Here is a 57,671-nt window from a genome sequence, read left to right on the forward strand (position 1 = left end):
ATGGCGATAGCAAACCGAGTAGAAGCAAGTGTTGGCTCGAAGGAAGATGCCGGCAGCAAAATCATGCGCCATGCCGGGCTTCTGTCCGGGCAATTGCAGCAGCTCAGAACTCGTATGTATCCGCCAAAATCGGAAAAGACCCTGCGTCCCTTTCTGACCAACGAAGTGTCGAAGCTGACGTCTATACCAGATTCCACCCTGAAGCTCATGTCCACCGAAGGACGTGGGCCGATTCCCAGTAGGCTGGAAAATAACCATCGCGTCTACACGCTGGACCAGATCAATGAACTGCGTGAATTGTTCGCGATTCAGAAACCTGCAGACGCCTTGCGATTCCTTCCTCGTCGACGTGCCGGCGAGCACCTCCAGGTTCTTGCAATAGCCAACTTCAAGGGCGGCAGCGCGAAGACGACAACCTGTGTCCACCTTGCCCACTATCTCGCCCTTCATGGGTATCGCGTCCTCGCACTCGACCTGGACCCGCAAGCATCCTTGTCCGCTTTGTTCGGTGCTCAGCCAGAAGTTGATGTTGGGTCGAATGAAACGATCTATGCCGCTTTGCGTTACGATGACGCCGAGCGTCGTCCCATCCGCGATATAATTCGCAGGACATATTTCGATGGCATCGACCTCATTCCGGGCAATCTTGAAGTCATGGAGTATGAGCACGAAACGCCACGGATCTTGGCGAACAAGGCCAACTCCGGCGCAATCTTTTTTGAGCGGCTGAAACTCGCCCTTTCGGAAGTCGCGGCGGACTACGACATCGTGATTCTTGACACTCCGCCGTCGCTCGGCTTTCTGACGTTGAGCGCGATATACGCCGCGACTAGCATGATCATTACTGTCCACCCGGCTATGCTGGACGTTGCGTCAATGAGCCAGTTCCTTCTCATGATGGGCGATCTGATTAGTGTTCTGAACGAGAGCGGCGCTCAGTTAGACCAGGACTTCATTCGGTATCTGGTCACACGACACGACCCCAATGACGCGCCACAGTCGCAAGTCGTTGCGATGCTTCGGCACTTGTTCGGCTCCGATGTATTATTGCCCACCGCCATTGAAAGCACCGCCGTTGAGGCAGCCGGCTTGGCGAAACGCTCGGTATACGAGCTCGAATTGGGGCAGATCGGGCGCGATACTCACAAGCGTGCTCGCGAGGCGGTAGATGCTGTGAACGAGGCGATTGTTCGCCTCATCAATGAGAGCTGGGGGCGGACATGAGCAAATCCTCTCGAAAGTCGATTGTCGCCAGTTTCGGGTTGCTTTCTGCCGAGCTGGAGAGTGATCAGGCTGCGGATCAACAGCAGCCGTCGCGGGCCCCTGCCCCGGTTCCCGGAAATCGTGTCGGAGCAGGTGTGATCGGTGCTGCTCACCGAGCAATCGACGACATTCGAACAGAGCGAGATCGCTTGAAGGCTATCGTGGAGTCGGGCGGTGGTGCTGTTCGCGAGTTGGATCCGTCGCTCATTGACCCTTCCCCTTATCCGGACCGGCTGCCGGACGATGACGCAACGAGCTTCGAGGCGTTCAAACGGTCGATCGAGACTGAGGGGCAAAAGGTTCCCGTTCAGGTTCGCAAACACCCTTCGTCCCCAGGTCGCTATCAGATCGTTTACGGTCATCGACGCTGGCTCGCTGCCATGCAGCTTGACAGGCCTGTTCGCGCTCTCGAAGTCGAGATTTCCGACCTCGACCTAGTTCTTGCACAAGGCATCGAAAACGCCGGTCGCCAAGACCTCACCTGGATCGAGCGCGCGCTGTTTGCCTCCCGAATGGATGATGCGGGGATCAAGCCTCGGCACATCTACGCTGCCCTTTCGATCGAGGACGCAGAACTGGCTCGGATGCGGAATGTCTACAGGATCGTTCCCGCGGATATCATCGAGGCCATTGGGCGGGCGCCGAGGATCGGGCGGCCACGTTGGCTCGACCTTGCCAAGGCGGTTGCGGGCGACACGGGAGCGCTCGATGCCCTAAGGGCGGCACTGGTTAGGAGGGGCGATGCGGTTGAGACGTCCGATCAAAGGTTTCAGCGTGCATTGAACGCCATCAAGCCAGTATCGGCTGGTCGGAGAGAGCCAAGCCCGATTACAGACCAAAGCGGAACGAAGCTTGGCGCCCTGTTGATATCCTCGAAAGAGGTTCGAATTTCGGCTGAGGGTTCACTCGGGGTCGACTTTTTGAAGTTTGTTGAAGCGGAGCTCCCAGCGCTAACGGAGCGCTTTGTCCGCCTGCGAGAAGACGAGAAACCCTGACAGCTGTCAGGGTTTGGAGATAAAAAAAGGACGAACTGCAAAAGAAAAAGGCCCCCCAAACGTTGCCGTCGTGGAAGCCTCTCTCAATGTGTGACAACTAGAGAATCGCATTTCCCCGAATCCCAGTCAAGAGTCTTTGGCACCGTAATTTGGTGAGCAGGTTTCTTTTGCCTTTTTGAAGGTGAAGAAAATGCAGATTGGAAGTGTGACGACGCCCTTTGGGCGGCGGCCGGCGACGCTTGCCCTGGTGAAGCGGCAAATCGAGACGAGTAAGATTAAGCCGGGCAAGACAGCGGACAAATGGAAAGTCTTTCGGGACGCATCCGAAGCAAGGGAGCTGCTTGGCCTGCAGGATCGCAGCCTGGCCGTCCTTGACGCGCTCCTGAGCTTTCATCCAGACACCGAATTGCGCCAGGATGCGCAACTCATCGTTTTTCCGTCCAACACACAATTGACACTTCGGGCGCACGGTATCGCCGGCGCTACCCTTCGCAGACATCTGGCCCTTCTCGTTGAGGCAGGACTGATCGTGCGGAAGGACAGCGCGAATGGAAAGCGCTACGCCCGGAAGGACAAGGCGGGTGCGATCGATAGCGCATTCGGCTTTGATCTGTCACCGTTGCTCATGCGAACAGATGAGCTTGCCATGATGGCGCAACAGGTCGTTGCAGATCGTTTCGCCCTCCGTCGGGCGAAGGAGAATTTGACAATATGCCGGCGTGACGTTCGAAAGCTCATTTCTGCCGCGATCGAGGAAGGTGCGTCAGGCAACTGGGAAAACATCGAAGCGATGTACGTCGGTCTCGTAGGCAGGATTCCGCGCGCTCCGACGCTCAGTGATGTGAATTCAATCCTGGACGAGATGGAGCTCCTGCTGCAGGAGGCGGTCAACATCCTGGAAGTGCAGCAAAAAGACGAAAATAATAGCACCAATGGTGACCAATGTGAGCGTCACATACAGAATTCAAATACCGACTCCATCTATGAACTTGAACCTAGCGCAGAAAACGAGCAGGGCGCAAAGGCGGTGGACGATGATCGGCCGAAGCGGGAGCCAGTCCGGAATTTTCCACTTGGCATGGTGATGCGGGCTTGCCCTGAGATCGCGATATATGGCCCGGGCGGTACGATCGGGAGTTGGCGCGAGATGATGGGTGCAGCGGTGGTCGTCCGGTCGATGCTGGGCGTCAGCCCGTCAGCCTATCAGGAGGCCTGCGAGGTGATGGGGCCGGAAAGTGCGGCCACGGCGATCGCCTGCATCCTTGAGCGGGCAGGGCACATCAACTCGCCTGGCGGATATCTGCGAGACTTGACACGCAAGGCGGCACGTGGCGAGTTTTCACTTGGCCCGGCGCTTATGGCGCTGCTTCGGCTGAATGGCGATAGCGATCGCAGGACGGGATAGTTGATTACCTAGGCCGTTGGTCGGCTGGTCAAAACCCTGACAGCTGTCAGGGTTTTGCGATCGGCGGATGCTGGAGCGGGGAAGGGTAGATCAACTCGGCTGGCGGATGCTGACATCATCCGACAAGGCAAGTTTTCGCTCGGTCCGATGGGCAAATTAAATGAAGTTGCTTGCCTGGTCCGAGCCGTTGCTCTGCTGGCCTTCGAGACCGTTTTAAAAATGAGGAAGAGCAATGCCGTCTGAAACTCGATCTCCGCGCCTCGCTGTTCTGATTGATGCGGACAATACATCCGCTAAAATCGCCGACGGGCTGTTCGAAGAGGTAGCCAAAATCGGGGAGGCGAGCGTGCGTCGCATCTACGGTGATTTTTCCGGCACCCGCTCCAAGGGTTGGGCGGACGTGCTCGCAAAGCACGCGATTATCCCGCAGCAGCAATTTGCGTATACAACGGGAAAGAATGCTTCCGATATCACTTTGGTCATCGATGCAATGGATTTGCTGCACAGCGGGAGGTTCGACGGCTTCTGCCTAGTGTCCTCGGACAGCGATTTCACGCGGCTTGCCGCCCGGATCCGCGAGCAGGGTGTCGATGTATTCGGCTTCGGCGAGCAGAAGACACCGGAAAGTTTTCGCCAGGCCTGCCGGCGGTTCGTCTATACCGAAAATCTGCTTCCTGGCGCGATCAAGGACGAGCAGAATACTGCTTCCACCGACAAGCCGCTGCAGCCGGCAACATCGGCCGTGCCGCTGATCAAGAAGGTACTGTCCCAGGAGGATAGCGATGACGGCTGGGTCAACCTGGGCACCGTCGGCAAGCAGTTGTTGAACCTGGCGCCGGATTTCGACCCGCGTACATTCGGCTTCCGAAAACTCAGCGATCTTATCCGCAAGACGAACCAGTTCGAGATTCGCCAGGCCGAGGGCAGTCCGATCAGCATCCGGGTGAAACAACGAGGTAACAAGTAGCACCATCGTCGCGGCGATAGAGCGAGGAGTACCGGGACACCTCGACGGTGAGTATGGCTTTCCCCGCGGCAAGAAGCGTCTATCAGTGCTGCCCGCAAAAAAAGTGTCAGCCGAGCACGCTTCGGAAATGCGATTGATCAAAGGAAGACGTCATGGCGACCGGTACGGTAAAGTGGTTCAACGCAACGAAGGGCTTCGGGTTCATCGAGCCGGACGACGGCAGCGCCGATGTGTTCGTCCATATTTCCACAGTGGAGCGGGCCGGCATGCGCGGCCTCAACGACGGCCAGAAAATTACCTATGAGCTGGTAAAGGATCGCAAGTCCGGCAAGATGTCTGCGGACAACCTGCAGGCCTGAGTCTAACTGCAGGTGAATGGTCGGATAGGCCGGGTTCGCCCGGACTATCCTTTTTTGCAGGCCGAGATATGTGCGCGGTGCAAGCGCGGGACTTAAATGTTCTGCATGGCAGTATTACCCTCAGAGTGTTCAAGGGGTTCACCTCCTCCCGAACCCCTTGGGTCCGACGGACAGCAGGCTGTCAGTCACTATCGGACCCCTGCGCCCCTCATCCCGTGCTGGGCTTTCTGTTGCGCAAGCAGGACGACCGCCACATCCCTCATTACGATTTTTGCCATCCTTATCGATCAAGGCCTCACGAGATCGCCCCAATTGTCTTGACGGATCTGTTCTTAGAGCCGGCCGGCCGGCCCAAGGACGCCATCGACGCATTTAATTTCGATGCGGCTGAGAGGATGCAGACCAGAAGCTTAGAGACATCAGCAGCATCCCCGTTTCGCGAGTACTAGGTTCCCTCGTGATGCTCCATCTGCGCCCGCTGAGGGACGATTAACGTGACCGACACCAAGCGGTGTGAAGGTACAGGGGCTGCACGTATTTGCTTCTAATCTACGGTCCCCCGCCCGCCAGCTTATGACAGGAAGGAAGCATTCGGCGCCCCTGGAGTGAAGGGCTGACGCGCGGATATATCAAACTTGGCAATTGCTCTGATGCTGTCGAAAATTCCCATCTTTGCGAGGAGTGCTGAAGGGTGAAGGTCACGCTGCTACGTAGACGTACTTCAACTTAATCTCGGTTCATCGCTCGCCCCATCTCGGGGAAAGCGTTAGTAAAATTACCTGGCTGTAACCCACTTCTGACCACTGGAGCCGGAAGCAGCCTTCAGAGCATACGCGTAGCGCGTCCGCTGCGACGGGTGGCATTGTTGTAATAACTCGAGGCTTGCTGAACCGAGCGATGTCTCGACTGTTCCATCGCCTCGGGGAGCGGAATCCCGCGGATGGCAGCCTCAGTCAGATATCCCGAACGCAATCCGTGCGCGGAAAACTCCCCACGCTCTAATCCAGCCAGTTCCACCCGCTGCTTGATGATCGCATTGACCGACTGCGGATCGATCGCCCGCCGCGAAACAGTCCCCCATCGCCCGATCGCCCGAAACACGCTGCCGCTGTCGATCTTGGCGGCCACCATCCAGGCATTCAGCGCATCCACCGGCCGACCGGTCAGGTAGACAACGTCGTCCTCGTCGCCGCTGGTCGTCTTGGTGCGGCCGAGATGGATGGCAAGAGAGGGGAGGGGGCTCCCGCCTTCGACCGGAATGGGCGGCTCGACGGTCAACTGTTCGCGGCGCAGCCCGGCGATCTCGCTGCGCCGGCGACCGCCGGAGGCAAACGCGACCATCAGGATCGCCCGGTCCCGGAGATCGCGCAGACTGTCGGTCGCGCAGGTCGCCAGCAGTCTTGCCAGGACGTCGCCGGTGACCGCCTTGGCGCTCTTGCGAAGACGTTGTCTTGGCGCGGCTCGGATCGCCAGCCGAATGGCTGATTTGAGGGCAGGGGAGGCGAACGCGCCGTCGAGGCCCCGCCACTTGGTCAGCGTCGACCAGTTCGCCAGCCGCCGCCGCACCGTGGCTGGCGCGTGTGGACCGACGGATTTCAGAAACCCTTGGCTCCTGAGGCTTTCGTCGACGTCGGCCGGCATACCGTGATCGGGTGCGTAAGCCCGCTTTTCCGGATCCCAGAGGTGATGAGCGACGAATTTTAAGAGCAGCGCTTCGGGCGCCGGCCAGGGCAGCGACTTTTTGGTGGCGGCCAATCCCCAGGCTTCCAGATAGGCGAGATCCGAGGTCAGCGCCCGCAGCGTGTTGTCGCCCATGCCCTGGTTGACGAGATGGCGCAGCGTTTCGACGTCGTGGTCGGTGAGCAGTTCGGCGAGTTCGTCGCGGCGCTCCATCGGCAGCACGGCGGCGATGGTGTCGAGCTCTTCGGCACGGCGCTCGACGGCGGTCAGTGATGTCTTGGCTTTGGCCACGGGCGTCCCAAAAAGTCGCGGGTTTTGGCGGCCTTGAGGGCCGTGATTTGCCCCGATTCTTTCTGATTTGCGGCTCCAAATCAACAACCATCGATAAACGGTGGTTATCGATGGTCAGCAAACGCGTGGAGATCCACAGCCGTGACAGAAGCAATTAGCGATATCGCTTCTGGTTAATGGCGTGTTTACTATGATTTCAATGCCTTACGATTGTCGAGGTTGCCCGTAAGTGCCCTGCTGCGACGTAAGCGGGGCTGATTTGGTGGCCATGCCGACACAATCAGCATGTCTGACCCAGAGCAGGGTGCTAGTTGCGCAAAGGATCGAGAGCGTTCAGGCGCGTGCTGCAACCATCGAGGCGAGGGGTGCCACAAGATGATCTTCGTCACCGATCCCCAGCCGATCGCCGAGATAGTGCCAGAACGACAGGCCGAGCTTTTGGCAGGTCTTCATCAGGCCGAGCATGCTGTCACGCGCCTGCCGACCGTTGCGACTGACCGTGCCGCCGGAAATCTTTCGCTTGATGACAAGTCCGCGCAGATCTCTTTCCGACGCATTGGTATGGAGCGGGGTTTCAGGCCGCTCCAGAACCCGCAGCAGTTCGGCCTTGCGGCGACCCAGTCGAAACAGCAGTTTGTCGAGGTCGCCATAACCGGTGCGCAGCGAAAAGATCCGATCGAACCGGGCCTGAAGGCCCCGGGCTGCACGGGGATCAGGTCTTCGCCGATAGGCTTTCAGAGCCTTGTAAAAGTGCCAGACAAGCTCGCGCAGGGTTTCGACGTGTTTCACTTGGCCGGGCGTCGCCGGCATCAGCTTGTGCAGCAAACGCTCGGCGTGGATCCAGCACAGTGCATGGGTGCCGACGCGGAACTGTCCGGCATCGTCGGACACGATCACCGCATTGCCGACCAGACCATGATGGCGGATAGCGCCCCAAACGCCGGCCTCGGCAAACGGGCGGATTATTTCCTTGTCGAAGATGTTGATACCATTGGCGGCCAGATACTCGAGAAACGGAACCTGATTGGCAAACCGCCGCGGTTCACATGTCTTCAAATGCGCCAGAAGGGCGGGATCCACCTGACGGTTTTCCAGAAAGGTGAAGGCGGCATCGTTGAGAACATAGTCCTGATAGTTGCCGCGCAGCAGGGCCAGAAAGTTCAGCCGCGACTTCGACGGCGTCGTGCGGAAGGCGGTGAAATGTTCGCCACCGATCTGTGTCGTATGGAAATTGCGGTTGGCATGACGGGCGCCAGTGTCGTCGACGGTGACAAAGGGAGCCGAGACCAGGCCGGCATGCAGCACGGCGGCATCCTCGGCATGAAAGCCGTCCAGCCGCTCTGTCAAAAACCGGATGACCTGGCGTTTGGAAATCTCGACACCGACATCGTTCAGCAAGGTCGTCAATCGCTGCGTCGTGACCTGCCCATGGCTATGAAGCATCAGGCAGAAGCGACGCAGACTGGCGCCGTAGCCACCCTTTATCCCTGCTGGCAGCGGCGCAATGATCGTGCGTCCTTCCGGTGTCACCCAGCATTCGCGGCGATATCGCACCACTTCGGCCCGCACGACCAGATCACGGACCATGCAATCCTTGTAGCCTTTAAACCGCGATCCAGGTGGGGCTCTGGCAGGCAGCACCTCTTCGCGCGTGGCGCTCCCCGTGTCGCCCTTCGGCCCGCGACGCCGCGCAGGCTTTCGGCTGCCGGCAACCGCCTTGTCGCTCGTTGCCTGGTCCATACCCGAGGGTCTGAACGGTGGGCGTGGCGGCAGGTTTTTAAGTCGCGCAATCTCGTCGCGCAGAAGCTGGTTGTCGACCTTCAGCCGCGTGTTCTCGATCCTCAGCTGATCGTTTTCTTCTCGAAGCTTTCGGTTGTCAGCCTCAAGCGCCTCAATCCGGATTTCTGCCCGATCGGCCCGCGCCACAAGTCCCGTCACCAATTCCCGCAGCGCCTTCAGCGACAGCGTATCGGCATGCTCGGCCATGGGGAGGCGGCGCTTCGTCATAAAGGAAGTGAATCATGATTCACAAAAAATCGGAATCCCCCGTGCCACCAGATCTGCTCCAGTTACGCTGCGACCGATTTCGGACGCAGGCATTGCGCTGGCCCGTCTCGACGAGCGGATCGCCCGCTCGCCGGTCGGTCAGGGCTGGATCGAACGCATGCACTTCACCGACGCCTGCGCCTCGCTGTGGATCGATGGCGAGCTGGTGCATCTCGAAGACCTCGTCCTCCACGACGCCGGCGCCGACATCCGCGCGCCCACCCACGAGCTGACCATTGCCCGCGACGTCCTGCGCACCCGCCGGCGGATTGCGTCGCAAACGCCCGGCTGGGCGCTCAGCGCCGAAGGTCTCAGCAGCCTGCGTGGGCAGGCGTGGCCTGCGGCATCATATGGTGCCGACGGCGCAGTTGCGGACGAAGCCGGCGAGCTGGATGGCAGTGCGAACGGAAGAGGGGAGGTGGAGGATCGCGATGACGGCGCTGACCCGCTCGATGCAGAGTTCGCCGCCATCGATGCGGTGCTGGCGCGCTCCGATGCTGCCATCGAAAAGGCAAAGCGGCCTGGTGGCGCCGGCGGACCGGAAAAGGATCCACTGGTCTATGATCTCGACTGGGACGAGGACGAGCGGCTGGACGAATGGCGCAGCGTGCTGCGGCAGGCCCAGGACCTGCCGGCAGTGCTGCAGGCGATTATTGCCCTGGACGCGTGGAATGAAATCGCCGTGCTGCAGCATGCCCCCTGGCTTGGCCGGCTGTTGTCCGCTTCGATCTTGCGACAGGCCGGCGTCACGTCAGCAGCGCATCTGGCCGCCTTCAATCTCGGCCTGAAATCCATACCCGTCGATCACCGCCGGCATCGCGATCGCGAAACCCGCCTGCTGGCCATTCTCGCCGGCATCAGCGCCGCGGCCGAGCTCGGCCTCAAGGAGCACGGCCGTTTGACCCGTGCTCGGCAGGCGATGGAGCGGAGGTTGGGCGGCCGGCGCGCATCGTCAAAACTTAAGGATCAACGATATCGATCGCATCGCGCAATCATTTGTTGGAGATGGGACCAATCTTCCGGTCTTGTTTACAACAGCATAAGCTCTGCTTGCTACCTTGCACTAAAAGAGACAGATAATTCGACCGGCACCTAAAGGTGCCGCTTGGTGTTAGAACGGGGGATGAGAGTGGGAGAGGCGAAACGGAAGAAAGAGGCAGCGGCCGTTAAGGCTGCTCGAGCAAAACGGGTGCTCACCGCCATTGAGGAAGTCGGTATACCGATTCCCACCGGCATGGAGTACAGCGATCCACGCCTCGTTGATGCGGCTCGCACTGCTGGAAAATTGCTGGATCTTGCATTCGATGTCATGGAAAAAAGCAACGCCAGAGCCAATTCAGTCCCGGTTATGACAGGGTTGGCCATGCAACTCCATGGAAACCTAGATTATCTCCTCGATCACATTGTGAATAATGGCGGTTCGCCCGTGAGTGTCGGATGCCACGAAGGATGTGCATGGTGCTGTCACCAGAACGTCGAAGTTTCCATCCTGGAGGCGATACTTATCGCTGTTGAAACCGCCCACGATGAGCGGGGAACCAAGTTTGACGAAAGGTCACAATCGTTGCTGAGTTTAAGCGACCGTGAACGGGCCGTTCAAGGGGAACCCTGCCCATTCCTCGATGATAGAAACAAATGTTCGATCTACAAGGTGCGGCCTGTAGCGTGTAGAAGTTATCTGGCTCCGGATCCTCGCCAATGCGAATCCTCGTTTCGCCTAGCAAAGGAGGGGCACGAGTCGGAAACACAGTTCTACGCAGAACCACAAATCAGTGGCACGGCCTTCAAAGCAGTTCTAGACGCAATGGCGTTCGATTTTGGATATCAACACGATTTGGTAGATCTTGTTTCCACTGTCGCTACAATCCGTAAGGACCCGAGCATAATTGAACGCTGGCTGAGCGGCGAAAAGGTGTTTGAACCCAAATCGCACGACAGCCACTTCGTGCAAACCACCTGAGATCTGCGCACGCATTATCGAACACAGTCTGACCGCTGTCAGACAATAATTACAGTGTTCATTTTCGGCGTGCTCGACGCACTTTGTGCACACACACAAGACGCCGCCTTTCAGAAGGCGCGTCGCAGCAAAGCTATGGGGAGCGATCTGACACTGCCCAGTGAGGGCAGCTCTTCTCAATGGAGGTGAGACATGCGAAGCATTCCCATTGCCCGTGCACGTCTCCAAGCCGACCGGACCCACAATAAGATTCGACCAATCTGAGGGACGCAATAATGGATCTGTGGCCTGACCCCCTGCGCATCTATTACTTTCTCATCATGGGGGAGGACGCTTGGATCGACATGTCGCCCTTCCAGGGCTTCGGCAGAAGTTGGTCCGCCCTCCACTGGGCAATGCGCGGGATTTGCACCCTGCCTGGCGACATCAGCGAGAGGGCGAGTGCGCCTGAACAGATTGCGATCCAGCGAATTGCCGGACTACGGCCACTGATCTGGTTCCCGTTAACTGTTTCAGCCCTAGAGACACTATCAGCGGCTCAATTGCCACCATGTTGCGTGTTGTTTTCAGGCGAACCTGAAGTGGCCGCTCGAATTGACGCTTGGCAGGAGAAGATCGGTTTCAAGGCTCTGCATATCACGGTCGTTGACGGCAAAGGCACTCCCGCGGAGAATTTCGATCTTACTCTCCTTAGGGACTACTGCTTGAAGCGGCTCGAAGAGGAAGCTGCGCGTCTCAACGAAGGGCAGAAAGAACTTGTCGCCGACGCGGCCGTTGACTGGAATTGGCCCGACGTCTTGTTGGAAGACTATGACGTCAAAGGTCACAACGTCACGGTCCCGAACCACATGGCATTGGCTCGAGTCGGCTATACGCTGAAGGAAAGTGTGCCGTTTATCGCCGAGACGGAGAATGAATATACAGACGCAATCGTTGAGAGCGCGGCAAGCGTTGCCTTGCTTCGGCACGAAATGGGAGACCATGATATTTACGCACTAGGAGCGCCAGCACCCGGTGTTATCCTCTTTGAGCCGGCCCTTTTTCGGATGGGGTATCGACGCGTGGCCGGAAATACGCCGGAGGGAGCCGCCTTCCGAAAAGCGTTGCGGTATTTTCAACAACAGAAGCTCCTACGCCCAACTCTCGATCCCGAAGGTATCAAATTTTTTCAGGACACTAGGGAGGGTAGGTTTGTTGCCGAAACAAGATCCGAAGAACTCCTTACACAAACATTCGGCGTCGGGCTTTTGGCGGCGCAGACAACTTCCCCGGTTGTGAGGCTCTCTCCGGGCGTAAACCACGTGTTTCCATCCCTCTCCGCCTACGCGAGGAACGTGCGAGCGGGCCGTTTTGAAGCGCGAAGAAAGGCCACACGCCTCTTTTCCGAAATTCAGGAGCAGTTGCATTCGGCCGCGGGAGACGAGAGGATTGAATTCATTTCGAGGACGAGAGGACCGATAAAGATCATATCAGACGCGCCGATAGAATGGTTGCCGATCGACGGTCTTCCTTTGTCATTCGCCCGAGATTGCTCACGCATTCCGGTTACCCCTGGAAATGTCATGATGGGCGAGCTGCTACCGGTGCAGCCAATGTCTATTCCACCTGAGGCGTTTCGTAAGGTCTTGGTCATCAGCTCCTTCAAGGAAGATGACCCATTGAAGGATATCCTCTCGAACGCTCTTGAGGCGGTGCGACCTTCTTGGGAGACAGTGGTCGACCTAACCCAAGTCCGCGTCTCAACGGTCGAGCAGTTCGTATCCGCGCTGAATGACTTCGACGGAGAAATTTTGATCTTCGATGGCCACGGCGTCGCGAACGCCAGCACCCCAATCAGCACTATAGCTATTGGCGGTGAGCGCCTTGATGATTGGAGTTTGAGAGGGCTGGTCCGTTGCCCGCCGATTGTCATCCTAAGCGCATGTGACACTCACGGTATTGACGCATCAAGCCATGCAACTGTCGGTAATGGATTTATCGCGCTGGGTGCGCGAACCGTGCTTGGCACATTTCTTCCTGTCGACGGACTTCGCTCCGCGATGTTCGTAGCCCGACTAATGCACAGAGTGGCTGAATTCATTCCTGCGGCAATCAAGGCGTACGGACGATCGGTGACGTGGACCGAGGTGGTTTCAGGCATGTTGCGAATGTGCCTGGCTACTGAGGTGATCATTGCACTGGTTGGACCGCCGGGCAGCGCGACTTACAACGAGCTCCAAGGGAAAGCCAACTACGAGATCAATGGCCACGATCCAGAATGGTTTGAAAAACTGATCGAAAGGATAGCCAAAATTCGCGATGTTGACATTGAAGCTTCGCGTCGTCTTGCGCAGAAGGTCGTCGCAAGGTCCGACGCTATTCGATACACGCAACTTGGTAATCCGGAGACGATTATCCTAAGCGGCGACACTGTGATAGAGAGTATCATGCGCGCCCGTGGAAGATTGGGTGATGAATCAGAAGCGGTCGCGGATACACGAGTAGTCGAATAGGCAACCCGGCGCGATTATTCCCTGCCTAGACGGCCGGGGCGATATCGCGCAACTTCGCGAATCCGTAGCTCCAGGGCTGTATTGGCCTAGCAGAGGCCACAACCATACGCTGATGCGGTGTTTTCAACGAGAGATCAATCACCTCGATTTCGGAACCGCCGTGCAGCCTACGAACTAGCTCGGCAATGACGAGACATGCAGCCAAGAGGCCCACAAACGGTGCCCCGACGGTTCTGGTTGCCAACTGGACCAACCCACATGCATCGACGGCACCAGTTTCCAGAAGATTGTCGTAAGCCTGTCCGTCGCCCAAGGCGCGATCTCGTTCCAATCCGCCCCATTTTCCCCTGCTCGTAACGCTCGCAGGAAAAGTGTGAACCCGGGCAGCGACATACTCATCGGGACCAGCACCCAAGCCGGCCTCCACGACCAGCTTGAAGCCGGCTTCGTCGAGAGCAGCACGAGCCTCGAGATTGTCCACACCGCATAGGCCAACCTGCGGGTCCTGGGGTGTGAGCCGAAGATCACCGTCGAATTTGCGCTCGACAATGCGGGTCTTAAAGCCGCGTGCTTCCAACCACTCCGCCATTACGCGGGTCTTGTAATGACCAACGCGATCGAGAGTGGTCAACATCGAGGTGCTGTCATTCGACTCGGTCAGCTTATCGAAATCCTGCAGTGTAATATCAACATCGACCGGGTTCTCAAAGTCGAACAGCGCAAGAACCCAAAGGTATGCCTGACCCAGGTGACCGAGGCCCATGAGCCAGAGACGGTTCGGCATCACTTGGATTGCGGGAGCGCCGTCGTCAACCTGCCAATCCTGCGACGCCGGATCCCAGAGCGACATTCCCACGGTCCGGCGGCATGCCGGCACATAGCCGCGAAGATTCTGAAATACCTCGCTGATGGCGAGGGCGCCTGCTAGGGTTGCCGCAAGAATGGCGACCGGAGGCTCGGCGAGGCGAGCGCATTCCTCAACCGGGCCGACGCCGCCGCGCCAGCCGTCGAAGGTTGCAACGATTGCCAAAGCCTCGGTGACCAGCGTCAGGTCAGCGCTGCCCAAGATGATGATCGGTGAAGCCTCGCTCGGATCCTCCGCTAGCGTCCCGCCGAGCGAGGCGACCGCTTCAGACAGCGAGCTACCGATGGCAGGCAATTCAATCAATAGCGGCGCGTCGGACATGCCCACAACGTGAACACCGCCAAGGAGCGACCGTCGGCCAGCGTTCACCATCGTCAGCAGGGCTGCTTGATGGGCGCGAGAGGTTGCGATCTCTTCGCCGACAATGATGGTGACGCGATAGCGCTCGAAGAGAGCGTAGCCGTCGGCGACCGACCGAACCTCACGTGTGTCGAGCGCCATTTTGACGCCGCGATGAAGGTTATCTGGAGTGACGTGATCAAGGTGATAGCTCATCTGAATGTTCCCGTCCTGAGGAGGCCGCGAGCGGTCCAACCACTAAGGTTTGTCCATTGGTGATCGCCCTCATATCGATACACCCCGAGCCTATGCCGCCAGTGCGGCCCCCGAGCGAAATCAGACACGATCAGGGCAATATGGCCAGCAGTCGATACCATGGGGTTGGTCCGATCGGAGTGACTTTGCTCGGGCGAGCCCGGGTGTGTGTGAAGGTCGGCAATGACCGCCATCCCGGTTTTCCGACCTTCCGACCAGAGGCGATCGAAGGAGTCCGCGTAAAGCACGCACACGCCGCTCGAATACGCGCCGGGGTCTAGGTCGTCATAGAAAATCCAATGAGACACGACGCTCCTGCCATTCTCAGATTGTCCAAGCAGGAAGGCTCCGGCCTCGTGACGTTCTGCGCCGCGGCGATGAAGTTCGGCCAAACCGCGAAGCCAGCTCGCGCGGGGAACAATGATCTTTGCGTTAGCCATGGTGCACCCCCGTATAATCCTCCGAATTGAGCAATTCGTGTACAGCCTGGAGGTATTGCGTGATACCATCCTCTGGGAGCCAGATCAGGTCGGCATGTTCTTGAAGCCAGTTTTCATGACCGGCGAAGCTTTGCCGATCGCAGGGGATGTAAAGGCAACTTCCCTCCTTCCAGTCGGTACGAAAGACAGCCGGTACACGGTTCCGGCCGGTCGGCCATTCAGCAAAGGGAAGCGGCCTATTGTTGATCGGATCCCAAAGGCGACCAGTCGGAGCGACCTGGGGATAGTCGGTGCAGTCGAACCGAATGCAGTAGCTGTCAGGGGATTGAGGACGCGGCGCGGCCGCGACCTCAATCATTACGTTGGGCCAAATGACGTCGCGAAGGCGCCAACGGCCAGAATGCTCCCCGATCAGGAAAGCGCCCCCCACCAAGTCCGCCATGACCGAGCGCTGATCTGGAGAAATGAACGCCACGTTCATCGCATTAGCCCTCGACACGCTTGCGGGGGACGAGGGTGAATTCCACCGAGCAGGTGCCCTTTGTCACCACGGTCCCGATCGGCACGTCATGATCAGGACGGCGGTTGGTGCCTGTGATCTGCAGGACGTGTTCGCTGGCGTCGACGGGCGTCATTCCAATTTCGTCAACGAACCAGCGCTTCACTCGGCCAACCGTCGCGGCCGGGTTGAACTTGCGCTGTTCAAGACGAGCGTTGAACGCCACGCTGACTTCGACGCGGCGGCAGCGGTGGATCGTGACACGGTCTTTATGCTTCACCCCCTGTTTGGTCAGCGACAGGTCGGTTTCGAGGGCCTCGTCCTTTTCCTCAATGAAGATCAGAGCGTCGCGCTGGACGTCATCAGGAAGACCGCGCTCAGTGGCGGCAAGGATCAGTTCGGCGAAAGTAGCCGTGTCGGAAAGCTCGATAAGCTCAATGTTGGGGGAGGCCTCGAACTGTACGAAAAGCGTAATCTTGTTCATCTTTTTGCCTTTTGCGTTTGCCGCGGCTCTTGGCCGCACGACAACTACAACCGGCATTTTCAGGCTATCGGAAAAAGCACCCGACGATTTTTCGTGTTTTTATGATGGCAACCGCACCCCGTCTGTGGCGCAGATGAAATAGTACGGGCACGTCGGGCAATTGCGGTCCGACGTGATGGGATCAAACCTGCCCTGGGCAATTCCACCGAAGTAGCTCTCGATGACGCCCTCGATCGCATGATTTACCTTGCCGCTAGCAGATCGTTCGCCAGTCAGTAGCGAAACGTGTTCAAAGTTGACGGTTGTGCCCGAATTTTCCCTGGCGATTATCGAGAAGATCAGCGCATCGCGCACTCTCATTTTTTCACTCTTCGAAAGGGGGCCAGCCTTTAGCCGCTGAACCGTGATACGCGATCCAGTGGCTTTTATATTGTCGGCGTTGGTCGTGATGTTCTTGCCCGCTATTATCGAGCTGCGCGGCGTTGGCAGCCTTGGTCCGGTCAACTCCTTTTGAGCGAGCCCTAGCATCTGCTTCGCGGTCTTCTCATAGAGGCCGCCGTGGGGATGGGTCGATGGGCCGTGCTCCAGCCAGGTCGCCGAAAACTGCAGTTCCATGCCGCTCCATTGCGATGACGGCGTGTCTTGCAACCATTTCACGGTCGATCGGACCACCGAGATAAATTTTAGATATGGCCGGCGTTCAGTCTTTGATCGCAGCCTAAGAACATCCTGGTAATAGAACTTTCTGGGACAGTCGGCGTATCGCTCAATCGCCTCGACCGTAATTTCATCAATCCCGTCCGAATTACCAAGGAGAGCAGGAAAAGGTGGCGCCTGCTTGCCTTCCGAGACCCAGGTCGGGCTGCTCGGGTTTGGCAGCATACCGCGGATGGGGTCTAGAAGAGGCGATGGATTAGGGCGTGGCTGGCCCCCGTATTTGTTCGAGCGCGATAGGCTCAAAATGTTCTTTGCGCGAGACAAGGCGACATAGAACAGGCTCTTTTCCTCCATGTCGGCGGTCAGCAAGGGATCGTTCTCGATCATCCCGGCCGGTGGCGGACAGGGGTCATACCTATTGTTCGGCGGAAAGTGCGAGGGGCTAAGGCTCGGCACGTGAACGACCGGAAATTCAAGTCCCTTGCTGGCGTGGACGGTCATGAGGCGCACCGCGTCGATACCTGCGGCGGCGGCGGGCAGACGACGAAACTCCTTTTCCTCATCAAGGATTTCGAGCCGTCGCACATGGTCCAGAAACGACCGCTTTGGATTTCCCTTTGTAGTGTGGTGCTCAAAAGTTACCTGGAGCAGCTGATAAATCGCCAGCCGACGCTGCTGAGCGGAAATCGTGTCCTCGATGATATCCGGCGCTAGGACGCCGCCCTTGTTGAACAAATAGTCGGAGATCAGCAGGTGCGGCGAGGTCTTGAATCCAACTCCTGCCAAATCGTGGGCGAGGGAAGTCAGTCCAATCATGCCCTCGTCAGACAAACCGCTTTTATCAATTCCGTTCTGAAGCATAGCGAGCAGGCTTTTCTCGCCCTTGCCCGCGCGATGCAGCATTTCGATGATGTCGCTGACAGGTATCCTGTATTTAGCCCATTGCCCAACGCGCAGCAGTCCCAGCCCGTCATGATCGGCCGCCACGGAGAGAAGAGACAGGAAATCACGGATTTCCGGTCGTTCGAAAAAGTCGCCAAAGTATAGGCTCGGAATTCCGGCCCGCTCAAGATGAGCGGCGATCCGCACCAGAGTGCCGTGCGATCGTGCTAATACCGCGTGATCACCGTGGGCGCCGCCGTTGGAGACTTCGAGCTGGATACGGGCTGCGATTCCCTGCTGCTCGGCTTCTCGCGACAAGGCTACATTGAAATCGACAGAGCCAGTATTCTTACCCCGATGCGGCTCAAGAGGCTTGCTTCCAGCGCCGCCTCCAAGCTTCAGCGTTCGGCCGAATGCGTCGAAGATCGAGACAATCCGTCCACCGGAACGATAATTTATCTCCAGGTCAGTTGGCTCTGGTGCCTTGAAGCGATCGCGGAACCGGGACATGTTGATGGGCGACGCGCCACGGAAACGATAGATCGATTGCTTGACGTCGCCGACCACCCATGGTCCGCGTTTGGGATCGGCGAGGATTTTAAGAAGCTCCCCACTCGCCCGGTTCATGTCCTGGTACTCGTCGACAAGGACGTTCCGATAGGTGCCGCGGACTTGATCGGCGATGTCGGGACGTTGCTTGAAAAGCTCGATGGGACGGACGATGAGGTCGACGAAATCGACCATTCCTCGTTCGCGCAACGCATCGTCGTAAACCCGATAGACGTGTGCTACTTCAAGCGCCTTGGCGGATGCTTCGGGGTCAGTCGCCTCCATCGAACGGGCATAGTCGGCGTACATCAACGGGGAACAGATCTCGTCCTTCGCGCGGCTGATTGCGCCAAGGATCGACTTCAGGCCACGCAAAGGTTCATGGAGATCGAAATACAGATCGAGCCCAAGGTTGGGCATGAGTTCCTCAAGGAGGAACAAGGTGTCGGTTCTGGTGACCAGCTTGGGAGCGATGTTGGGGCCGATCTCTGACCAATACAGCCGCAAGATCTCCAAACCAAAAGCATGGAATGTTCCTGTCCATACGCCAGCACTCTTGTCCCCAATGCTGGCATGAATTCGTGACGCAAGATCGAACGCCGAGTCATTGGAATAGGTGAGAGCCAGGATGCTACTCGGGGGCTCTTCTTTTTCGACTAAATGCGCCACGCGGCTCACGAGGGTACGAGTTTTGCCCGTACCAGGACCGGCTCGCACCTGATGCGGACCCGGAGGTGCTTGGATGGCCTTAATCTGGCTGGGATCTGGATCGGGCTCCTTTCGGAGCGGACGAGCAGGCGGGTCATTTGGCAGCAGAAGCGCGTCGGCTAGTTGCTGAAGGACCAGGTTTTCCGGGACCTTCATCTCGCTAGCGATCTGTACGGCCGTCGCGCCTCCGGTTAGAAACCGCGCCTTCAGTTTATCGCGGGGCAGTAGCAGCTCCCGGGCGAAAAGGTTCGCTTGCGCCTCCCGCCGTTGTTTCGGGCTATATGCGTCTCCTTCGCCGACAGCTGATCCCTCTGGCTCGGCGGGCGTCCATTCATCGATATCGCCGTGGCTGCAGCCGTCGACTTCATCGTGAAGTCGGTGGTGGCCGAATTCGTGCGCCAGGCAGAAATATTCTTCCTCTGCTTTCAGGTCATTCGCACAATAGATTTTGGGCGGTTCAGGGTCGGCAGCTGTAACATATGTAGCACGCGCACCGTCGAGTAGAATGTTGTCGGGTGCGACAAGCTTGACCGAGACGCCGCTCGTTTCCTTCGCCCGATTAAGCAAATCATCAGCGGCCACCAACTCGCCGGTCTCTCCGGCGAGTTCGGTGTGCCAATGTCGTGCCTGAGAGCGTACCTCGTTCCAACTGGTCATGGTGGCCCGGTCCCTTTCTCAATTGACCGAAGCCACTCTTCTTTTTGCTCCGGCGGCATCGCCGATGCCGTGATGGCGTCCTTGAAACTCTCGGTCCTTACTTGAGCAGGACCCCGACTCTTCTGCAGCGCACGCGGTGAGGTAGCGCGGGGCGGAAGCGACAGCGCACGCCAAACTTCTTCAACACCAACCTTAAGAAGTTCAGATAGCATGGTGGCCAACACTGTCGGGATACTCGCGACGGGAATACGGCAAAGGTCCAGCTTCGTCACGATTTCCTCATCGAGGCGCACCTTTGCGGCGAGGGACGCAAACGTAAGACCAACGGCCCTGCTGAACTGCGCAAGCGTCCTAGCTTGCGCCCGCGCGGAGGGGACAGCGTTCGCCTTGCGAGCATGCAACAGGTTCAAAGCATGGCTCACTCCAATGTTCACGAAACGTTCAGATCGAGATTGTACGATCTCTTCATCTCCCGTTTCTGCCTGGACAGCCCATTCCGCGAAATAATTTGTGAGATCGTCGGAAAACTGCGGGTATCGTTGGATCCACTGCAGCAAATTTTCATGCGAAGGTGTCACATCCTCTTCCAGCAGGAATGTAAGCACGTCGTCGAAGGTAACATTTTGATCAGTTGTCATTCTAGTTCTCCGTGGGCCTCACGCATCTCCTTTTCGGCGCGTTCGATCCAATACTGGACCGTTCGGCGCTGATTGGAGCGGAGGCCAAAATGGCGCAGTACCGAAGGGACGGTAGGATCGTCATGGTACATTGGCCAGTCGCGCATCTTGCGCAGGATAAACGCCTTGCGATGACGGGGGTCGGTTACCGCCTTCAGGAGGCGTCGCATCATTCCCTGGTCGATTCTGGTAGCAAGCGAGCTGTAGGGATCGTTAGGCATCGCTACAGCGTCGAGCGGGTCGGACCCGTTCGCGGACTTGGAAGCCGTCGAAACCTGATAGGGCTCGGGATGTGTTTCGAACTTCGCCGCCGCCTTGATCGCAAGTTGCTTAACTTTTCCGTTGAAGTCCACTTCCAGATACTCCGACGCACGGGTCGGAACCTCGGTCATGATGAGCTCCACGAGCTGAAGACTGACAGTGGTGTCAATCTGCTGCAACGTCGTCGGATCCATCCCTTTCAAGATGAAGCCCAGCTTCGTCGAAGCACGTTTCAATACTTGCCGAAGTAACCAACCGAATGCCTTGTCATCGTCAAGGGCATGTCGTGCGAGATAGACAAGTGTTTGGCTTTTCCACCGTGAGCTATTGCCAACGATGATGGTGTCCCACTTGTCGATGGGATATTGGATGATCTCAGTGATCTGCCGCTCTACGTCGGCGAAACGCGCGTAGGGCATCCCAAGGCGCGTGCTCTGGGTAAGCGGATCGGGGCTTTTCAAAGGCCCAAGTTTTTTGGTGACAACGCTCATACCACCTTACAAGCCTCACTTCGACCGAATCGGAAAGCATAACAAAAAAATTTCGCGCAAAGCGCCGAACGCGGCCTCATCAGTTCGGAAGCTTGCCGTCCGTCTCCAACATATCGAGCAAGTCTGGGGTATCCGGGTCCCTTCGGTTGCGCAGACTTTCTCCGCGATACAGGCAAGGGTGTTTCGTTCGAGTAAGACCATGCCCTCCTTCAAAATGAGCCCAGCCGGCCCTTTGGCATGTGCACGCTAATTATGTGAGCACCGCACTTGGGGCAGAACCGCTGATATGCCGCATTGCCGTTCTCATCACGAACTTCTTGGTAAACCCACGTCTTTCGAACGTGAATGGTTTTTCCCGATGCCGTGCGACGCTGATGCGCACGACGCTCAACCCATCTTCCCGGCATCAAAAAGCACTCCTCGTCTGGATTGTGCTGCCCCACGGTCCCCTATCGACATAGAAGCCATTCGGAATCGATTCCTGCACCTCTCGCACGTGAGAAATCAGACCCACCGCGCGGCGTTGGCTCACTAGTTTGTTGAGAACGTCCAACACCTGGTCGAGAGTCCCTGTGCCGTTCTCGGCGTCGAGGCTACCAAATCCTTCGTCGATGAAGATCGTGTCGAGTTGAACCTTGCCGCTCGCACTTTCGACTACGTCCGCCAACCCCAATGCCAGTGCGAGGGCAGCAATGAAGCTCTCGCCTCCTGATAACGTCGCCGTTGGTCGGGATTTGCCGGTGTAAATGTCATTCACACGAATGCCTAGGCCACGACGGCCGCGACCGCTTTCCTCAACCTCACGTTCAAGATAGTAGCGGTGACCCGTCATCGGTCCCAATCGCAAGTTCGCGGCTTCAAGCACTTGATCGAACATGGCGCCAATTGCGAATGTCTCAAGATCCAGGTTCTGGGCGTTCTTACCATCAAACAAGCTGGCCAGGCGACGCAGAGGACCAGAACTGAGCTCGAGTGCATCGAGGCGCTCCATCGTCTGGGCGAGTTGCTCCTGGAGGCGAATCAGGTGATCCAGTCGGCTGGCTGCTTTGATACGAGCTTCTTGCGCAGCCTCATGCGTACTCGTCGCCTTGACTCGGGTCTCCTCAAAAGGAGGTAGGTCAGGTCGCAACAATCTGACGATCTTGGTTCGGGAGTTGTCAACGGCCTGTTGAGCCGCCATCAAGTGCTGCCGATGCCGCTCCACCCGGCTTCGATTGTCGTCGATTTGGTCGATCGCCGCCTTGAGAGCATGAAACTCTGCTTCCGTAAGGTGCGCCGCATCGAGACGGGCGTCGAATATCTGCCGCGCTCTTTCCAAACGGACTTGACGAGCGGCGAGGGCGTCGTTTGCTGCTTGCAGATCGCGCCTCGCAACGATCGAGGCCTCACGAGCACGCGTTGCCTCCTCGGCCACGGCACGCATTGTGGTTTGGCGCTGATTGTGGAGATGCTGCCTCTCGTTAACGGCGATTTCAAGCGCAGCAACGTTCCTGAGGTTCTCAGGTACATCGGCCAACGTCAGCGATAACTGCGACTGCGCCACGGCCTTAGTGGTCTTCGCCTCGTTGGAGGCTTGTTGAAGCTCCCCGTGGGCTTTCTGATGCCCCTCGATTCTTACCTCGCGGTCCCGCAGCTGCGTCTCAAGGGCAATCAAATCTATGACTGAGCCGAGCGCGCGAACTGCATTCGCGCAGTCTTGGAGTTTACTACGGAGCTGCGCGGAGGACAGCTCGGGCTTCTCAGCTTGGACAAGCTGACCCTGTCGCTCTGCAAGGATGTCTCGCGCAGATGTAAGCTTCTTGTCCGCATTGCGTTCCGCAAGTTCCGCTTCTTTGCAATGGCGTCTGGCATCACGGAATGCCGAATCCAAGCCAACGTTTTCGACGCGACCTGTCGCAGGTGCTGGATGATGTGTAGCGCCACAGACCGGGCAGGGTTCACCATCTGCAAGTTTGTGGGCGAGGTGAAGAGCTTGGGCCTCGGCCAGCTGTCGTTCCGCTTCGGAGAGCGCGGCCTGTGCCTTTTGGAGGAAACCGGTCGCGTGAGAATGATTGCGCTCTTCCGCTTCGACCAACGCGGCTGCCGATTGTGCGCCTTGCGCGACCGTTTCGTAGGTCTCGGCGACCTTGAGGGCGGCCGTCAGGCTTGCGGCTTGTGTTGCAGTGGTCTGGCGCTGCGTCTCGCTGGTCCGCGCCGTCTGCAGCTTCGCGGCAAGCCCGTCCTTTTCGTCAATCAAGCTTTCAATTTCGCCACAAGACTTAGCGACAGCCGCCTCGGCCTCCAGAAATGCAGCGGCGCTTCTCTGCGCCTCCTCAGCTAATGCCGCTGAGTTTTCGACTGTTTGACGGTGACGCGCGAGCGACTCGAGCTGGCGGCGAAGATCGTCGATTTCAGCACTACGTGCGTTTTCGGCGGCGAGTGCTTCTGTCGCCCGTTGCTCCCTGTCCGCGGCTGCCTTCTCCGCTTCCTCTTCAACGACTTTCTTTTCTTGTGCCTCATCGACGTCGAGATGTGCCTCTCGAAGCACGCCTTCAACGTCAAGGAGGCTTCGGGCACGTTCGGCCTCGGCTACGCGTTGGGCAAGCTGTTCGATCTCGGGAGCGAGAGCTTCGAGTTTGAGGACGTCAGCCTGCGCTGTTTCGACCGCCGCAAAGAGCCTTTCGGTGTCGCGAGCGAGTTCCAGCGCAGCTCTTGCCGCGGCGAGATCCTCTAGTGCCCTGGCTTCTTCTAGACTACGGTCGTGTAGTGTCGCACGTGCACCCTCTATTCCATCGACGAGGGCGTCCGCGCTCTCGAAGCCTTCCCCGGATAGCCGGCGGGAGCAGACTTCGCGTTCGGCACGCACCTCACGTTCTGCATCTTCCGCGTCGATTCTCATTTTAGCCGTCAAGCGGCGGTATAGCGAAACGTCAAAGAGGCTTCTAAGGATTGCGAGCCGATCCTTCGTGTTTGCAGCGAGAAAAGCCTCGAAACGACCTTGGGGCAACAAAACGATTTGCCTGAATTGGTCGACGCCATAGCCGAGCAGGTCTTTGATCGACGCCTCGACCAAACTTGTCTTCTTTTCTGCAACGGCCTTTCCGAGATTGCCGCCGGTGATGTCGTCGAGCGACAAGCCGGTTGCGTCAAACAGCCAGGCCTCGTGGGCGCTGCGCGTCTCACCAAACCCACGTTGCTTGAGTCGAGCTTGCTCCGGCCGGCGACGGACGACATACCGGCGTTCGCCGATGTCGAAGACGAACTCAACCTCCGTCATCAACTCCGCGCTGGCATGGTCCGAACGAAGCGAACCTGGATCCTGCTCGGCTTTGGCCGGCTCACCGAACAATGCGAATGTCATGCCGCTGAAAATGCTGGATTTACCGGCGCCGGTTTTGCCATAGATTCCGAAGAGCCCGGTTTGAACGGCATCGCGAAAGTCGACGACCTCGGTTCCAGCGAACGGACCAAATGCCTGGAGTGTCAGCAGCACGGGTTTCATGCCGCGTCCCCCTCGACCTGCATGCCATGCAGCACCGCACTCACCAGTGACTGCTCGGCCTCCGTCGTACCTTCGCCGCTGATCTGCTCAAGGAATGCATCGACAACGTCAGTGGGAGCCGTCGCACGCGCCGCGGAGGCGACCACTTCCTTGGCCCCAGGAACTTGCTCGTCCCGCGCGTAGCTCAAATGGCAAGCATGGGGAAACACCTCACGCAGGCGCTTCATCGGCTCGATCAGTGGAATGTCATCTGTCAGGATGGCCTTAATGAAATCGGTGGACGGTTTTCCCACGACGAGCTCACTATGTTTACCGCGAAGGACCCGCACACCCCGGGGCGGTTTGAAAGGAATCGCTTCGATCCAGATGTGCCCCGCGCCATCCATTTCGACGAAGCTCATGGACTTCTCATGATCCGTTTCATCGAAACCGAATGCCAGTGGCGAGCCGGAATAGCGAATGTGTTCTGCGCCGACATGCTGAGGACGATGCAAGTGGCCAAGCGCCACGTAATGTGCCCCGGCAAATACTTCCGGAGACACTGTCTCTATGCCGCCAACGCGGGCGAGAGGTCGTTCGACGTCACTGGTTCGAGCGCCGGCGACGAAGGCATGAGACACCACAACCCACCGTGCGCCGATCGGGACACCTCGCCGGGCTGCGGTTAACTGAGCTACCAGCACGTGCTCCGGGGTTGTGATTTCCTCGTCTCCGAAGCATTCTCGCGCGGCGTATTCGTATGAGAATGGTAGTGCCGAAAACGCCACCGGTCCGTGTTCGTCGGTCAATACTAGAACTGGTTCATCTGCGCTCACAACGCCACGCACCAGCGAACGGGTCCCGTCGGTGAGAACCGCCATGGCGCCGATCCGGTCGCCAGAATCGTGATTGCCCGCGATCACCACCACGGCGGCTGCGGTATCTCGGGAAATACGGGTCATGAAGCGGTTGAATTGGCGAATGGCAGACGACGGTGGAGCCGCGCGATCAAAGACATCTCCGGCAATGATCAAGACATCTGCGCGCTTTTCGGAAACGGCGCCAAAGATCTGATCAAGGATGACGTCCTGATCGCCGTCGAGTGCGATGCCATTGAACTGTCGCCCAAGATGCAAGTCCGCTGTGTGAAGAATGCGCATCGTCATAACCTGTATAATTTCTATACATGTAATTTCTATATGGACGTTCGCGTCAGAGTCAATATAGGTTCGTGCTCATGAGCCTTGATGACCTCAAATATCCCCAACGGCAACGATTAGTGTTCCTCGATCGCTGCCTGACCTGGCGCGGAATGGCGAAGCGCCGTGACCTGATCGACCGGTTTAAGATTTCCAGTGCCCAGGCCGCCATCGATTTCCGCGAGTACCTAACTCGAGTCGCGGTGGCGCCGATCTACGACGCGACACAGAAAACCTATGTCGCGGCGCCTGGCCATAAGCCACTAGCTCCGTCGACCCTAGTGGAGGCATTTGAAGCACTAGATGGGACGGGGGACGGTTCGACGATAGCTTCCATTCCGCAACCGGTGCGGCAGGCCACTCCGGCTACAGTCACCAAGCTTTATGCGGCGTTGAAGGGGCAGAAGGCGGTCAATGTCGCATATACGTCAATCAATTCCGGCGTGGACGATGGTCAATGGCTTGTGCCAACTCGTTTCATGTCTGACGGAGAGAATGTTCATCTCCGAGCGTTCAGTTTTAAACACCATACTTATCGGGACTATCTACCGATTCGGATAAGCCCATGGAGCACATTCGAGCTTCGTGATTTAGAGGCGCCGTTGCCGGCCGATGTCGACTGGCACACTAAGGCGGTATTCCGGTTGCGTCCCAAGAGTGATCTCTCCGACGACCAAGCCGCCGTGGTTAGACGAGAGTATGGGTTCGACGGTGAGTTTTTGGTCGTAGAGATCCGGAAAGCGATGGAGATCTATTTCAGGAGAAGATGGCGATTGGAGGAGAAGAATTCTCGTTTGGAGGTCGCTAAGATTGACTTTGAGAACCTTTAAGGCCTTTTCGAAGGTCGAGACGATTTAGCGCTGTCTGCTTTCGGGAGAATGGGACCGTAACGCTCGGTCCTCGCGAGGCGCCCGGTGCTCTACAGTCTGCTCTGCAGCGCATCGGCGTCCTGACAGCACCTCAGAGATTGCCGCATCGGGACAATCTGAGTTCGCTGATCGGGCGACCTGACGGGATCTTTCATTGAGCACACGAGATCAGTGAGGCCCAACTGGACGATGGAATGCGCCACGCACGGCGCTTCATCGAGTAGTTTGCGAAATCTCTGCTCGATCTGAATCTTTTGCAGTAGGCCATCGTAGGGACAGGCTGGGTCACTATGGATTCTGCAGTTTCCATAGGCGGTATTGCTCGCGCAGCTTCGCTTCTATCGCAATCAGTTGGCCAGGATAGTCGTGTCCGCCGAAGCTGCGTGCCGCGATATCGGTCGACAACTGGACTAGGCGCCAAGGTGTGTATTCGTGGAATGGGTTTAGCCCGATGACATTGCCAAGAGACAGGTCAGCCGGCGCCGGCGCCGTCAAGAGCTTGGTAAACGTTGCAATGGCTGCGTTCATGTCCCACCGTGAGACAAACAACGACAGGGCGCACAGGGCAAGGAGTGGAATCGGCGGTCCCCTCCACTTGTAGGAATCAGGATCGATCGGGCTGAACTTTATGCCAGCGTTCTTCGCGACAAAACCGCAGAGCGTCAGAGCTGCGTCGTAGTGCGGCCGCAAGGTACTGACATCAAAAACCTCCTGGTCCTTGTGCTTGGTGGCCAGTTCCTTGGCTCTGCGCCAATGAGGTAGATCGAACGGCGTCTCCCTGAGAAGTTCAAACAGGGCAAGGTGCTCTTCTGTGAAGTGGTATTTCGCGGCCGCGGCCCAATCGAAGCCTGGCATTTCTGCCTGGGCGGGGTGGAAGGTCCAGCGTTGAAATTGCGAGTGGCGCCGGAGGCATCGGGTCCATTCAATTTGCTCAGGCGTAACTGTTACTCGGACGCGGCTAGAGGCTTTCAGTTCGAAAAACCATTGGCGCATGGCCCGGATCGTCGATTGATCGAACAGCCTTTGCTCGATGCCCTTGCACACAAGCTCTCTGATCAGTCGTGTTTCTGCGGATTTCGCAGATCCGAGATTCACGAGCCCGTCAGATTGGGTGAGCACGCCATCGTATTCGCCATAGAATTCACAGAAAGGATGATGGGCGTCGGTGCCGTCCTGGCCAACGAACCGGAAGTGAGATTGCCTAATCAGCTTTTGTGTTGTGCGGGCGCGAGCCGAACGCACGACATGAGCGCCGGTCCTGCCGCACGACGAACATCGAACGTCCGAGCGAATCCAGTCGCTCCATTTGGGATCTATTTCGGGAACGTGCTCGTCGGCGGTAATGGGCTGTCTTCCGCTCAGCAACCAGGCGAGTTGCTCGACGTCGATCTCGCGAGCGTAGTGTTCCGAGTAAGCAGTGGTTGCCATAGAGCCTCCTAGAATGATCTTCAATGTCCGTTGGACGTGTGTCGCCGTTGGTTGAATTGGACTCAGATGTCTTGATCGACGGCATTGAACTCGTGAGGCACCACGTCGTTGACGCTGGCAGAGGCTCATGGTGGTCTAGGACCTCGCTGAACGCAGTCGTGTCCGGGCTGCCCCCTAGTACCACGCCACAGAGATTATGACGGTTTGTCTTATCGTAGAATTGGCAGGGCTTCTGGTGGGATGAGAAGTTGGATGCTGCGTGCGGCGCCTGGCACGCGAGATATAAAACCCGCCTTCTCGAGGGTCAGCACCATCTGGTGAACAGACGGAGCCGTAACGCCGAAGTGGCGACGCATGTCGGCTTCGGCCGGAGGCTGTTTGAAGATGCGGCTGTAGGCGTAGATGAAGGCCAGGTACTGGCCTTGGATCTGCGTAAGGCCCCGTCTTGCCGTTGCGGCTTGCGGGTCAAGTGAGGGACTCATTTTGGGATTCATCTGCGTCTCCACGCTGAAGGAGGTGTCGATGAATATAAAGTTTCACATAGAGCTTAGCCAATCGGAACGTGACCAACTGGCCGCTTTGTTGAGCGGGGGGTGCCACAGGTCGCGCAAGATCAAGCGCGCCCAGATCCTGGTCGCAGCGAACGAAGGCTTCAGCGACGAGGTGATCGCGGCAACCTTGAACGTCAGCGGATCGACGATCTACCGGACCAAACGCCGGTTTGTGGAAGCCAATCTGGAAGGGGCGCTCAGCGAAGAACCGCGCCCGGGTGTTGAGCGCAAGCTATCGAGCAAGGAGGAGGCGCTGTTGGTAGCGACCGCCTGCTCAAAGCCGCCGCCTGAGCCCGCTGGACCCTGGAGCTTCTGGCAGATGAGATGGTCCGGCTCACCGATCATGACCAGTTGTCCTCGGAGACCGTGCGTCGCCGGCTGGCTGAGAACCATCTCAAGCCTTGGCGCAAAGACATGTGGTGCATCCCAAAGATCGATGGGGAATACGTCGCGCGCATGGAGGATGTTCTCGACCTCTACGCAGAAACGCCTGATCCACAAAGGCCCGTGGTCTGCTTCGACGAGAGCCCGACCCAACTCATCGGCGAAGCGCGCGAGCCCATTGCGGCCAAGCCTGGCCAGCTTGAACGCTACGATTGCGAGTATCGCCGAAACGGCACGGTCAATCTGTTTGTCTTCATGGACGCCCACCGGCCCTGGCGCAGGGTGAAGGTCACCGATCGGCGAACCAACCAAGACTTCGCCGAGTGCATGCGCGAACTGGTCGACGTCGATTATCCCGACGCGCCGATCATCCGCGTGGTGATGGACAACCTCTCCACTCATTCCGCCGGGGCGCTTTACGACGCATTTCCCGCCCCGCAAGCTCGAAGGGTGCTGAAGCGACTGGAGTTCCACCACACGCCCAAGCACGCCAGTTGGCTCAACATGGTCGAGATCGAGATCGGTGTCCTGCGTAGCCAATGCCTCGACCGTCGTATCGACAACAAAGACACCATAATCGCCGAAGTCGCAGCCTGGGAGCAGCAACGCAACGCCCACGGCGCAAAGATCCAATGGATGTTCACAACCGAAAATGCCCGCAAAAAGCTCCGCAAAGCTTACCCCGTCAAAGAGTCATAATCTCTGTGGCGTGGTACTAGTTCAAGAGCTCATCGCATTCGGCCGTTGTCGGGCTTGCCGCGCCGTTGCTTCTCAGTTCCAGGTAACCCGAATTAGTTTCTTGAGCCAAATCTCAGATCCAAATGCACTCTACACGAATAAATTTAGAAATTCGATCATTGCTGCCTGGGCGTGAATAGTATTATATGCGTTGTTGGACTTTATCCCTCAGGCAGAAATAAGCACGTGTTTGAACCTGAATTGTTCGGAATTGCGGCCTCCCGATATGCAGATTTTGGGATGTCGTTGATTACTCCGTTGCTTGGCTTCCTGTTTCTTTACTTCCTTCGTCTTCCACTTAAGAAGCTGCCCTTTATCGGAGGAGACGTCAATTATACTCCTCCAAGTTGGGTGCTGCCGCTCTTCGCCATGAGCACTTTGTTTGCATTGGGGCTATCGTTCTCAATTGCCTTTTTTTTGATGCAGATGCGCGGCGAACCAAACCAAGTAGATTTCGCGAATAGCTTCGAGCGGAAGATCGATTACGCTCCAAATATCGGCACGGTTATCGGGGCGTCATACTCGTTGGTGGAATATGACGGAGACAGCGATGTCAGGATATTCCTGAACGGATACCGGCTGTTTGGCACTTCATCTCACTGTATGCTGAACTTCCAGTGTCGCAACGCTGCGGACCTGGGCGCAAAGGCACGCTTTTCTGCCGCAAGAACGTTCGACCTGCCCGATTTGTCGTACAAGCATGTCCGGCAACTGAGGTCTCTACCGATCTCAGAGGACGTCACCGATTATCTGGTACCGGGGCAGAACATCTTCGATCTTTTCTTCGGAAACTCAGGCGTGGGCGACTGTGCAGTTCAAGCTCTGATTCATCTGCGTGGCGATAAGACAGAGAGAGACTTGAGATTGACCGTGACCGACGGACTATCTGCCAAGCCTGTTGAACAGACGACAGGGCCGGGTTTCGACGCCTATGTTTACTCCGCCTCTGCCGATCAGAACTCTCCGGAATCGGTTAGCAAGTACGGCACTTATATCGACAACCCATCCTTTCGGGTGTGTGAACGGATTAGGGTCATCTTCCAAGTCTCTAATGGCTTTCCCTTCGACGAGGCAACCTGGAAGGCAAAGCAACAAGCCCGCCAGAAGGCAGAGAACTGCGAGATAAATCCTCGAATGCAAGGGTGCTAGACTTGATCGGTTTTCAGCGCAATCCGTACCAATTTATCGGTCCACCACCGCGGCCGAACAAGCCGCCCTCTTGGTGGATGCGGCTTATCGGCAATCGAATTGCGCTGGCATGTAGCGTATTGCTGCTAAGCGTATGCACGGGTTGGATCGTATCGCCGGAATTCGGGCTGGGCATTAGGTCCGCGGCCCCAGCTAGCATAGACAGCGATGGCGGATACTTGGGGGAAATTGAAACGCTTAGGATGCCAATCGGTGCGAGAACTAAAGACGACATCAGCACGTTCAAAATTGAAAATGGCGGTGGCGACGACTACGTAAGAATATACGTGAATAACTATTTGGTCCTCAGCGACGAAAGCCCTGAGAGATTATTTTACATGACAGCACCGGGTGCACAAAACGAAGAGGTGAGGAAAAAATTCTTGGAGATGGCCGTCGATCGTCGTGAATACAGATTGGGAGCCGTGGATATAGCTCCCTTTCTGAGGAGCGGATACAATTATATTGTCTTTGAAAATGAGAATTCCACTCTGGGCGCGTGTTCAACCGGAGTGATGATGTCTGTCAACGAACAAAAACTGGAAGGCTTTCCTAAGCAGATACCGGCCCGATTTACCGCGGAAGCATCGGTACTGAATGCCTCTCTGGTGAAGAGAGCAAAAGAAGCAGGCCTGCCTCATTTGAACAACGCACTCTGCGCCCGTCGAGTATTTTCCATTTATCTATATTGAAAGTTGGCTGATAGTTTCAATGCGGGCTAGGCTCGGGAAGTTCGAATCGTTCAGTTGCACCAATCCACATGCTCAATGCGGGCGCCATGGTCTTGCAAACCCTTCCTTGAGGAGGATCTTGCCAACTTCCCTGCCATCGGAAAGATAAACGTTCACGAGCGGTCTTCGTCAACGTGCCCGAACTGATTGCCATGGTCCGGAGCTTCGCGGACGTCGTTTTGCCCGAGGATCTTCGCGATTACGTCAAGGTTCCGGCGATCTCGACCGGCCGGCGGCAGATCCTCACCGCCAAGCCGACGCCGGCGTTCAACGCCTATCAGCAGATTCTCGACGCGCGTATCAAAGCCATCGAAATGCGCGATCGGCCGGCAGAGCCTGGCGACGATATCCTGCTCTCGGTTATCACTGACGGGCGTCACGCGGCAATCGATCTCCGGCTCGTCGCCCCAGTCAACGACAACGAGGAAGACAACAAACTCAACCTGCTCATTCGCAACGCCTTCCGCATTTGGCAGGAGACGGCTGAGCACACCTATGTCCGGCCAGACGGCAAGCCGTTCGAACAACCCGGCGCCGCGCAGATGATCTTTTCCGATCTCGGCACGATCAACGTCGAAAAGACGCGCGGGCTCTCGGCCTATCGCTGGATCCGTGACGAACTGGTCCGCCTGGGCGTACCATCGGCGGAAATTGCCTATATCCAGGACTACAAGAAGACCGAGGCCAAGCACCGCCTGTTTCCCGATGTTCGCGCCGGTAAAATCCGCTTCCTGATCGGTTCCTCTGAGATGATGGGCACCGGTGTCAACGCGCAACTCAGGCTCAAGGCACTGCATTATCTTGACGTGCCGTGGCTGCCATCGCATATCGAACAGCGCGAAGGCCGCATCGTCCGCCAGGGCAATCAGCACGACGAGGTCGACATCTCGCCTACGCGACGCAGTCGTTCGCTCGACGCGTCGATGTGGCAGAATAATGAGCGCAAGGCCCGCTTCATCGCGGCGGCTTTATCCGGTGACACGTCAATCCGGCGGCTCGAGGACCTTGGCGAGGGACAGGCCAATCAGTTCGCCATGGCGAAAGCGATCGCCTCAGGTGACGAGCGATTGATGAAAAAGGCTGGTCTCGAGGCTGATATCGCTCGCCTCGAACGGCTGCGCGCTGCCCATGACGATGACCTCTATGCCGTTAGCCGTCAGATCAGGGACGCCGAACGTGACATCGAGACCTCGACGCGGCGGATTGGCGAGATCGGCAGGGACATCGGACGCCTTGCTCCGACCACTGGTCAATCCTTCACGATGGCCGTGCTCGGCAAATCCTATGACGAGCGGAAAGACGCGGGCCGGGCGCGGATGAAGGAGATCCTGACGCTTGTCCAACTCCAGCAGGAGGACGAGGTCATGCTGGCGTCCCTCGGCGGTCTCGATCTTGTGTTCGTCGGCGAACGCTTTGGCAAGAGTGATGGCTATCGTTATACGACTGTGGTCCAGCGAACCGGCGCCGACTATGAGGTCAATCTGTCCGTCACCGTGACGCCGCTCGGGGCGGTCTCCCGTCTCGAGCATGCGCTGAGTGACTTCGAAGGAGAGCAAGTTCGCCATCGACGGGACCGTGATGAGGCGCGCAGGCGGCTGTCCTCCTATCGCTTGCGTGAGGGCCGTACCTTCGCATTCGCAGACGAGCTCACTGAGATGCGCCGGCAGCTTCGGGAGGTCGATGGAGCCATTGCCACCGCCGCATAGGTAGAGGGATAGAACGGCAGAATCCTTCGCAGCTCGGGATAGGTGGCTGAGTTTGCGGGTTTCTAAAGATGCCCGCCCACAGCTATTTCTCAATATTGAATAGCGAGGAATCCACGAGGTTAATCTTATCCTGTGCCTGGAAGCCGAACACCTTCTCGAATTTCTCGGGTCCGAGTAGACGCGCTGCTTCATCAAGAAGGTGTTAATTGCGCGAGTTTAGCATCTCAGCCGGCGGTGGTGCCGAGTTGTCCGGCGAAGCTCTGAACCTCTCCCCGTAGCGAGAGCAGTCGGTTCAGCAACTCCGGTTCATCAGCCAACACGCTTCTTGCTGGCGAAAATGCATTCGCCTACCCGTTGCCAGCAGCCGCTTTCCCTAGACTCCTGCAACGCCGACTGGCACCAGCGCATTGGGGTTCATGGCAACCTTCGAGCGGTCGACAGCGCTCGCATATGCGACCCAGATCTGCGTCTGATACTCTATGTGTAGATGGGGTTCATTGGGGTCGGGATTGCCAGTGATTCCGGTCTTTCCAATGACCTGCCCGGCGACAACCGGATCTCCTTTCTTCACCAGGGCCTCGTTAAGATGACAATACGCCACGCCAATAGTCTGCCCGTCGACATTATAGCTTATGGACACATATTTTCCCACATCGGTGCCAAAGCCCACCTCCTCGACTTTGGCGTCCGCAACAGCGAAACACTCGGTACCTTTCACGGCCTTGATATCGAGTCCAGCGTGAAACTTGGTCCCGCTGTTACGAGTACAGCCAAAACGATCCTTCTTCTTGCCGGTTGCCAACTCCATTGCAGCAAGAGGGTTCTTGACCGGGACCGGAGCTGCCGGCCACACCGGTGGGTTATCGCACGGATTTTCTACAACTAAATTTGGCAATTTATCCTCCATCATAAGCATAACCATGATTCGTTAGATGCACAGAATGATACGCAACAGTAAAAATCAGCGTTAGATGGCCTTTCTGCGTGAGTTAAATTGTCACTGTGACCGTCACTACCGCGCCGGCAGCTACATTGACTGCCTGCTTTACCTTTTTTTCTACACCAGAAGCGTCCCTCGCCTCGATCTCTATTTCGTGGGCCCCGGCACTCACCGAGCACTCTCCGGCTTCAGGAAAGCGGCCTCCGGCCGTCGTCGCTCGCAGTTGACCATCGATTGTCACATTGATCGACGCGTTGGAGGGAACGTTCTGTCGGTAAAACTCGACGACGATCCTCGCCGGCTGTTGGATCGGTGAACGAATTCCCAACCTCTCAAACAACTGGTTTACCGTGCCGCTGCCGCCGGCAACAATGAAGGACGTTATTATATATCCTGGTGTTGTTTTGCCGAATGATGTTTGCGGACCGCCGGTAAATGCGCTGAGCAGGTCGGAGACCGCGTCGAGTTTGTAGAAAAAGACGAAGAACGCCGAGACCGCTATTGCAATTGGCGTCCGAAAACCCTTGCCCAGCAAGTTTTCTTGGAAATACTTCCAGTTGAATAGCGTAGCCAGACCTATCTCAAGAACTAACGCAAGAACCAGGATAACTCCGAGCACCCCGCCGACACGCACAGCATCAAAAGTGACGACACGCATCGGAGATTCGACCGTGATCGATATTTCTCCTTCGTACTTCTGGCCTGCCTGATCTGTGGCTTCATACTTGACAATATCGGTTCCGACGTAGTTTTTCTTGGCAATGTAGCTGATGGCCTTATCGTCGTTTACCTTGTCAGCCCTGCCGGCATCAGGATTCAGGTTCGAAACTGAAACAAGCTTCGCCGTTTCAGCGAGTTGCTCCTCCATCAGAATCGGAATTGTGATGAGTTGTCCCTGCTCAACCCTCTCCGTCCTTTGTTGCGCGAAAGCATCAGCCGTCGCGCAAAAAACGGGCATAATGCAGATCACAAGAATACCCAAGATACGATGCGTTGAAATCAACTTACCCTCCTCCCATTGGCGGTACAGTCTTCAGGTCACGCCACAATATTTCATGACGAATATGTTACCTCCGATAGGCATAGCAGGACTGACAAATGGCCCCCAACTGCCCACAATTTTCTGGGCCTGCTCATATGGCCAATCGTCCGAAAGCGACGATGGCTTCTTGGATGGCGTCTTGCCGGCATCGTCCGAGTACCAGATCACGAAGTGCCGGCAGACTTTGACATCATCGCTGGCAGCGTCATCGGCGGCTTTCAGGCAGCGTTCCCAAGCAGCCTTTGTTTGCGGATCCTCTAGGTCTGCGGCGACGGGGATTCTCGCAGGCGGCATGCCGTCGCCGTGTCGCTTGTAGGCAACGCCAGCGATGAAGCGGCGGGCTTCGGCAAGCGTGGCAGCATCACCTGTCAGTTGCCGCGTCCGGCCGAAAACGTGGCCCGCGCAGACGACGCGATCGAGCGCCGGCAGCGGCAAGCGCGGCCGGATGTCGGGCGGATTCTCCGGCAACTGCCCGCCGCCGGCCCGATCGACTTTCAGAAGCGTGGACGTATCCGGCGACCGGATCGGCAAATCACCCATCTGCCAGACGAACAGGGCACGGCGGCGGATAAAGCCGATCGCAAGGTCATCGAGCAGCGCAGGGAATTCAATCCGCTGCGGCAGCGGTGCGGTCGCGTGCAATGCGACCCGCGCGACGGAAGGGCCTTGCGGCACGACAAGGCTGTAGACCGCCGGCGGCGGCGCAATGACCGGGCGCGGAACGACCTTGGCCCGCGCGGACAGCGTCCTGTCGACCCGTTTGGTCTTGCTTGGATCGCCCGGATCCGGCTCGTTCTGCGCAAACGCGATCGAGATGACGATTTCATCTCCATCCTCGAATATCACGGGCTGGTTGTTGCTTCGCAGCTGATCGAACGAGATTGCATAGGCCTGCCGCACGGCTACGGCGTAGCCAGGATAACCCTTCCCGTCTGGCGTCTTTAGCACCTTGCCGACTTTTATACCGGCGATCGATAACGGTTCGACGGCCTTCTCCGTCGTGTCTTGTCCTCTTTGTCGTTGGCGCTGAACCAGCAGAAAAGACTCCAGGAGGCCGGTTACGCCCTCGGCAAATGTCCCCTTCTGTTCGTCGATCCTGCCGAACGCCAAATATAATGGCGTATCGCTGCCATATTCAAAACGATCGAGCCCGACTTTCCAGGACTTGCCGTTGTTGTCGCGCTGCGTGTCGGACGCACCGGGGCCACACAACTCGCGATCATAGGAGGGATCGCCAAATACTAGGGTCGAGGTATCGATCTTCACGCTCGGTCGCGAGGTCGGGCGTACCGGCAGGCGCAGCGAGAACTGACGACGGGTCTCCGGGACAAGATCTTCCGCATGTGCCGGATCATTCGAGCCTGCCGGCCCGAGATCGAAGATTTCGTCTTGATGCGGCGGGTCGGAGCTTTCGCCGTCCTTGCCACATTGCAGCAAGAGCACGACGTCGGAGTCGCCGTCCACCTCGTCCAGCCGTGTCTGCGCACCCGTTATGTTGTCGGCATGCAGTGTCAGCCTGATGGCGGTCCCGACCCTCGACCATCTGGCCCTGTTGAAGGTCACAATCGAGCGGTTGATCGACAACGCGGCGTACAGTCCCGGCTGCTTCCTCAGCACGCCGAGCCCCGCAAGAGCCTTCGCCAGGTCATCGTTGTCGGCAGTAAAGCTCGGCGAAGTGACCTCGAGCGTCACATTGCCCTGCTTCCAGTCGTCAAGCACCGACTGGTTCCATCCCGGCACGAGCGGCATGTCCAGCACGCGAATCCGGTAGCTCTTCTTGTCCTTCCGCAGCACCGTAGCGACACCCTCGAACACCCGGAAAGGTGCGGGAAAGCCTTTTTCACTGTCGAGATCGTCGAGTTCGACGAAGGTGCGCCGCCCGTGCGTCTCGACGAATTCCTGGGGCACCCGCGGCAGCACCGGCGCACGCGGGGGCCGCAACTGGCGCAGCAATCGCGGCCCTCCATGTCCTGGACGACCATATCGCGACGTGTCGCTGCTCATGTCCTCCTGCGGCTGCGGTTGCTGCTGCGCCGGTGGGGTGAAGAGTCCGTCCGTGAACAGCAACATATCGAATTCGGCCTGGATCGCCCCGGGGCGCAAGCCGAAGGTGATGCGCTCCAGATGCGGCGGGACAATCGGCGCCGCCTTCCCCTTGACGACTCGCACCAGGGCAGACTTGAGCTCTCGCGCAACCGGAACCACCGCGCGCGCCTCGGAAGACGTCAGATAGCGCGCCGGAGGGGATACGAGGGGCAAATTGGCGGAACTTGGGCGGTCAAAAATCATCTTGCGCGAAAGCGCGTAAAATATCGGCGAGACCGTATCGACGTTCTCATCTCCCAACCTGCTATCCCGGTCAGCGCGCGCCGGCAGGGAAATGCTGGCGGCCCGTCCCGACAGGCCGGAGCCGTAGCGCTTGACGTCGTCTCCGGACGCGGGAGGCATGGGAACGGGTTTGGGACCAAGATCCTGGAACGGCCAGTCGCCGCCCAATCCCAATGCACCGGAAGCAGCAGCCCTTGTTCCGTCCCTTGTCGGCCAGCCCAGCGCGGGAGAAGCATAGACGCGATCGGATGGATCGATCTTGATCGGGATGTCGAGCACGGAACTATCGGGATCGCGCGGTACATCGACCTCGATCCACAATTCGTCTGCACCGCTGTCGCGTTGCTGCGTTTCGGCAATGACAAGGATGCCGACCGCCTCACCGACCAAGCGCCCCGCGCGCGCCACCTGACGCGCGCGGCCCAGCGCAGCCTCCTTGATGCCTTGGGACCGACCCGAGATGATCGACTCACCCGGAGGTAGCGTCTCGAAGCGCGTGACGTTGCGGTCGATGGCAACGAGCACGCCCCGGCGGGCGAGGATGAACGAAAGCTTGTCGTCCGGAGCGCCATCACGCCGCTTGAGCCTGACGCGAGCGGCCCTGCCGTCGGCTTTTCCCGACGACAGCACCGTAGTGACGCGCTCGGCGAACGGTCGCTTGTCGTCACTGGGCACGTTGTCCCAGACCGTTCGCAGCGCCAACAGACTGCGCAACCACATCGGCCGCTCGCCGAGTGTGCCGCCGCCGCTGGAGAGACGAAGGAACAACTGTTCAACGGCCGCAAGGGCTCGGTTGGCATCCTTCTCGCCGGCGTTGCCCATTGCGCGGCCGAGCAACGCCCTTATTTCATCGCTTGCGCTTCCGATCGCCTGAACCGGAACGGATTTGCGCTCCAGCGGCGTCGACCATCCGGCCGCCCAATCGACGTCGGCAGCATCCCAACTGGCGGTGCCCGTGCTTGGCGCCTGACAAAACTTCTCGATCAAGCCATCAAGCTTGTACGAGCCGTCCACCGCACAGATCCAGGGCAGCGCAAGCACAACACCTTGCGAATCGCTGGAAATGTACGGCGACGCGGCGGGCCAGAACGGTCCTTCCTTCTGGTCCGATGTCCGGACGATCACCGGCCCTGCGCCGCTGATGACGATTGCATCGCCGGGGTCATTGGTCTTGAACTTGTCGGCAATCGCGCGCGCCATCGCCTCGACCGGAAAACCGGCCTGGGCGAAGGCGCGCAACACCAGTCCACCCTTGACGGCGATCGCGTCTGTTTCGTGCGCGTCGTCGATCACCTTGTAGCGGGGCGCAAACGCGAACATGCGGTCAGCCGACGCCGGGTGCAGCTTCGTCGTAGCCTTCGCAGCGCTAACCAGGGCGCGCGCATCGATTGCGCTGACATGATCGAGCGACATCCAGGTCAGCTGTCTTTGCGTCCCATCCGTAATGGTATGCTCGATCAGTGCGTGAAACGACCACGGCCTGCTCAGGTTGGCGCCGTTTGCGTCGAGCGCATCGGTTTCGATTGCCTGCCCGTCCACAGACGCCGTGAAGCTATGGGTAAGCGCGCTTGCGTCATCGAACGCCTTCAACTCGCCGCGCAAGGCTGCCCCGGTTGGCCGGGCGCCAAGGTTTTCCAGTTTGACAACCTTGTTGTCGAGCGTCTTGACAGTGTCCGGCAGACTCTTGATCGGCCACCGGATTCGGCTGAGGCGCTTTTCCAGCACAAGATCGATTGTGATTTCGGACGACCACGGTGGTTCCTGTCCGGCAATTCCTGAAAGCCACTCCTGTCCGGCGATCATGTGATCGAACCGCTTCAGCGGACCTTTATCGGAGAGCAAATTCAGTTCGCCGAACCCTGAGAAGGATCGGAATCGAAATTGTCCTTCGGCCGTCGTACCCGTTGGCGTAACCGCAACGATCAGGATGCCTCGTACCGAACCCTGGTCTGCGATCAACCCGACGATCGGTTGCAGCTTCGATTGCCCCTCCGGTTCGATCCGGCAGGTCATCACGCCGCGCTGGTGATCGATCGTGACGGCAGCCGCCGCGATCTGCTGGTTGAGCCAGCGCAGCGAGCCGCCGAGCGTGTATACGACCACGTTCTTGCCCGCGAGCGGCGGTGTCCCCTTCGGCGGGAGATCGTTGGCGGATATCGCCAACTTCCCCTGCAGGAACAACGCCCACGTCGAATCTTCGGCAATTTCCAGCCTGATATTGTCGAGCACCACGCCGCTGAAATTCGACAGCGCGGTGGGCACCGGCGCCTTGAACTCGATGGCGAGAGTTTTGCCGTCAGGCTGCGTTACCTTGCCGTTGTCGAGAACGACACTGCGGCCGAACAGGACGGTGGCGAGCGAGGCGCCGGCAAACTGTGGAATGCCCCCTGCGCCGGCGGCCTGCTTGATGTTCAAGGTCAATTTCGCGGTAGTCTCGCCGACCGATTGCTGCGCGCTGCCGAGTTTCGTTTGCACGACCGCCATCCGAAACGAAACCGACGCTAGGCCGTCGGCTGTGACAGCCGGCTTGTCTGCGGCTGGCTCGGAGATGGCAACGTTGACGTCCTCCCATTCGGAGAAGTTCAGCTTGCGGCCGTTTGCGGTCAACGAAACCGCGACGAGATTTCCGGTCTCATAGGCAAGTTCGGGCTCGAACGGGCCACGATCGTTCGTCCTCGCCAAGCTTGAGCGCAGCGATGCCGTAAAGACAATCTTGGCGAAGTCGATCTGCCAACTGCCGGACTGCTTGCTGACGCTCAGGTCCAGCAATCGGAGCGGCCGCAGCCGCAGCGGCCCGATATCAAAGTCGTAGGCGCTCTTTGGTAACGCCCGATCCGGCGTCGTGGCCGCATCGTTGCAGACTCGCCACTCGTACAGCGCCCGAGGAAGCTGCCCGGCGTCGAACGCCTCCTGTCGCGGACCGATGCTGAGCTCTGGTCCGCGAGGATCATCCACCAGCGACTTGCCGCCCATCGTCGTTTCCAGCGGAAGGTCTCGAAACCAGAGGCCAAGTTGGCGCGTGGTGTTCGCCGTGACAATCTCCACCGGCTCGAAGATGGTCGTGCACGAATAGCGCGACGCTGTCCCCTGCACGGAGCCGTCTGCTGCTCGCACGAAGTAGCCGGCTTCCCGAAATACGATTCCATTTGCCTCGTTGTCGCCGAACTTGTCGGTCGTCGGCATGCTCGCCATCAACGCGGTGCGCGTATCGCGCCACAGCGGCGTCCCGTCGAACTCCTGCTTGCGAAGCGGCGCGGCGAAACCGATGACCTTGATGCGATCGCCGTTTCCGCCGGCGACGTCATGAATGTGATCGAACGCCGTCCTCGTCAGGCCTTCGAGCGCAGTACGTCCCGAGAAATGCGTGTCACCAAGCAGATAAGTGCCGAAAGCGTATTTGCTTCCGTCAATGTCGCTCGCCGGATCGAGCGCGAAGTTCGTCGACCATGTGATCCCTTCGATCAGGGTCCCAATCTTCACGGCTTGCTGCTGGCCGCCGAAGTCGAAAGCGTTCGCGATCTGCACGCGCGAAAGTTCAAGCCGGTCGACCGCCTTTTGCCAGGCCAGCAGGAGCGCGTCGAAATCGAGCGAGGTCGGGATGCCTGGAGGCGGCTGCGGCGCGGGTTCATCGTTCGACGGCACCGGGGCCTTCTCCGGAAGGCGCGTAGTGGCAAACAATTCGTCAAGGATCGGAAGATCGAAACGCAACCGGGTCTGCAAGGCAGAGTACGCGCCAGCCGCCGGCTTCATCTCGATGCCGGGCAAGGTGACGGGAACGAGCGGCACATGCGGCAACAGCTTTTCGTCCGCCAGAGGCAGTTCGTTCACCGGCTTCGCAAGCTTGAGCGCGGGAATTCCCCGAATGCCGTCGTATTTCAGCGTGATGTCGAGCTGGGTGCGATCCAGCTTCCGGCAAAGCAGGTCGCGCGTCGACGAAGGAAGGCCCGAACTTTCCGATGTTCGAGTGATTCCGATCGCGGTGACGAAAGGCATCTCGGAATAGCCCTGCCAAACATAGGCCGGAGCTGGGCCCCCGCCCTTCGGAATCGAGAATTCAAGAGCCTTGCCGGGGGTGAATTCACCCGAGGTGAGTCCCCAGAGCTCTCCGGTGGCCGCAGTCTTGCGCGAGAAAGTCAGCGCCGGGCTCTCCAGCGCGGCCGGCCCCGCGCCAAAGCCGGGCAGAATGTTTTCCGCCGTAGGACTGCCGGCCGCCAGCCACAGCAAGCCGTCCGCCGTGCCTGCCGCGCCGCTGAGTTCGACGCGGACACTATCGAGCTTGCCTTGTTTTAGCGTCGCAACGACGTGGACATAGTCCGCGGCCGCAATCGATATCCGGCGGCCGACCGGCCCCTCGCCGAAGGTTCCGTCATCAAGGACATAGTCGACCGTCCCGGCGAAGCCGATGGAGTCGGAGGCAGCACCCGAGAAGCCCAACACCGTGTCGTCTGAAGCGGGTTGCGGCAAATCGAACGGCAGTTGCAGCCATCCGTCGGTCAGCGGAAGGAAGGCATAGGTTCTTTTGGCGGCATCCGGTTGAACTCCCGCCTTGCCGTAACGCTCCACCAGCCTGCGCGCGAGGCGCTTCTGGTCGATAAACCAGTTAACGGTGGTCTTGCCATCCTCCTGCTTCGCGCTGATCGTTGTTCTCGCGCCGAGCGTAACCCTCGGCCCCGCAATACCCTGCGGATTGCCGTCCTGCGACGCCGCTTCGCGGCGATCCGCGTCGAGTGCCAGTTCGACACCGTTCTTGGAGCCGCTGAGTTGGAGCCGGTTGGCTACGATCGCGACCTCGGTCGGCAATTCGCCGCCGCGCACCGGTGTTCCCGCCAGGCTCGTTCGCAGCGCCGCGCGATCCACCCACATGCTCCATTCATCCGGGCCCTTTCCGGGAAGCTGGAGCGCGTTGTTCTCCAGGGTAAGCGGCCAGCGCACCGCAAGGTCGTCGGCGACCGTGTTGATATCGAGAAAGACCGGGTTGTCGATACCGGGCCGCAGTTGCGATCTCACCTTCTCCAGCGCGGTGCGGATCCGTCTGCCGATCCCGGTGACGACGGTGTCATCTTCCTCGCGCACCAATTCGAGTGTCCAGCACCTCTTGTCCGGCTGCAGCGGATCGACGATGCAGACAAGGCGCAGAACTACATTGACGCGGTCCGGTCCGGCGCTCTCGCTGAACGCGCGCAGCGGGTTGACGATCGTGCCGCGGAATTCGACGCCGTCGGGCGTCAGATCAAATGCAACGAACGGCCCCTCGGCGGAGCCATTGAGGCTGACCGCGGGCAGTTCGACCCTTGGCAGCTTGGTGGGCGAGTTGACGCCGCCCGCGGCGCCGACGAAGGCTGCCACGGTATCGGCCGTCTGCTTGACGAGACGAAGGAAGCCCAGCGGATTGGTGTTGGTCCCTGCCTTGGCATTGACCAGGACGCGAATCCGGTTGGCGGCGAGAGCAAGCCGCGGCATTTCGATCTGGCGCGAGTTCTGCGGCGTGGGCCATGGATCGAGCGGCGATACCAGGAGATGCGAAAAGCCAAGGGTGACATCGCCGACATCCGGCTTCGCATGAGGCTTCGCTGCAAAGATGGTGTAGGGGTCGGTATTGTCTGCGATCCAGAGCTTCGAGTTCGATTCCGCGCTTTGCCGGGCCTGCACGTTTGCCGCCAGCAGATACGGCACGCGCAGGGACACCTTGTCCTGCACGGTCCCTCCAGCGTCGTTGATGTTGATTTCGATCTGTCTCTTGACCTTGTCCGACTCCGGATCCTGCAGCAGGACGCGCAATCCCGGCGTCGAATTGACGATCGAACGGTCCGGGCGGTTCTTTCCGAGATAGGACAGCGCGAGTTCGGCGCTCCAGCAAAAGTCGGCCGATTCGTTGGAGGCCTTGAGCGGCTGCTTTGGCCCCACAAGCCTGATGGTGCGAAGGTCGGTCGTGTCCGCCATGGCTATTGCTCCCGCTGCACGATGTCGTCTTGCGGCCGCGCAAGGCCGTGGAACGCCTGGATCACTAGGTGGCGCCGGGGACCGAGCACCATCGTTTGGGTAAGATTGCCGGCAAGAACCCTCAGATCGGCATGGGAAGGCGCGAGTTCGGCAATCTCGTCCTTTTTGGCAGGTTTGATCAGGACCATGGTCTTCAGAACCGGCGGCGTATCCGGATGAAAGTTGTAGAGCTCCGGCTCCGCCACCTTGCGGCTTGACCATCGCATCGAGATATCGGCGGCCTCGCCCGGTCGCTCCATCATCGCCGCCAGGCTTTCCAGCGTATCGGCCGTATTGGCCTTGTCTTCCAACGCCGTGAACGCGGCCTCGATCTCCGCGGCCGTGCGCGCCGCATTTTCCGGCAGGTGCATGGCCGCAACGAAATCGATGGGACTTGTTTCGGAAAGCTTTCGTAGCTCGTCGAGATTGATACCCGCCGGGAGGTCGTTGCTGCGCAGAGGTACGAGGTCGTGCTTTGGTTGTTCATCGCTGTCGCGGCGAAGCGCGATCATGTGAGCGCGCATCGCGTTGAGGACGGAACGCTTCAACCCCTCCAGCACCTTGACGCGGGCGGGATTGCCAGCCGCCGCTGCGATGGCCGCGTCGAGCACCGCCTTGATCTTTGCTCGAGCAGCCCCGTTGATTGTGCCGGTTTTCTCGGGCGCAGCGAACCACCGCCAGACGATCGGGCCAAGGGTGATGGAGGGGAAATTTTCGAGGGGCAAGCCTGCAACCCAACGCACATTGACCGTATGCGGAAGCAATCCGCCGGTCTTGACCTTCCAATCGAAGGCCCTGTCAATAGCAAACGGCTCGACTGCGTCTGCGATCTCCTTGGCAATCTTCGCGAAGCGAGGGGATGCGGATGGCGTCGTCTCATAGGTTCTCATCGACTTGACGAATGCCTCGACGTCTTTGCGGAATGCCGCCCATTGCGGCGCCGGCGGCGGAAGCGGGTCGGGAACATTGAGCGGTGGCGTCACCGTCAAGTCCAGCGTACCGTCGATATCTTCGTTGCTCGTTCCCGGCGCGACATCGCCCCACGGCGCAGTGTCTGCGGCAGCCAGCAAGAGATCGGCCGGCGCAAGCGCCGGGTCGAGAGCCGCCGGCGCGAATTTCCCGAGCGGCTTTTTGGCATCCGGCTGCTCACCCTTAACCTCCAGGGTGAGGCTCGCAGGATAATGGGTACCGTCGACGAGTTGGCCAGACGGCGCTTTGAGCTCAGGCTTGTCGAACCGGGCGCCGATCAACTGTGGCAGATACAGCAAGTCGCGCGGTTTAGTGTCGGGATCGCTGCTCAGGGCGCCGAGCTCGATCTCGCCAACGCGCACCTGGCCATCGTCGGTTTCGACCGATATGCGGTAGCTAACCGCAGGATCCGGCATCTGGTAAAGTCGTGGCGCAGCGTCCGTGCTGAGGCCAGCGGCGCTCTTGCCGAACCAGATCTTGAGCGCGTCCTCGAACATCCCGTCCACAATGCGAACCATCGGCCATTCGACGACGACCCTCACCTTCTTGTCATCGCTCGGCGGCCGATCAATCCGCCAGGATGGATGCGTCACCTTTTTGTCCTGCCACGCAACGGCTCCATCCGCACCAGCCTTCCAGGGCAAGACCAGCCGATAGCCTGCCTCGTCCACCGTGGCGACGCTGGGCGGAGAGACCACCACCCCTGCCGCGACATGCGCTGTTGCGTGCAGGCGGAAGCCGTATGGCATCGCGGACATGTTGAGCACATAGGCGCCGCGCCACAGATCGGGATGGCGCTCATACATCTCGCGGATCATGCCGATATCGGCGTGCTCGGGCTCGAGGTTCTGGTAGTCATCGCGCTTGGACTCCTCGATGATAGAGAGTCCTTTGGGCACGGGCAGGCGGCTATAGTCGCGCCCATTGTCCTTGAACGGCCCGAAAGGTTCGAGCAGGTCGAATTCCGGATCGCCGGAATTCTGTTGCACGAGCTTAGCCCATTGCGGCGCCGAGAACTCGCGCCAGAAACCGACGGCGACGTGGCGCATCGAGAGTCCCGCGTCCACACGGATATTGGCGTCGGACAGGATCTCTTCCGGATGGCGTGACACCACGATCTGAACGGAATCGCCGGGACGCACGACGCCGCCTGCATCGGTCCTGTCGTTTCGGCGCGTTGCCAGGATGACGGGCGCCGCCAGCGGTTCGGTGCGTTCGATGCTCACATCGGCAAAGAATTGCCGCAGAGCCTCGTCGGTCTCTATGGACTCCGGAAGCGATGCCGCGAAGTCTCGGCCGGCCATGGCAGTCTTGGCCGGCTTGTTCTCCTCTGACTTCGTGCTCTCATCTTTTGTTTCCGCAGCAATCGCAAGGCTCTCGTAGCGTCCGAACGGCCGAACCGCATACTTCCGCGCCTTGCCCCAACGATCGGTCTCCAGCAGCGTGATCGACAGCCGTCCGTCGCTGTCGGGCGCGAGCCTCCAGGGATTGGGCCGCGTCAGCATCGCAAATGCGAGCCCGGCCTTGCTCATTGCCGGCTTCGCCAATCCCTTCTCCATGAAGCGGCGGGTCCAGGGTCCAAGCCGCGCGGCGATCTGCAGACGCTTCTCGGGCTGGTCCGGAATCTTCATGTTGGGTTTGTTGGGGAAGTGCCCGAGAATCCGGATCAGGGTCGCAACCGTGTTGAATGGCGCAGACCGTTCGGGATCAGGCAGCGTCGGGTCGATACCGGGATCGATCTGTATGTTGTCGCCGAACATCAGCGCCGAAAGCCAGCTGTCAGGCAGGCTCGCAAACCGTCCCCAGGGGCTGGCGCCTTTCTGCGTTCCGTCGTCTTCCTTCGGCGCATCGCTCGGATCGAGCTTGACATCGCTGGGCAGCGTCAGCAAGCCAAGTTCAGACAGATCGGTGACGTCATCAAGCGCGATGAGACGGACATAGGCGAGCGCATCTTCGGGCTTCATTCCGGCGGTTCGCAGCGTCAGCGCATTGCTGATCGGTTCGCCTTCGGTTGGAAACTGCGTTTCGTCCTTCCACCCCTGCGCCATCAAGACGCGCCGCTGGCTGGAGCCGTCGGTCGGCACCAGAGGCTCCAATTCGAAGACGATCCTGTCGCCGGTCTTTGTGGGTCGTATCGATACGGTTTCGGTCATCTTTGCCAGCCTTAGCGTGGCATAGCGAACGCGACGCTTCTTCAACTGTCCGTCCAGATCGAGTAACGGCTGCACGGTCGGCCTCAGTTCAAGCTGCACAAGCGCGAGGGCCCTGTTCTCGCGAAGCTCTCTCGCAGCGTTTTCGTGCCTCGGTGCAGTGCCGAAATGCGATACCACCTCGGAAAGGCCGTCGGTCGTGAACAAGACATCGACGAAGGGCGCGCCAAATTGCGTGCCTTGGTACCGCGGCAACACCAGCTTCAGGGCGAGGTTCAATTGCTTCAGTGCATCGTTCGACTCAAGGAAGTTGCCGGTTTCGATGTCGTAGAGCCTGAATGCCGTCGCGAGTCCAAGCGTGCGCAGGATGCCCCAACCCGCGGGATCGCGGTCGGGTGCCGTCTCGTCGAGGAACGGAAGTATTTCCTCGCCATTGAGCTGGGGAGCTGGATCGATCACAGGCTCGTAGCGGCGATATACCAGTTTGTTGCCACGGTACTCGATGCCTTCGTAGTAGTATTGGACGACGTCGAGAACGTCCGCGAGGATCGGATGCTGGGACGGCGACAGCGAAACATTGACGGTAACGGTGCTCGGATCGCTATTGTCGTCCTGATCGCGATACACCGAGGTCAGTTTGAGCGCGCGATTTGAGAATGGATCGGGGTTCGCGTAGGCTTCCCGGTCCTTTGCCGCGAGATCGCCCACCAGGACCAGACCTCGAAGCAGACGCCTCGCCTGATCCACCGTAAGCGGCTTGTTGTCGTCTCCGTCGAGATAACCTGCGGAAAGCATTCCATTGTGAAGAGGCGCCGGACTCTCGTCCGGCTTCTCGGATGCGAACCCAAACGTGTTCGGCAGGGCCAGTGGTTCCGGATCGTCCGGCTTCCACTTTGTCCATTCCACGCGGATTGCGAGCGGTTGCCTCCGGGCGAACAGCGCCGCGATGTCGTTCTCCTCTGGCAGGGTCAGCAGCGAGCGTCGCAGCGGACGCGTCGGCCAGATCAGGAAGGATTCCGCCTGCGAATACCAGTTGGTTCGCCGCTTGCCAAAGCGCCGATCAAGCGCTGGATCGGTCAAGCGCTGCATTTCGCTGGGATAGAGCACCTCGACCCGCGCGAAGTCGCCGGTCTCCGACGGCTCCTGGCCGCGCTCCAGCGCCGGCAGGCGCTGCACCCGGCCGATCGGCTTGAACAGTCGCAGAGAAGCATTGGCGCCTTCATCGTTGTTCGGCACCGTGGTCGCATCAAGCGAGAACAGGTCATAGCCCGCGATCAGCGTGTGCAGATCCGTAGCCTTGAGCGGGGGGGTCAGATTATCTCCCTGGGCCGCCATCTGGTCCGGCCGCGCGGTCCAGCCAAGCTTGACGGCGGTGCGCTGGTCGCCGTCGCAGAGCAATTGCACGGCATCGGCTTTTGAACCGACAAAGCTGTCTATCGTGGCCTGCGCCGTCGGATAGTACAAATGTAGCCGCCCGCTTTCGGGGAAGATGTAGTCCGACTTGAACGGCCGGAACTTGACGTCGACGGGATGCTCAAACCGCTCGATCGTGACATTGACGGGAGGTTCTCCAGGCTCCTTGGGATCGTCGATCATCAGTTGGAGTTGCACCGGCACCCACGCCGGGCTGCGCGGCTCTGCACCGCCGAACCGCAGATATATCCGCGCCGCCTGCAGGCGAGCTACGCTGGCCGGATTGTCCGTTACGACCTCAAGCCGTGCCAGCAGCTTCTTCCAATCGCCGTCCGCTATCCTGTAGTCGATCGTCTCCGTTGCAGGTTCGGGCAACGGGCCGGGAGTCGTTCGCGCCTTGAGGCGGCGGGCGATACGGTTTATCCGGATCTTCTTGCCGGATCCGGCGCCCGTCTGCAGCACGATATCCAGTTCATGCGCACCCGGGTCCAGACGATCCGGCACCGGCGGCTCGTTGCGCGCTTGGGAGACCGCATCGGCGCCAAACACGCCGACGGCCACGGTGCGCTCGGTCCTGACACGAAGAACATAGTTCTGGGCGGGTGGAAGCTCGGGCTTTGAATTTTCGTCCGACTTTGACGCCTCCGTGAGGACCTCCTCCTCCTCGACCGTAAGCGCAAGGAAGCTGCTTGAAAGCGCAGGCGTCTGCAGAACCGAAGGCATCGACGGATAGCGGAACCGCGCGATAGCCTTCAAAAGATTGTTCGGTGTTTCCTTGCGCGGTGTGAACTCGACGACATGTGTGTCCACTTGGCCGCGAGTCCCGGCGCAGTCGACCGGAACGATCGCATACACGATGCGTGGAGCCCCCTTCTTGAATAGCTCCTTCCACTTCGTCGTGTCCTTCGTCTCATCGCCCTCACTCGACAGGACGGGGGGCAGCAACGCAGCACGGAGGCCAGGGTCAATGTCCTTGAAATCATCGATAAATTGCAACGGCTTCGCTTCGCGCAGGCGCCGCTTGCGCAGCTGCAAATTTCCGTCAGCGTCGAGCAAGGGATTTCCGTCTTTGTCCTTCAGAATGACGATGGCGGTGTGATCCGAACGCTTGATCGTCAGCTCCAGCGGCGCCGGTCGCTGCTTGATCGCAGCGTCATCGGCCCCCCCCTCGATCCGGCGCTCCACGCAATAGTGTTTTAGGTGGAATTCGGCATCGCCATAGAGAGACGGCGATTTTTTCCAGGCAGGTTCCAGATCCCAGGTGGCGCGCACGCCTTTGGTCGTGATCTTGAGCTCCGGCTTGTCGAGCACAGGCGACATGATGCGGAACATGCGGTCGGGCGGATTGAACAGCACGACGCCAGGCGGAGGCGGATCGATCGACGGTCCCGGCTGGCGCGGAATGCGGGTCTTGATTGTGAAAGTTTCCGATGTAATTGGCGAGTCGGAGGACTTTGTCTTCGTTCCGAACAGCTCTTCGATCCGGTCGCCGCGCATGACGAAAGTGAGACCAAGCGCCCTCGGATCGAATTCGAGCTTTGACGCGATATAGTCCTCGGCATCCTTGTTCAGTTCAGGGGTACCGGCCCGGAAGGTAAAGAGGGCCGCGATCTGCTCTGCAGCTTCGGCCACCGTCGCAATAAACGACGAGCGCGCCTCGTCGACTTGCTGCATGCGCTTGAAGCGCAGACCGCAATCCGCTCGCGAGCGCGCCGCCTCCGCGAGCATGATGTTGGCGGCCTCGGGATCTTCCGGCAGCAGGACCGGATGTTCTTCCCATTCCACCGACTTGATGTCGGTTGCTTCATACTCGACGTTCCCGATCTTGCCCTTCGCCATGAAGCAGCAGGCCTCGAAAATCTCCCCCAGTTTGGCATTCTGTCGTGCGTTCTTACTGTCCTCGGCGCTAAAGCCGGTAATGTCGCCGTCACGACCAAACGGCGCGTCCCAGTCGGTCCAGATTTGCAACCCGGCGCCAGTATCCTGTGGTGGCTTCATTCCACCCCTTAGGAAAACTTCCTCCTTCCTCACTCCCTGCACGACATAGGTGGGTTCGTCTTCCTTCTGCATGGGAGCCGCATAGAAGTGACTGCGGTCGTTCGCTCCGCCATCACCCAACGGAGAATTGTCACGCGGGATCAGTTGGACCACGTAGGATTCGGGGCCGGCGCCGTCGGGCTGAGGAACCGGAATGAGCAGCGCCCAGTACGACACCGGACCAAATTCGACGCCGACGAACTCGATCGTTTCGCTGCCCGCGACCGGCTTGTCGGGGCTCGAACTCGCTTCGCGTCGGTTGACGCCCTCTTCGAGTCGGCCTTCGGCCTTGCGCGCATTGTCGGCGCGTGACGGCTCGGGCAATGGCGCCGGCCGGGACACCGGCACGCCGGCCTCCGGATTGGGATAACTGGTCGCCAGACCAAGTGCCAGGAACCGTTCCACCCTGACCCGCGCCTCGGCGAGCCTGCCGCTGCTGCCCAGCGAAAAGCCGATTCCGAGCGAAAGGTTGCGTCCGAAAGCTCCCACCGAGACTGATGCCTCGATCCGTGCAGCAAGGTCACCCGGCTGGACCAGAAGCTCGACGCCGATGTGGACCGTGATCGACCGCGAGAAGCCGCAGGACAGGCTGAACCATTTCGTGCGCAGCCACATCCGCACGGAAAATTCCAGCGTCAGGTCGAGCGTGATGACGCCGTAGAACATCGATTCGGCAGTATTGGCGGACAGATAAGCGATCAGCTTGGCGCCGAGCGCAAAATTGGCGCGCGCGGTGATGGCCGCGCCGAAGTCGCCGCCGGTGTCATAGGCGAAGGCCGCAAAGCCGCGCGCGCGGAACGCCAGGCCGTACAGTACCGAAAGGTCCTCGATCCGCAGCACGGTCCCTCCCTCCACCGAGAGGAAGAAGTTGCCGTTGGGGTTGCCGAGGGAAAAGCCCAGTTCATACGGCCAGCCATATTCCGCGTGGAACAGGCCCGGCCTGATATAGAGGGTGGATGACCATTTCACCGCCTTCATCGCCATCTTCAATTCGGCAGGAAGCATCGGGTGGTTGCCGATATCGGCGCCGGGATTGTAGACCGCACGCGCCAGAAACTCGCGGCGCGGCACCGACAAATACATGTAGCCGGTCAGGCTCGGATTGTTGGTCCAGGCCGAATTGTTGCGCCGGCCGTCGCGCCAGTCGGCATAATTGTAGGCGATCCAGATGCGAAGGTTCATCAGGAAGGTGAGGTCCGTCCTGAGCGCGACCACGATGTCGAACAACGCCAGGTTCGGCAGATTCTTTTCGCCCTCCTCGTTGTATTTGGAAGTGGTCGAAACCGAGGTGAACGAGAACATTCCGCGCAAGGCGAGCGTGATCGCGGCGTTGTCGTAGGTCGGCCACCACGCCTTCACGTCGTATAGGCTACCCTGGTATTTCGAGATTTCGTCGAGAATCTTGACAAGCTCTTTCGGCGTCTCGGCACGCTCGGCGGCGGCAATTCCCGCCAGCGTGTAGCGATAGCCGAAGCCGAAGCCGACTTCGCGAAGATAGATGGTGCCGATCGGCGTCGGAATCTTCTCCGCCATGTCATTGCGCTGAACATACAGGAAGAACGCCGGCCGCTTCTCATCGACACCCTGCTTCTCGAGTTGCAGGAATCCCATCGATGCCGACATCGAGGCCCAGCCCTGGATCCGCAGCGATCCCGAAGCGAGAAAGCCCTTGGCCGTCACGTCTGCCGGCAGGACGTCGGGCTGGAACAGCGTCGGCAGCTTGCCGTCGACCGCGATCGCGGTGCCCGACGCCTCCGCCATCGAGCCGAGCGACAAGCCTACGCCCAACCCGTCGAACCTCACCCGCGGCAACGCCTTGCCGCGCTCGGGCGGTGCCACCCAGAGTTTGTGAAAATCGAACCGGGGCGTCACGATGTCGCCGAAGTCGGTGAAATTCACCTGGCCGGAAATCGAGAATGCCGGCGAGCCTCCGAACGCGGGCGACGCCGGATGGAAACCGACGCCGCGGAGCTCGAACGAGAACAGGTCGAAGAAGGTCGACCGCTTTGGCGGCTCCACCGTGACCTGGAATTCGATGTGGTTCATCAGCACGCGCGGATCGGACGCAAGCGGCGCTTCGTCCAGCGTGATGCGCAGCGCGGAGATGTTCTTGAGCAAGCCGTCGGCGAACGCGTCGGAGCTCGGCCGGAATTCCGCAGATCCGGTCAGGGTGAAATAGAAGTGATATTGCCCTTGTCGGACGTATTTCAGGCCGAGCTTGGTGACGGTAATGGTGAACTGCGTACCCTCGCAACGCAGCGGATCGCCGCTCTTGTCCAGCACCGCCTTGGCGGCCTGGAGCGCAAGTACGCCACTCTCCTGGGTGAAATTGAGCTCGATCGACGCCTTGGCTTCGCCTACCAGCGCCGGCGGCAAATTGCCGTGTCCTGCGAGGCCAAAGGTCTGGATCTGGCTGCGTTTGACCGCGAGTTGGCCCTTGTCGAACCGGAACGGCATGTCGACACCGGCCAGCGTCACCGGATTGGATTGCACCTGCCCGCTGAGGTCGATGCCGTCGCGCGACACGATGAAGCTGTCGACCTCGAAATCGAGCGTGCTGCCGCTGGTCGAAAGCTTGTCATAGGACAAGACGATCTTCGCTGCATCGCTCAGGCCCAGCCGCGGATCGCCGTCGGTGAAATCGAGGAATAGCGGCGCGAAATCCGCGGGTGGTGCGCTGCCGTCCTTCTTGCGGAACCTGCCGTTCAGACCGAGCAGATTGAACTCTTTCTTGGGGTCGCCGATCTTGATGTCGAACCTGCCGCCCTTAACCTTCATCGAGAACGTGTAGACGTCGATGATGAGGTCCAGCTTGGTGTCGATGGCGGTGTCGGAAATCTTGACTTCGACATCGAGGGTAATTGTGACGGTTGAGCCGGAGACAACGACCTTGTCGTTTTTCTTGACGCTGATGTGCTGGCTGAACTGATCCAGCGGGTTTGCGCCAGGGGTTGCGTTCGGCTTGCGAAACAGCGAAAGGATTCGATCCTCGTTGATTTTTGGCGTGATGACGAAGGCCGACGGATCGAGGTTCACGAGCTCAACCCAACGCGCCGCCAGCAGCAGGTGGCCGACGGGAACGACGACTCCACCTTTGGGACCTTGACCCAGGACTTGCGCAGAAACAGGCTCGGTCCTGAGCTGCTGAAGAAATTTGACGCGGCCGTTATCGACCGTAATCAGCGCGACCGCAGCCTTGGAATCCTTCGGTGTGACGTCGAGTACCAGAAGCGGCGACCTTGGCTGCGCGGCATCCTGGGGCGTTCCGGTGACCGGCTCGGCCGGCCCGTGCTCGTGGCCAAGCCAGAGGTCGGTCGACAGCGTAACCTTTCCGGCGCCGTCCGGCTGCAGAGCGAGCGCCAGCCAGCCTTTCTCCAGATCGCAGACGAGTGCGGGGGAAAGACTGTAGGGAAAATCAAGCTTGAACCCGAGAAACTCGCGCCTGAAGGGATCGATGCTGACATCGGGATCGCTAGGCGTGACGACGATCTGGACGATGCGCCATCGGTCGGGATCGACGCGGACTTCCACGATGATGTAGTTGAAGGCCCTCTTCGCTTTCTGTGCTTCCCTTGCGATTGCTTCGGCCAGCGTCGAGATCAGCTCGGCGATCAGCTTGAACGCCGCCTCGGCAAGTCCGGCCAGGGCCCGGACGCCGGCAGCCCCCTGTTGCGCCAGCCAGGCAGCAGCGGAGGCGGCAAGCTCCCCTACCCGCCGCAGCACCTTGAGGAACCCATCGAGCGAGGGCAGGTCCGGCGTACCCGGCCAATCCTGCTTGGGCACCTCGAACTTGTGGATCAGCGCCATCAGGCGCCTCGCTCCGTCCTCGATGACATGCGCTGCAAAGAGGGCGAGCGTGATCGGATAGGGTTCGACCAGATCCAGCCTGGTCAGCTCGGGTGTCAGCTTGTCGCCGGCAAAAGTCAGTTTGAGTTCCGGCGATACGGCGAGCACGAGGCTCGGGTCAGTGCGCGCACTGATGACAAGCCGGTCAACGCTGATCGTCACCACGACCTTCAGTCCGGTGCCCTGCGACCAGGAGGCATCAGCGGACACCGTCACGCCAAATAGCGTGACGACGAACGGTCCGGGCAGTTTGTCTTTGAGGTCGATCTTGGCGATGGTCTGCTGCGAGGTAGCCGTGGCGATATTTGCCGCATTGATCGACACTTTGCTGCCGTTGACGGCGATCTCGACGTCGGTGGCGATCAGGATATCAGTGCCGGAAAATTTGACCGTCGCGGTCGACTTCGTCGACGACAGCGTCAATTTGCCGCCGGCAACCGCAAAATCCAGATCAGGCGTGGGTTGCCATTTGACGGCGAGGTCGAGGTCGAGGTGCAGCGGGATGCGAAGGAACGGCAGATCCGGGAAGGATATCTTCAGCCCGTGCAGCGACCATTTTGGAAGCGGGATGTTGGGGAAGTGAAAGCTGAGATGCGGCAGAGCCGGCACCTCGATATGTGGCAGGACCTCAAGCACGTCGCCACGGGTCAGTTGCACCTCGATGCGCACCACCGCATCCAGTGCCGCGGCGGCGAAGGGCGAAGAAAGGCCTGCCGCAAATACCGCCGTCGCGCGCGCGCGAAATACCGGTTCGTCGGAATTTGTCTCCCCGAGCAGTCCAGCTGGATTCAACTCCAGGTCGAAGCCGGTAACGGCGTCGGCAACTCCGGTGATGCCGAGAAAGTCTGCCACCACGCCATTCTGCGTCGTCCCGTCCGCCTTCAGACGAAGGCTGCGGAGCCGATCGTGAAGCGCGTTGAGCGCGATTGCAGCGAGGCGCTTTGCTTCGCCCGTCGCCTCGTCGACCGCCTCTTTCCATGTGACAAGGCGTTTGTCGGAACCGTCAAGCGCTCGGACAAGAATTGCGTCGATGGTAAGCGGAGCTTCAAGGACCAACGTTCCTGTCTCGCCACCATATCTTTGCCAAAACGATGTGACACTCAAAAGAGAGGCGTCCTGCGCGGCTTCAAGCCATGCAGAATTTGAACTATGTCTGTCTCCGTATAGAAAAATCCTCATCATCCTGCCCCACTCCTCAACGGAATCAGATGAATTGAAGCAACCTTGAATATTTTCTCCCGAAAATTCTCTCCCCCTTAATAGGGTTGATAAATGAAAGCGTTTGTCAACTCAAAATTGCATGCCTGAGAAAGTTTCCGAAATTTGCCTTGCCAGTAGTCCCCAGGTAGCATCAGACCGTGTCGTCAAGTAATGCGAAATCTCACCGGATTCGGCTCAAAGCCCCTCCAAGTCTCGACCTCTTCAAGACAGGTGGCTTTTTCGCTTTTGGACACAGGCGGCCTTTTCGGCTCCCACTTTAATGAAGCGATCAGCGGCAGCGCCGCAGATGACTTCGGCGTAGTGACCCTCCGTGCTGTGCAAGATTATGTTCAATAGAAGATCGAGCTTCTGGGTAGTGAACTCAGCCAATTCCCGGAACTACACAGCTCCGGCAACATGTCCGAATTTCAATTTACGCGGGGGCAGGTTGAAAATCTACCACGGAAGCGCACTGCGCTCTTGGCGGGCTCGGAGCTTTTTCAGGCCTCAGACATGATGCCCTCTCCCCCAGACTCAAAGGCAGTTGACAGAAGCCGCCGACATACTCGTAGCCAAAGGGGAGTACGATGTAACACCGGGCCGCGGGCCGCCGAAAGCTAGGCTGGAGGGTCGTCGTCAAGGTTCCGTTCATTGTCGAGATCGAGATGCCGTTTGCAACGGACTGGAACCGGCCCGTATGAAGTTCCGTCGAGGTCCACTTCGCCGTGCTTATCTTAGGTAGGCATCAAAGATCGGGATTCGCTTCCACCGACGTCACGGTGGCTGATCCAGCCGTTGGGACGGGCACGTTTCTGCTCGGCGTCCTGCGTCGTATTGCCGAAACTGTTGGATCTGATTTGGGAGAGGGCGCGGTTCCTTCCGCAATCGCCAGCGCCTCTGAACGTCTGATTGGCTTTGAACTTCAGTTTGGTCCGTTTGCAGTCGCGCAGCTTCGGCTGATCGCGGAATTGCAGGAACTTATGAAGGTGGGGCCAGGCAAATCGACAGTCTTGCCGTCACTAAGGCTCTTTATTACCAATACGCTGGCAATCCCTTCGAAGAGGAGGAGTGGCTACCGCAAGTGATGCAGCCGATCGCCAATTCCCGTCGCCAGGCAAACGCCATTAAGCGTGGTCAGCCGATAACAGTCGTCATTGGCAATCCTCCCTACGAAGAAAAAGTGGACGGACGCGGTGGCTGGGTCGAGTTAGGTGCGGGTGGCGATCTTAAGGCGCCCATGGACAGCGGCAGCCTATCCAAAATGATCCGCTCCTGCAATGGCACTGTCAGTCGGACAAAGATCATCGGCCCGTCGGTCCTGAAGGATGTGCGCTTGCTCTCGGTCTCGAACACCAAGAGTTGCAGCCGCGCCATCGGCAGCAGGCGCTCAACGAGTTTGGCAACGCTGTTGCGGACAGGCGGTCCCCAGCGCGTGGCAATGCGACCTTCCTCCACCCAGGCCTTCGCCCGGCCTTGAATGAGCAGCAGGACCTGGGCTGCTACATCGCGATCGAGATTGACGAGCGACCTGGCACCTGGCGGTGGAGCAATACCGGCGCCTCGACTGTTCATCTCCGACAACGCCATTTCAAGAAACTGGCGTTGCAGTTTCGAAAGCGATTCTGCTGTTTTTGCACGTAACTCGTTGCGCCGCTTGGTGTCGAGTTCCTCGCGGAAAGCAACCAGGGCCGGCCGGCGTGGTCGCTGCCCGGCCTGCATGCGAGCCCAATAACCGCGAGGCGGCTTTGGGACCTGCAGCTTGGTGCAGAGCTTGCCGATCGCCACGTCCGAAAGGCCAAGTTCCTTGGCGATCTCGCTGGTCGGTTTCTCCCATACGAGGGCGAAGAGTTCTTCCCTGGATAGTTTCCGTCGTGGCATCTTCAAGCATCTTTTTCAGGCGAGCGCCTTCACCAAGGCGACACCTTCGGTCTGGTGCGGGATATTTTGGATAGGCTGCCGCTGTCCATTGGCGGCCGAGCCTAGCCGTTGGGCTTTGGCCTTGCCTTCCCCTTCATCCGGACCGTGACGATCTTCGGGCTGTGGCCGCTTCGCTCTATGTCGATGATGCCGGAAGCCTCGACAAGGTCTGTGAGGCGGGCAAAACCGTAGTTGCGGGCGTCAAAATCCGACGATTGTTTTGCAAGATGGGCGCCGACACGGGCCAGGTTTGCGCGGCCGTCTTCATCGGCCGACGCCGTCACGGCATTCTCAAGCATCTTCAACGCGGCAGCATCAAGCTTCGGTTTTACAGGCGCCTTTGCCGGGGATGCCTTGACCTCCTTGGCCTTCAC

General features: G+C 59.0%; 30 protein-coding genes and 1 pseudogene (1 of these 31 running past the window's edge). 14 read left to right on the forward strand and 17 right to left on the reverse strand.

All coding sequences use genetic code 11. The features are described 5' to 3' along the window. The 5 genes from repA to CUJ84_RS32355 all read left to right on the forward strand — a co-directional run bounded on the left by repA (position 1) and on the right by CUJ84_RS32355 (position 4,989). Positions 1-1,224, forward strand: a complete 1,224-nt coding sequence (repA, locus tag CUJ84_RS32335; protein ID WP_164023946.1) for a plasmid partitioning protein RepA — start codon at positions 1-3, stop codon at positions 1,222-1,224. Beyond that, entirely contained in the window at positions 1,221-2,258 is a 1,038-nt protein-coding gene (gene repB / locus CUJ84_RS32340) for a plasmid partitioning protein RepB (protein ID WP_105009672.1), read from the forward strand. The genes repA and repB overlap by 4 nt, the downstream gene beginning before the upstream one ends. A 190-nt stretch (positions 2,259-2,448) precedes the next feature. Continuing rightward, positions 2,449-3,663, forward strand: coding sequence for a plasmid replication protein RepC (gene repC / locus CUJ84_RS32345; protein WP_105009673.1), 1,215 nt, complete (start codon positions 2,449-2,451; stop codon positions 3,661-3,663). Between the two features lie 232 nt (positions 3,664-3,895). Beyond that, on the forward strand, positions 3,896-4,630 hold the full coding sequence (locus CUJ84_RS32350; protein ID WP_105009674.1) for an NYN domain-containing protein: 735 nt from the start codon (positions 3,896-3,898) through the stop codon (positions 4,628-4,630). 152 nt (positions 4,631-4,782) lie between these two features. After that, positions 4,783-4,989 (forward strand): cold-shock protein, encoded by a 207-nt coding sequence (locus CUJ84_RS32355; RefSeq protein ID WP_105009675.1) that lies wholly within the window; start codon positions 4,783-4,785, stop codon positions 4,987-4,989. 822 nt (positions 4,990-5,811) lie between these two features. On the opposite strand, the gene CUJ84_RS32360 is transcribed toward CUJ84_RS32355, so the two are convergent. Both CUJ84_RS32360 and CUJ84_RS32365 read right to left on the reverse strand, forming a co-directional pair. Continuing rightward, on the reverse strand, positions 5,812-6,960 hold the full coding sequence (locus CUJ84_RS32360) for a site-specific integrase (RefSeq protein WP_105009676.1): 1,149 nt from the start codon (positions 6,958-6,960) through the stop codon (positions 5,812-5,814). Positions 6,961-7,293: 333 nt separating this feature from the next. Beyond that, positions 7,294-8,967, reverse strand: a complete 1,674-nt coding sequence (locus CUJ84_RS32365; RefSeq protein WP_105009677.1) for an IS66 family transposase — start codon at positions 8,965-8,967, stop codon at positions 7,294-7,296. On the opposite strand from CUJ84_RS32365, the gene CUJ84_RS32370 reads away from it, so the two are divergent. The 3 genes from CUJ84_RS32370 (at position 8,945) to CUJ84_RS32380 (ending at position 13,458) form a co-directional block, all read left to right on the forward strand. Continuing rightward, positions 8,945-10,102, forward strand: a complete 1,158-nt coding sequence (locus tag CUJ84_RS32370) for an RHE_PE00001 family protein (RefSeq protein WP_105010004.1) — start codon at positions 8,945-8,947, stop codon at positions 10,100-10,102. The genes CUJ84_RS32365 and CUJ84_RS32370 overlap by 23 nt on opposite strands. Before the next feature lie 33 nt (positions 10,103-10,135). Continuing rightward, positions 10,136-10,966, forward strand: a complete 831-nt coding sequence (locus tag CUJ84_RS32375) for a YkgJ family cysteine cluster protein (RefSeq protein ID WP_158686988.1) — start codon at positions 10,136-10,138, stop codon at positions 10,964-10,966. A gap of 275 nt (positions 10,967-11,241) precedes the next feature. Then, on the forward strand, positions 11,242-13,458 hold the full coding sequence (locus CUJ84_RS32380; RefSeq protein WP_105009679.1) for a CHAT domain-containing protein: 2,217 nt from the start codon (positions 11,242-11,244) through the stop codon (positions 13,456-13,458). Between the two features lie 25 nt (positions 13,459-13,483). Here the strand turns inward: CUJ84_RS32380 and CUJ84_RS32385 are convergent, their stop codons facing one another. The 8 genes from CUJ84_RS32385 to CUJ84_RS32425 form a co-directional block, all read right to left on the reverse strand. After that, a complete protein-coding gene (locus tag CUJ84_RS32385; RefSeq protein ID WP_105009680.1) occupies positions 13,484-14,878 on the reverse strand; it encodes a ThiF family adenylyltransferase in 1,395 nt (464 codons plus the stop codon). A 471-nt stretch (positions 14,879-15,349) separates the two neighbouring features. Then, the gene (locus tag CUJ84_RS32395) at positions 15,350-15,838 is read right to left on the reverse strand and encodes a DUF7665 family protein (RefSeq protein ID WP_105009682.1); all 489 of its coding nucleotides are present in this window, start codon (positions 15,836-15,838) and stop codon (positions 15,350-15,352) included. 4 nt (positions 15,839-15,842) lie between these two features. Continuing rightward, entirely contained in the window at positions 15,843-16,340 is a 498-nt protein-coding gene (locus CUJ84_RS32400; RefSeq protein ID WP_105009683.1) for a hypothetical protein, read from the reverse strand. Positions 16,341-16,439: 99 nt separating this feature from the next. Beyond that, entirely contained in the window at positions 16,440-19,793 is a 3,354-nt protein-coding gene (locus CUJ84_RS32405) for a UvrD-helicase domain-containing protein (protein WP_105009684.1), read from the reverse strand. Then, positions 19,790-20,431, reverse strand: a complete 642-nt coding sequence (locus CUJ84_RS32410; RefSeq protein WP_105009685.1) for a hypothetical protein — start codon at positions 20,429-20,431, stop codon at positions 19,790-19,792. The genes CUJ84_RS32405 and CUJ84_RS32410 overlap by 4 nt, the downstream gene beginning before the upstream one ends. Continuing rightward, a complete protein-coding gene (locus CUJ84_RS32415; protein ID WP_105009686.1) occupies positions 20,428-21,222 on the reverse strand; it encodes a hypothetical protein in 795 nt (264 codons plus the stop codon). The genes CUJ84_RS32410 and CUJ84_RS32415 overlap by 4 nt, the downstream gene beginning before the upstream one ends. Positions 21,223-21,628: 406 nt before the next feature. Continuing rightward, entirely contained in the window at positions 21,629-24,703 is a 3,075-nt protein-coding gene (locus tag CUJ84_RS32420) for an AAA family ATPase (protein ID WP_105009687.1), read from the reverse strand. Then, the gene (locus CUJ84_RS32425; RefSeq protein ID WP_105010005.1) at positions 24,700-25,842 is read right to left on the reverse strand and encodes an exonuclease SbcCD subunit D; all 1,143 of its coding nucleotides are present in this window, start codon (positions 25,840-25,842) and stop codon (positions 24,700-24,702) included. Before CUJ84_RS32425 ends, CUJ84_RS32420 begins: the two co-directional genes overlap by 4 nt. A gap of 77 nt (positions 25,843-25,919) precedes the next feature. Between CUJ84_RS32425 and CUJ84_RS32430 the strand changes: the two genes are divergently transcribed. After that, complete coding sequence (locus CUJ84_RS32430; protein WP_158686989.1) at positions 25,920-26,711, forward strand: hypothetical protein; 792 nt, start codon at positions 25,920-25,922, stop codon at positions 26,709-26,711. A 327-nt stretch (positions 26,712-27,038) separates the two neighbouring features. Here CUJ84_RS32430 and CUJ84_RS32435 read toward each other — a convergent pair whose 3' ends face one another. Continuing rightward, positions 27,039-28,178 (reverse strand): hypothetical protein, encoded by a 1,140-nt coding sequence (locus CUJ84_RS32435; RefSeq protein ID WP_105009689.1) that lies wholly within the window; start codon positions 28,176-28,178, stop codon positions 27,039-27,041. 209 nt (positions 28,179-28,387) lie between these two features. Continuing rightward, positions 28,388-28,672: a LexA family protein gene (locus tag CUJ84_RS32440; RefSeq protein WP_420493416.1), complete on the reverse strand. Its 285-nt coding sequence runs from the start codon at positions 28,670-28,672 to the stop codon at positions 28,388-28,390. Between the two features lie 28 nt (positions 28,673-28,700). On the opposite strand from CUJ84_RS32440, the pseudogene CUJ84_RS32445 reads away from it, so the two are divergent. From CUJ84_RS32445 to CUJ84_RS32465, 4 genes and pseudogenes are all read left to right on the forward strand, one after another. Further along, positions 28,701-29,812 (forward strand): annotated as a pseudogene (locus CUJ84_RS32445) (IS630 family transposase). A 225-nt stretch (positions 29,813-30,037) separates the two neighbouring features. Next, positions 30,038-31,000 carry a hypothetical protein gene (locus tag CUJ84_RS32450; protein ID WP_158686990.1) on the forward strand — a complete coding sequence of 321 codons (963 nt, stop codon included), beginning with the start codon at positions 30,038-30,040 and terminating at the stop codon, positions 30,998-31,000. Positions 31,001-31,002: 2 nt separating this feature from the next. Beyond that, the gene (locus tag CUJ84_RS32455) at positions 31,003-31,731 is read left to right on the forward strand and encodes a hypothetical protein (RefSeq protein WP_158686991.1); all 729 of its coding nucleotides are present in this window, start codon (positions 31,003-31,005) and stop codon (positions 31,729-31,731) included. A gap of 173 nt (positions 31,732-31,904) precedes the next feature. Then, positions 31,905-33,476, forward strand: coding sequence for a hypothetical protein (locus CUJ84_RS32465; protein WP_245457640.1), 1,572 nt, complete (start codon positions 31,905-31,907; stop codon positions 33,474-33,476). Between the two features lie 373 nt (positions 33,477-33,849). Here the strand turns inward: CUJ84_RS32465 and CUJ84_RS32470 are convergent, their stop codons facing one another. The 3 genes from CUJ84_RS32470 to CUJ84_RS32485 all read right to left on the reverse strand — a co-directional run bounded on the left by CUJ84_RS32470 (position 33,850) and on the right by CUJ84_RS32485 (position 55,236). Next, positions 33,850-34,386: a M23 family metallopeptidase gene (locus CUJ84_RS32470; RefSeq protein ID WP_158686992.1), complete on the reverse strand. Its 537-nt coding sequence runs from the start codon at positions 34,384-34,386 to the stop codon at positions 33,850-33,852. Between the two features lie 79 nt (positions 34,387-34,465). Continuing rightward, positions 34,466-35,419, reverse strand: coding sequence for an Ig-like domain-containing protein (locus CUJ84_RS32475; protein ID WP_105009693.1), 954 nt, complete (start codon positions 35,417-35,419; stop codon positions 34,466-34,468). An 8,309-nt stretch (positions 35,420-43,728) separates the two neighbouring features. Beyond that, entirely contained in the window at positions 43,729-55,236 is an 11,508-nt protein-coding gene (locus CUJ84_RS32485) for a hypothetical protein (protein ID WP_105009695.1), read from the reverse strand. A 923-nt stretch (positions 55,237-56,159) separates the two neighbouring features. Between CUJ84_RS32485 and CUJ84_RS32490 the strand changes: the two genes are divergently transcribed. Further along, on the forward strand, positions 56,160-56,465 hold the full coding sequence (locus CUJ84_RS32490; RefSeq protein WP_158686993.1) for a hypothetical protein: 306 nt from the start codon (positions 56,160-56,162) through the stop codon (positions 56,463-56,465). 82 nt (positions 56,466-56,547) lie between these two features. Here CUJ84_RS32490 and CUJ84_RS32495 read toward each other — a convergent pair whose 3' ends face one another. Further along, the gene (locus CUJ84_RS32495) at positions 56,548-57,165 is read right to left on the reverse strand and encodes a hypothetical protein (RefSeq protein ID WP_199788882.1); all 618 of its coding nucleotides are present in this window, start codon (positions 57,163-57,165) and stop codon (positions 56,548-56,550) included. A gap of 194 nt (positions 57,166-57,359) precedes the next feature. Beyond that, positions 57,360-57,671 carry the final stretch of an NYN domain-containing protein gene (locus CUJ84_RS32500; RefSeq protein ID WP_105009697.1) on the reverse strand. Its footprint extends 486 nt past the window's final position, so only the last 312 of its 798 coding nucleotides appear in the window; the start codon falls outside the window, past its right edge; the stop codon is at positions 57,360-57,362.

It is taken from the genome of Rhizobium leguminosarum (assembly GCF_002953715.1).
Taxonomy (GTDB): Bacteria; Pseudomonadota; Alphaproteobacteria; order Rhizobiales; family Rhizobiaceae; genus Rhizobium; species Rhizobium leguminosarum_V.

Bases quoted from the DNA above. Each gene is read 5' to 3' on its own strand.
- CUJ84_RS32410 (WP_105009685.1), bottom strand. From the start codon at position 20,431: ATGACAACTGATCAAAATGTTACCTTCGACGACGTGCTTACATTCCTG.
- CUJ84_RS32370 (WP_105010004.1), top strand. From the start codon at position 8,945: ATGGGGAGGCGGCGCTTCGTCATAAAGGAAGTGAATCATGATTCACAA.
- CUJ84_RS32395 (WP_105009682.1), bottom strand. From the start codon at position 15,838: ATGAACGTGGCGTTCATTTCTCCAGATCAGCGCTCGGTCATGGCGGAC.
- CUJ84_RS32415 (WP_105009686.1), bottom strand. From the start codon at position 21,222: ATGAGCGTTGTCACCAAAAAACTTGGGCCTTTGAAAAGCCCCGATCCG.
- CUJ84_RS32400 (WP_105009683.1), bottom strand. From the start codon at position 16,340: ATGAACAAGATTACGCTTTTCGTACAGTTCGAGGCCTCCCCCAACATT.
- repC (WP_105009673.1), top strand. From the start codon at position 2,449: ATGCAGATTGGAAGTGTGACGACGCCCTTTGGGCGGCGGCCGGCGACG.
- CUJ84_RS32350 (WP_105009674.1), top strand. From the start codon at position 3,896: ATGCCGTCTGAAACTCGATCTCCGCGCCTCGCTGTTCTGATTGATGCG.
- CUJ84_RS32385 (WP_105009680.1), bottom strand. From the start codon at position 14,878: ATGAGCTATCACCTTGATCACGTCACTCCAGATAACCTTCATCGCGGC.
- CUJ84_RS32430 (WP_158686989.1), top strand. From the start codon at position 25,920: ATGAGCCTTGATGACCTCAAATATCCCCAACGGCAACGATTAGTGTTC.
- CUJ84_RS32440 (WP_420493416.1), bottom strand. From the start codon at position 28,672: ATGAATCCCAAAATGAGTCCCTCACTTGACCCGCAAGCCGCAACGGCA.
- repA (WP_164023946.1), top strand. From the start codon at position 1: ATGGCGATAGCAAACCGAGTAGAAGCAAGTGTTGGCTCGAAGGAAGAT.
- CUJ84_RS32405 (WP_105009684.1), bottom strand. From the start codon at position 19,793: ATGACCAGTTGGAACGAGGTACGCTCTCAGGCACGACATTGGCACACC.
- CUJ84_RS32425 (WP_105010005.1), bottom strand. From the start codon at position 25,842: ATGCGCATTCTTCACACAGCGGACTTGCATCTTGGGCGACAGTTCAAT.
- repB (WP_105009672.1), top strand. From the start codon at position 1,221: ATGAGCAAATCCTCTCGAAAGTCGATTGTCGCCAGTTTCGGGTTGCTT.
- CUJ84_RS32470 (WP_158686992.1), bottom strand. From the start codon at position 34,386: ATGATGGAGGATAAATTGCCAAATTTAGTTGTAGAAAATCCGTGCGAT.
- CUJ84_RS32435 (WP_105009689.1), bottom strand. From the start codon at position 28,178: ATGGCAACCACTGCTTACTCGGAACACTACGCTCGCGAGATCGACGTC.
- CUJ84_RS32380 (WP_105009679.1), top strand. From the start codon at position 11,242: ATGGATCTGTGGCCTGACCCCCTGCGCATCTATTACTTTCTCATCATG.
- CUJ84_RS32365 (WP_105009677.1), bottom strand. From the start codon at position 8,967: ATGACGAAGCGCCGCCTCCCCATGGCCGAGCATGCCGATACGCTGTCG.
- CUJ84_RS32420 (WP_105009687.1), bottom strand. From the start codon at position 24,703: ATGAAACCCGTGCTGCTGACACTCCAGGCATTTGGTCCGTTCGCTGGA.
- CUJ84_RS32355 (WP_105009675.1), top strand. From the start codon at position 4,783: ATGGCGACCGGTACGGTAAAGTGGTTCAACGCAACGAAGGGCTTCGGG.